Annotated in this window: 66 protein-coding genes, 1 pseudogene and 2 riboswitches (1 of these 69 only partly in view); of the genes and pseudogenes, 60 read left to right on the top strand and 7 right to left on the bottom strand. The window is 41.4% G+C overall.

What is annotated here, in order from left to right; all coding sequences use genetic code 11:
• From deoB to lysA, 14 genes are all read left to right on the top strand, one after another.
• Positions 1-105, top strand: the final stretch of a protein-coding gene (gene deoB, locus NSQ36_RS10660) for a phosphopentomutase (RefSeq protein WP_003215717.1). The gene continues 1080 nt to the left of window position 1, outside the view; only the last 105 of its 1185 coding nucleotides appear in the window; the start codon falls outside the window, past its left edge; the stop codon is at positions 103-105.
• A gap of 12 nt (positions 106-117) precedes the next feature.
• The gene (locus NSQ36_RS10655) at positions 118-930 is read left to right on the top strand and encodes a purine-nucleoside phosphorylase (RefSeq protein ID WP_003216045.1); all 813 of its coding nucleotides are present in this window, start codon (positions 118-120) and stop codon (positions 928-930) included.
• Positions 931-1054: 124 nt separating this feature from the next.
• On the top strand, positions 1055-2242 hold the full coding sequence (locus tag NSQ36_RS10650; RefSeq protein ID WP_050943817.1) for a D-alanyl-D-alanine carboxypeptidase family protein: 1188 nt from the start codon (positions 1055-1057) through the stop codon (positions 2240-2242).
• Positions 2243-2404: 162 nt separating this feature from the next.
• Positions 2405-2758 carry an anti-sigma F factor antagonist gene (gene spoIIAA / locus NSQ36_RS10645; RefSeq protein WP_012010448.1) on the top strand — a complete coding sequence of 118 codons (354 nt, stop codon included), beginning with the start codon at positions 2405-2407 and terminating at the stop codon, positions 2756-2758.
• On the top strand, positions 2755-3195 hold the full coding sequence (gene spoIIAB / locus NSQ36_RS10640) for an anti-sigma F factor (RefSeq protein ID WP_012010447.1): 441 nt from the start codon (positions 2755-2757) through the stop codon (positions 3193-3195). The genes spoIIAA and spoIIAB overlap by 4 nt, the downstream gene beginning before the upstream one ends.
• Before the next feature lie 13 nt (positions 3196-3208).
• Positions 3209-3976, top strand: a complete 768-nt coding sequence (gene sigF, locus NSQ36_RS10635; protein ID WP_003215778.1) for an RNA polymerase sporulation sigma factor SigF — start codon at positions 3209-3211, stop codon at positions 3974-3976.
• A 114-nt stretch (positions 3977-4090) separates the two neighbouring features.
• Positions 4091-4711 carry a stage V sporulation protein AA gene (locus tag NSQ36_RS10630; RefSeq protein ID WP_003215534.1) on the top strand — a complete coding sequence of 207 codons (621 nt, stop codon included), beginning with the start codon at positions 4091-4093 and terminating at the stop codon, positions 4709-4711.
• Positions 4701-5117 carry a stage V sporulation protein AB gene (locus NSQ36_RS10625; protein ID WP_003215481.1) on the top strand — a complete coding sequence of 139 codons (417 nt, stop codon included), beginning with the start codon at positions 4701-4703 and terminating at the stop codon, positions 5115-5117. The genes NSQ36_RS10630 and NSQ36_RS10625 overlap by 11 nt, the downstream gene beginning before the upstream one ends.
• Positions 5118-5136: 19 nt before the next feature.
• Complete coding sequence (gene spoVAC / locus NSQ36_RS10620) at positions 5137-5589, top strand: stage V sporulation protein AC (protein ID WP_003215687.1); 453 nt, start codon at positions 5137-5139, stop codon at positions 5587-5589.
• 12 nt (positions 5590-5601) lie between these two features.
• Positions 5602-6618, top strand: coding sequence for a stage V sporulation protein AD (gene spoVAD, locus NSQ36_RS10615; RefSeq protein WP_003215736.1), 1017 nt, complete (start codon positions 5602-5604; stop codon positions 6616-6618).
• Positions 6618-6968 carry a stage V sporulation protein AE gene (gene spoVAE, locus NSQ36_RS10610; protein WP_003215479.1) on the top strand — a complete coding sequence of 117 codons (351 nt, stop codon included), beginning with the start codon at positions 6618-6620 and terminating at the stop codon, positions 6966-6968. Before spoVAD ends, spoVAE begins: the two co-directional genes overlap by 1 nt.
• A gap of 6 nt (positions 6969-6974) precedes the next feature.
• Positions 6975-7583 (top strand): stage V sporulation protein AE, encoded by a 609-nt coding sequence (locus NSQ36_RS10605; protein WP_003216039.1) that lies wholly within the window; start codon positions 6975-6977, stop codon positions 7581-7583.
• Positions 7528-9009 (top strand): spore germination protein, encoded by a 1482-nt coding sequence (locus NSQ36_RS10600; RefSeq protein ID WP_106918382.1) that lies wholly within the window; start codon positions 7528-7530, stop codon positions 9007-9009. The genes NSQ36_RS10605 and NSQ36_RS10600 overlap by 56 nt, the downstream gene beginning before the upstream one ends.
• Positions 9010-9125: 116 nt before the next feature.
• Positions 9126-10451, top strand: a complete 1326-nt coding sequence (gene lysA, locus NSQ36_RS10595; RefSeq protein ID WP_253622944.1) for a diaminopimelate decarboxylase — start codon at positions 9126-9128, stop codon at positions 10449-10451.
• A 38-nt stretch (positions 10452-10489) separates the two neighbouring features.
• On the opposite strand, the gene NSQ36_RS10590 is transcribed toward lysA, so the two are convergent.
• Positions 10490-11374 (bottom strand): DUF1002 domain-containing protein, encoded by an 885-nt coding sequence (locus tag NSQ36_RS10590; RefSeq protein ID WP_003215933.1) that lies wholly within the window; start codon positions 11372-11374, stop codon positions 10490-10492.
• A gap of 321 nt (positions 11375-11695) precedes the next feature.
• Between NSQ36_RS10590 and NSQ36_RS10585 the strand changes: the two genes are divergently transcribed.
• On the top strand, positions 11696-12133 hold the full coding sequence (locus tag NSQ36_RS10585; protein WP_003215505.1) for a peptidylprolyl isomerase: 438 nt from the start codon (positions 11696-11698) through the stop codon (positions 12131-12133).
• A gap of 30 nt (positions 12134-12163) precedes the next feature.
• On the opposite strand, the gene NSQ36_RS10580 is transcribed toward NSQ36_RS10585, so the two are convergent.
• Entirely contained in the window at positions 12164-13426 is a 1263-nt protein-coding gene (locus tag NSQ36_RS10580; protein WP_339205661.1) for an MFS transporter, read from the bottom strand.
• A gap of 250 nt (positions 13427-13676) precedes the next feature.
• Between NSQ36_RS10580 and NSQ36_RS10575 the strand changes: the two genes are divergently transcribed.
• From NSQ36_RS10575 to NSQ36_RS10545, 7 genes and pseudogenes are all read left to right on the top strand, one after another.
• On the top strand, positions 13677-14258 hold the full coding sequence (locus NSQ36_RS10575) for a TetR/AcrR family transcriptional regulator (protein ID WP_106032594.1): 582 nt from the start codon (positions 13677-13679) through the stop codon (positions 14256-14258).
• A 209-nt stretch (positions 14259-14467) separates the two neighbouring features.
• Positions 14468-14701 carry a DUF2164 domain-containing protein gene (locus NSQ36_RS10570; protein ID WP_050943822.1) on the top strand — a complete coding sequence of 78 codons (234 nt, stop codon included), beginning with the start codon at positions 14468-14470 and terminating at the stop codon, positions 14699-14701.
• 224 nt (positions 14702-14925) lie between these two features.
• Positions 14926-15270: a hypothetical protein gene (locus NSQ36_RS10565; RefSeq protein WP_003215701.1), complete on the top strand. Its 345-nt coding sequence runs from the start codon at positions 14926-14928 to the stop codon at positions 15268-15270.
• Positions 15271-15375: 105 nt separating this feature from the next.
• Positions 15376-15517: riboswitch (FMN riboswitch) on the top strand.
• 254 nt (positions 15518-15771) lie between these two features.
• Positions 15772-16422 carry a riboflavin synthase gene (gene ribE / locus NSQ36_RS10560; protein ID WP_321999314.1) on the top strand — a complete coding sequence of 217 codons (651 nt, stop codon included), beginning with the start codon at positions 15772-15774 and terminating at the stop codon, positions 16420-16422.
• 11 nt (positions 16423-16433) lie between these two features.
• Positions 16434-17012: pseudogene (ribB, locus tag NSQ36_RS10555) on the top strand (3,4-dihydroxy-2-butanone-4-phosphate synthase); the annotation flags it as partial.
• Between the two features lie 75 nt (positions 17013-17087).
• Entirely contained in the window at positions 17088-17552 is a 465-nt protein-coding gene (ribE, locus tag NSQ36_RS10550) for a 6,7-dimethyl-8-ribityllumazine synthase (protein WP_339205657.1), read from the top strand.
• 113 nt (positions 17553-17665) lie between these two features.
• A complete protein-coding gene (locus NSQ36_RS10545) occupies positions 17666-18019 on the top strand; it encodes a GNAT family N-acetyltransferase (RefSeq protein ID WP_003215830.1) in 354 nt (117 codons plus the stop codon).
• A gap of 24 nt (positions 18020-18043) precedes the next feature.
• On the opposite strand, the gene NSQ36_RS10540 is transcribed toward NSQ36_RS10545, so the two are convergent.
• Both NSQ36_RS10540 and NSQ36_RS10535 read right to left on the bottom strand, forming a co-directional pair.
• Positions 18044-18568, bottom strand: a complete 525-nt coding sequence (locus tag NSQ36_RS10540) for a DUF309 domain-containing protein (protein WP_251190360.1) — start codon at positions 18566-18568, stop codon at positions 18044-18046.
• A gap of 87 nt (positions 18569-18655) precedes the next feature.
• On the bottom strand, positions 18656-18748 hold the full coding sequence (locus NSQ36_RS10535) for a YjcZ family sporulation protein (RefSeq protein ID WP_012010430.1): 93 nt from the start codon (positions 18746-18748) through the stop codon (positions 18656-18658).
• 208 nt (positions 18749-18956) lie between these two features.
• Between NSQ36_RS10535 and NSQ36_RS10530 the strand changes: the two genes are divergently transcribed.
• The 15 genes from NSQ36_RS10530 to NSQ36_RS10460 all read left to right on the top strand — a co-directional run bounded on the left by NSQ36_RS10530 (position 18957) and on the right by NSQ36_RS10460 (position 33175).
• A complete protein-coding gene (locus NSQ36_RS10530; protein ID WP_050943826.1) occupies positions 18957-19715 on the top strand; it encodes a segregation/condensation protein A in 759 nt (252 codons plus the stop codon).
• Complete coding sequence (scpB, locus tag NSQ36_RS10525) at positions 19705-20298, top strand: SMC-Scp complex subunit ScpB (RefSeq protein WP_034661126.1); 594 nt, start codon at positions 19705-19707, stop codon at positions 20296-20298. The genes NSQ36_RS10530 and scpB overlap by 11 nt, the downstream gene beginning before the upstream one ends.
• A gap of 113 nt (positions 20299-20411) precedes the next feature.
• Positions 20412-20891: a YpuI family protein gene (locus NSQ36_RS10520; protein WP_003215803.1), complete on the top strand. Its 480-nt coding sequence runs from the start codon at positions 20412-20414 to the stop codon at positions 20889-20891.
• A 312-nt stretch (positions 20892-21203) separates the two neighbouring features.
• On the top strand, positions 21204-22355 hold the full coding sequence (locus NSQ36_RS10515) for a D-alanyl-D-alanine carboxypeptidase family protein (protein WP_106028747.1): 1152 nt from the start codon (positions 21204-21206) through the stop codon (positions 22353-22355).
• Positions 22343-22930: a nucleoside recognition domain-containing protein gene (locus tag NSQ36_RS10510; RefSeq protein ID WP_003215919.1), complete on the top strand. Its 588-nt coding sequence runs from the start codon at positions 22343-22345 to the stop codon at positions 22928-22930. Before NSQ36_RS10515 ends, NSQ36_RS10510 begins: the two co-directional genes overlap by 13 nt.
• Positions 22931-22934: 4 nt before the next feature.
• Positions 22935-23471: a spore maturation protein gene (locus NSQ36_RS10505; RefSeq protein ID WP_003216139.1), complete on the top strand. Its 537-nt coding sequence runs from the start codon at positions 22935-22937 to the stop codon at positions 23469-23471.
• A gap of 137 nt (positions 23472-23608) precedes the next feature.
• On the top strand, positions 23609-24343 hold the full coding sequence (gene rluB, locus NSQ36_RS10500) for a 23S rRNA pseudouridine(2605) synthase RluB (protein WP_034620508.1): 735 nt from the start codon (positions 23609-23611) through the stop codon (positions 24341-24343).
• A 90-nt stretch (positions 24344-24433) separates the two neighbouring features.
• Complete coding sequence (locus NSQ36_RS10495; protein WP_106065519.1) at positions 24434-24964, top strand: thiol-disulfide oxidoreductase ResA; 531 nt, start codon at positions 24434-24436, stop codon at positions 24962-24964.
• Between the two features lies 1 nt (position 24965).
• A complete protein-coding gene (locus NSQ36_RS10490; protein ID WP_003215850.1) occupies positions 24966-26645 on the top strand; it encodes a cytochrome c biogenesis protein ResB in 1680 nt (559 codons plus the stop codon).
• A complete protein-coding gene (ccsB, locus tag NSQ36_RS10485) occupies positions 26629-27807 on the top strand; it encodes a c-type cytochrome biogenesis protein CcsB (protein WP_339205653.1) in 1179 nt (392 codons plus the stop codon). The genes NSQ36_RS10490 and ccsB overlap by 17 nt, the downstream gene beginning before the upstream one ends.
• 87 nt (positions 27808-27894) lie before the next feature.
• Positions 27895-28617, top strand: coding sequence for a response regulator transcription factor (locus NSQ36_RS10480; protein WP_003215596.1), 723 nt, complete (start codon positions 27895-27897; stop codon positions 28615-28617).
• Positions 28614-30395 carry an ATP-binding protein gene (locus tag NSQ36_RS10475; protein ID WP_003216141.1) on the top strand — a complete coding sequence of 594 codons (1782 nt, stop codon included), beginning with the start codon at positions 28614-28616 and terminating at the stop codon, positions 30393-30395. Before NSQ36_RS10480 ends, NSQ36_RS10475 begins: the two co-directional genes overlap by 4 nt.
• Positions 30396-30800: 405 nt before the next feature.
• Positions 30801-31409: an RNA polymerase sigma factor SigX gene (gene sigX / locus NSQ36_RS10470; RefSeq protein ID WP_003215976.1), complete on the top strand. Its 609-nt coding sequence runs from the start codon at positions 30801-30803 to the stop codon at positions 31407-31409.
• A complete protein-coding gene (locus NSQ36_RS10465) occupies positions 31321-32430 on the top strand; it encodes a sigma X negative regulator (RefSeq protein WP_339205650.1) in 1110 nt (369 codons plus the stop codon). The genes sigX and NSQ36_RS10465 overlap by 89 nt, the downstream gene beginning before the upstream one ends.
• Before the next feature lie 100 nt (positions 32431-32530).
• Entirely contained in the window at positions 32531-33175 is a 645-nt protein-coding gene (locus tag NSQ36_RS10460) for a M23 family metallopeptidase (protein ID WP_226803640.1), read from the top strand.
• A gap of 35 nt (positions 33176-33210) precedes the next feature.
• Here the strand turns inward: NSQ36_RS10460 and serA are convergent, their stop codons facing one another.
• Positions 33211-34785 (bottom strand): phosphoglycerate dehydrogenase, encoded by a 1575-nt coding sequence (gene serA, locus NSQ36_RS10455; protein WP_339205648.1) that lies wholly within the window; start codon positions 34783-34785, stop codon positions 33211-33213.
• 287 nt (positions 34786-35072) lie between these two features.
• Positions 35073-35204, top strand: a riboswitch (FMN riboswitch).
• 144 nt (positions 35205-35348) lie between these two features.
• On the opposite strand from serA, the gene NSQ36_RS10450 reads away from it, so the two are divergent.
• Entirely contained in the window at positions 35349-35930 is a 582-nt protein-coding gene (locus NSQ36_RS10450) for an ECF transporter S component (protein ID WP_012010414.1), read from the top strand.
• A gap of 34 nt (positions 35931-35964) precedes the next feature.
• Here NSQ36_RS10450 and NSQ36_RS10445 read toward each other — a convergent pair whose 3' ends face one another.
• The gene (locus NSQ36_RS10445) at positions 35965-36213 is read right to left on the bottom strand and encodes a ferredoxin (RefSeq protein WP_003215700.1); all 249 of its coding nucleotides are present in this window, start codon (positions 36211-36213) and stop codon (positions 35965-35967) included.
• 267 nt (positions 36214-36480) lie between these two features.
• On the opposite strand from NSQ36_RS10445, the gene NSQ36_RS10440 reads away from it, so the two are divergent.
• The 17 genes from NSQ36_RS10440 to fni all read left to right on the top strand — a co-directional run bounded on the left by NSQ36_RS10440 (position 36481) and on the right by fni (position 52508).
• Positions 36481-37533 (top strand): helix-turn-helix domain-containing protein, encoded by a 1053-nt coding sequence (locus NSQ36_RS10440; RefSeq protein ID WP_212045947.1) that lies wholly within the window; start codon positions 36481-36483, stop codon positions 37531-37533.
• Positions 37526-39034 carry an ATP-dependent DNA helicase RecQ gene (locus NSQ36_RS10435; RefSeq protein WP_339160042.1) on the top strand — a complete coding sequence of 503 codons (1509 nt, stop codon included), beginning with the start codon at positions 37526-37528 and terminating at the stop codon, positions 39032-39034. Before NSQ36_RS10440 ends, NSQ36_RS10435 begins: the two co-directional genes overlap by 8 nt.
• Entirely contained in the window at positions 39031-39672 is a 642-nt protein-coding gene (locus NSQ36_RS10430; RefSeq protein WP_137055032.1) for a CPBP family intramembrane glutamic endopeptidase, read from the top strand. The genes NSQ36_RS10435 and NSQ36_RS10430 overlap by 4 nt, the downstream gene beginning before the upstream one ends.
• Positions 39617-40378, top strand: coding sequence for a LysM peptidoglycan-binding domain-containing protein (locus tag NSQ36_RS10425; protein WP_034620417.1), 762 nt, complete (start codon positions 39617-39619; stop codon positions 40376-40378). The genes NSQ36_RS10430 and NSQ36_RS10425 overlap by 56 nt, the downstream gene beginning before the upstream one ends.
• 64 nt (positions 40379-40442) lie before the next feature.
• Positions 40443-40895 carry a DUF2663 family protein gene (locus NSQ36_RS10420; protein WP_339205645.1) on the top strand — a complete coding sequence of 151 codons (453 nt, stop codon included), beginning with the start codon at positions 40443-40445 and terminating at the stop codon, positions 40893-40895.
• A gap of 87 nt (positions 40896-40982) precedes the next feature.
• Positions 40983-41771 (top strand): metallophosphoesterase, encoded by a 789-nt coding sequence (locus tag NSQ36_RS10415; protein WP_050943977.1) that lies wholly within the window; start codon positions 40983-40985, stop codon positions 41769-41771.
• A 165-nt stretch (positions 41772-41936) separates the two neighbouring features.
• Positions 41937-42518 carry a genetic competence negative regulator gene (locus tag NSQ36_RS10410; protein WP_003215601.1) on the top strand — a complete coding sequence of 194 codons (582 nt, stop codon included), beginning with the start codon at positions 41937-41939 and terminating at the stop codon, positions 42516-42518.
• Positions 42519-42713: 195 nt separating this feature from the next.
• On the top strand, positions 42714-43988 hold the full coding sequence (locus NSQ36_RS10405; RefSeq protein WP_012010406.1) for a Glu/Leu/Phe/Val dehydrogenase: 1275 nt from the start codon (positions 42714-42716) through the stop codon (positions 43986-43988).
• A 123-nt stretch (positions 43989-44111) separates the two neighbouring features.
• Complete coding sequence (locus NSQ36_RS10400; RefSeq protein ID WP_321999306.1) at positions 44112-45083, top strand: YpdA family putative bacillithiol disulfide reductase; 972 nt, start codon at positions 44112-44114, stop codon at positions 45081-45083.
• Between the two features lie 155 nt (positions 45084-45238).
• A complete protein-coding gene (prsW, locus tag NSQ36_RS10395; protein WP_003215795.1) occupies positions 45239-45901 on the top strand; it encodes a glutamic-type intramembrane protease PrsW in 663 nt (220 codons plus the stop codon).
• A 127-nt stretch (positions 45902-46028) separates the two neighbouring features.
• Entirely contained in the window at positions 46029-46940 is a 912-nt protein-coding gene (sleB, locus tag NSQ36_RS10390) for a spore cortex-lytic enzyme (RefSeq protein ID WP_106028756.1), read from the top strand.
• Between the two features lie 16 nt (positions 46941-46956).
• Positions 46957-48306 (top strand): germination protein YpeB, encoded by a 1350-nt coding sequence (gene ypeB / locus NSQ36_RS10385; protein WP_003215550.1) that lies wholly within the window; start codon positions 46957-46959, stop codon positions 48304-48306.
• A 102-nt stretch (positions 48307-48408) separates the two neighbouring features.
• The gene (locus NSQ36_RS10380) at positions 48409-49056 is read left to right on the top strand and encodes a flagellar brake domain-containing protein (RefSeq protein WP_050943839.1); all 648 of its coding nucleotides are present in this window, start codon (positions 48409-48411) and stop codon (positions 49054-49056) included.
• A gap of 63 nt (positions 49057-49119) precedes the next feature.
• Positions 49120-49302, top strand: a complete 183-nt coding sequence (locus NSQ36_RS10375; protein ID WP_003215744.1) for a DUF5359 family protein — start codon at positions 49120-49122, stop codon at positions 49300-49302.
• Between the two features lie 71 nt (positions 49303-49373).
• Positions 49374-50051, top strand: coding sequence for a (d)CMP kinase (gene cmk / locus NSQ36_RS10370; RefSeq protein ID WP_003216003.1), 678 nt, complete (start codon positions 49374-49376; stop codon positions 50049-50051).
• Between the two features lie 223 nt (positions 50052-50274).
• On the top strand, positions 50275-51426 hold the full coding sequence (gene rpsA, locus NSQ36_RS10365; protein WP_003215529.1) for a 30S ribosomal protein S1: 1152 nt from the start codon (positions 50275-50277) through the stop codon (positions 51424-51426).
• 14 nt (positions 51427-51440) lie between these two features.
• Positions 51441-52508, top strand: coding sequence for a type 2 isopentenyl-diphosphate Delta-isomerase (gene fni / locus NSQ36_RS10360; RefSeq protein WP_321999304.1), 1068 nt, complete (start codon positions 51441-51443; stop codon positions 52506-52508).
• A 53-nt stretch (positions 52509-52561) separates the two neighbouring features.
• On the opposite strand, the gene NSQ36_RS10355 is transcribed toward fni, so the two are convergent.
• Positions 52562-52693, bottom strand: a complete 132-nt coding sequence (locus NSQ36_RS10355) for a YpzI family protein (RefSeq protein ID WP_003215762.1) — start codon at positions 52691-52693, stop codon at positions 52562-52564.
• Positions 52694-52813: 120 nt separating this feature from the next.
• Between NSQ36_RS10355 and NSQ36_RS10350 the strand changes: the two genes are divergently transcribed.
• The 5 genes from NSQ36_RS10350 (at position 52814) to NSQ36_RS10330 (ending at position 57020) form a co-directional block, all read left to right on the top strand.
• The gene (locus tag NSQ36_RS10350) at positions 52814-53416 is read left to right on the top strand and encodes a hypothetical protein (protein ID WP_321999303.1); all 603 of its coding nucleotides are present in this window, start codon (positions 52814-52816) and stop codon (positions 53414-53416) included.
• The gene (locus NSQ36_RS10345; RefSeq protein ID WP_003215905.1) at positions 53413-54297 is read left to right on the top strand and encodes a YIEGIA family protein; all 885 of its coding nucleotides are present in this window, start codon (positions 53413-53415) and stop codon (positions 54295-54297) included. The genes NSQ36_RS10350 and NSQ36_RS10345 overlap by 4 nt, the downstream gene beginning before the upstream one ends.
• Positions 54298-54303: 6 nt before the next feature.
• Positions 54304-54498, top strand: a complete 195-nt coding sequence (locus NSQ36_RS10340; RefSeq protein WP_003215794.1) for a hypothetical protein — start codon at positions 54304-54306, stop codon at positions 54496-54498.
• A gap of 159 nt (positions 54499-54657) precedes the next feature.
• Positions 54658-55968 (top strand): ribosome biogenesis GTPase Der, encoded by a 1311-nt coding sequence (gene der / locus NSQ36_RS10335; protein WP_003215663.1) that lies wholly within the window; start codon positions 54658-54660, stop codon positions 55966-55968.
• Positions 55969-55982: 14 nt separating this feature from the next.
• On the top strand, positions 55983-57020 hold the full coding sequence (locus NSQ36_RS10330; RefSeq protein ID WP_044141099.1) for an NAD(P)H-dependent glycerol-3-phosphate dehydrogenase: 1038 nt from the start codon (positions 55983-55985) through the stop codon (positions 57018-57020).
• Positions 57021-57042 lie beyond the last annotated feature (22 nt).

The raw sequence follows: 57042 nt of genomic DNA, 5'->3' as shown, positions 1-57042 counted from the left end.
CTGCCAACTCCAAAAACCTTTGCTGATCTTGGAGCAACGGTCGCAGACAATTTCAAGACAACGATGCCAAAATACGGCACAAGCTTTTTATCTAAACTCAAATAGGGGGGAAATCTCGTGGGAGCACAGTTTTCAGAAGCGGCGGCATACATTAAACAAGCATCGACATACGTACCAACAGTTGGATTGATCTTAGGTTCAGGGCTTGGCATTTTAGCAGATGAGATTGAAAATCCAATCAAATTGAAATATGAAGATATTCCTGGATTCCCTATTTCAACAGTAGAGGGTCATGCAGGACAGCTCGTCATCGGGACGCTGAAAGGCACTGTCGTATGTGCGATGCAAGGACGTTTTCACTTCTATGAAGGATATGATATGAAGCAAGTGACGTTTCCAGTCCGTGTGATGAAAGAAATTGGCATTGAGACATGCATCGTGACAAATGCAGCCGGCGGTGTGAATACTTCATTCCATCCAGGCGATCTCATGCTGATTACAGATCATATCAATATGATGGGGACCAATCCATTAATTGGTCCAAATGACAGTCAAGGCGTTCGTTTCCCTGATATGTCTGCCCCATACGATAAAGATTTGCTGGCACTTGCAGAAGAAACAGCTCAGCGGTTAGGCATATCTGTACAGCAGGGTGTTTATGCAGGGATGACAGGTCCTTCATATGAAACACCGGCTGAAGTTCGTTTCCTTAGAACACTTGGCGCAGATGCTGTAGGCATGTCGACGGTTCCAGAGGTGATTGTTGCGCGTCATGCAGGAATCAAAGTGCTAGGTATTTCATGCATTTCTAATGCGGCATCAGGTATTTTAGATCAGCCGCTGTCTCATGATGAAGTCATTGAAGTAACCGAAAAAGTGAAAGCGAGTTTCCTTGATTTAGTAAAAGACATTGTCAAACAACTCTCATAGCATGTTTTAAGAAGCCTTCTGTTTATCGACAGAAGGCTTTTTTTATGGCAATCATACGATCTCTGAATAAAACAGCCTCGATGAGGAAAAAATAGAAAGGATTACGATAATGGAGGTCTGCCACTTGAAACGTCATATATGTGCATTGTTTATTTTAATGATCCTTATCTCAATGGTTTCACCATCAGCGATAGCAAAAGAAAAGATTGAAAAACCAGAAGAAAAACAAACATCAGAATTGGTGCACGAAGCCAAATCAGCCATCTTAATAGAACGTGACACGGGAAAAGTGCTTTACAACAAAAACAGCGATGAAAAGCTGGCACCCGCAAGTATGACCAAAATCATGACGATGCTTCTCATCATGGAAGCCATTGATCAAGGAAAGCTGAAAATGACTGACAAGGTAAGAACAAGCGACTATGCAGCTTCAATGGGAGGGTCACAAATCTTCCTTGAACCTGGAGAAGAAATGACCGTGAAAGAAATGCTGAAAGGCATTGCGATTGCGTCTGGAAATGATGCTTCAGTTGCCATGGCAGAGCATATTGCAGGATCTGAAGAACAGTTTGTGGAGCAAATGAACAAAAAGGCAAAAGAACTCGGCCTCACCTCTACGGTCTTTCAAAACCCAACAGGACTTCCTGAAAAAGACCATTACAGTTCAGCTCATGATATGGCAAAAATGGCAAAAGAGCTGTTGAAATATGAACAAATCACCAAATTCACAGGGGTCTACGAAGACTATCTCCGTCAAAACACCGATAAAAAATTCTGGCTGGTGAATACGAACCGATTGATTAAATTTTATCCAGGTGTCGATGGGTTGAAAACAGGTTTTACAGGCGAAGCCAAATACTGTTTGACCGCAACCGCTAAAAAAGGAAACATGCGCGTCATTGCAGTTGTCTTCGGCGCAAGTACACCGAAAGACAGAAACGCTCAAGTGGTCAAAATGTTAGACTATGCATTTAGTCAATACACCACACACCCACTTTACAAACGAGGACAAGATGTAGCTGAAATCAAGGTAAGCAAAGGGACAAAGAAAAAAATTCAGCTTGTCACCTCTGAACCAATCTCCCTTTTAACGAAAAAAGGCGAAAATGTGGATCAGATTAAAAAAGAAATCAAATTGTCTCAGGATGTTACGGCTCCATTCTCAAAAGGAACGGAACTTGGAACCATTGTCTTGAAAAAAGACGGAAAAGTGCTGCATGAAAGCCCTGTACAAGCCAAAGAAGGAATGGAAAAAGCGGGCGTTTGGACGTTCTTCAAACGAGCGATGGCTGAATTTGTGAAATGGAAATAAAATGTGAAAGACTGCTGAAACAGGCAGTCTTTTTGCTATGAGGAAGAAGAAAAGAACATCTAAATGTGACGAATGGTCACTAGTTTTGTCATGGTGAAGGATTTACTTGATAAAAAAGAGAAACAATCTTTATCCGAAATTAGAGCAAGGAGGAATAAAAAGATGAGCCTTGATATTGATTTTCAAGTAAAAGAGAGCGTACTTTGCATTCGATTAACAGGAGAGCTCGATCATCACTCCGCAGAAACATTGAGACAAAAGGTGACGAATTATTTGGAAACAGAGGACATTCGCCACATTGTGCTGAATTTGGCTGATTTAACGTTTATGGACAGCTCAGGTCTCGGAGTGATTTTAGGAAGATATAAAGAAATTAAACAGCTTGGCGGAGAAATGGTCGTCTGTGCTATTTCGCCAGCAGTGAACCGGTTATTTGATATGTCTGGCTTATTTAAAATCATCCGTATGGAGCCTTCAGAGCAAACGGCATTGCAAACATTGGGGGTGGCATCATGAGGAATGAAATGAACCTGACCTTCTCTGCTTTAAGTCAAAATGAATCCTTTGCGAGGGTGACAGTCGCGGCGTTTATCGCCCAGCTTGATCCGACATTAGATGAATTAACAGAAATCAAAACCGTTGTGTCAGAGGCGGTGACAAACTCCATTATCCATGGCTATGATGGGAATCCAGATGGCAAGGTGCATATCGAAGTCACACTTGATGACCATGTTGTGTACCTCACCATCCGTGACGAAGGGATGGGCATTACAGATCTTGAGGAAGCAAGACAGCCGCTTTTCACGACAAAACCAGACTTAGAACGCTCTGGAATGGGTTTTACCATTATGGAGAATTTTATGGATGATGTCATGATAGACTCATCTCCAGAAATGGGCACAACCATCCGTTTAACAAAGCATCTATCAAAAAGCAAAGCGCTTTGTAATTAAAGGAGCTGCTCATATGGATGTGGAGGTAAAAAAGCAAGCAAAAAAAGCCCAGCTGTCAAATGATGAAGTCAAAGAGCTCATCAAAAAAAGCCAAGACGGTGATCAGCAAGCAAGAGACCTCCTCGTAGAAAAAAACATGCGTCTTGTTTGGTCCGTTGTTCAGCGCTTTTTAAATAGAGGATATGAACCAGATGATTTGTTTCAAATTGGCTGTATTGGACTGCTAAAATCTGTTGATAAATTTGATTTGTCATATGATGTGAAGTTTTCGACCTATGCTGTCCCAATGATCATTGGTGAAATCCAGCGATTCATTCGAGATGATGGAACAGTCAAAGTCAGCCGGTCACTAAAGGAACTTGGTAATAAAATCCGGCGGGCGAGAGATGAATTGTCTAAGTCTCACGGAAGAATGCCGACCGTCCAGGAAATAGCCGAATATCTTGATATCACACCAGAGGATGTCGTCCTCGCCCAAGAAGCGGTCCGAACGCCGTCGTCGATTCATGAAACGGTGTATGAAAATGATGGGGACCCGATTACATTACTTGATCAAATTGCCGATCATTCAGAAGAAAGATGGTTTGATAAAATCGCGCTGAAAGAAGCGATCAAGGAATTAGAAGAACGAGAAAAACTCATTGTGTACTTAAGATATTATAAAGACCAAACACAATCTGAGGTAGCGGAGAGACTCGGCATTTCACAAGTACAAGTCTCGCGGCTCGAAAAGAAAATTTTAAAACAAATCCAAATGCAAATGGATCAAAAAGAGAGCTAGCCAATTCGGCTGGCTTTTTTCGTGTGGTAATTACCGGTAAATCAAGTTCTCTCGGTATGAGAACCATTTTTCACCACATACTATTTTTAACCCATCGTATAGGAAGTGACTTGGATGGACGGACAAATCTTTCTTCGGCTGCGCCATCGCATTAAGACCGGTAATGATCAGCTCATTTATTTAGAAGATATCGCCCAAATCACTGGTGATGAGTTTGCTGTACAAAAGCTTAGCAAGATGCCGATATATCATGTCAGTAAAAAGGATCGTCACATCGCCGTTCTTGATATCATGCATGTGGTCAAAACGATCAAAAAAACATGGCCAGACATCGACATTCAAACCGTCGGAGGCGCTGAAGCCATTGTTGAAATTGATACAGGCAAACGCCAGCTTTCTCCGATTTTATTTGTGTTCGTGTGGCTCCTATTATTTGTCGGAGCGGCGCTTGCCATTATGAATTTCCACGAGGATGTCAGTATGCGGCTCGTTCATATCCGCCTATATGAAATGATCACAGGAAAAACGGTTGAGCATCCTTATTTATTGCAAATTCCATATAGCTTCGGACTAGGCTTTGGCATGATTTTATTTTTCAATCATGTATTTAAAAAGCGTTTAAATGAAGAACCAAGCCCGCTCGAAGTGGAGATGTTTAAATATCAGCTCGATCTCGATCATTATGTCGCCCTTAAAGAAAATAAAGAGACAATGAAAGATATCCATGATCGGTAAGTGGCTTTTTGTCGCGTTAGTTGGACTTGGCGGCGGTTTAACGGTAGGAGCAGGGTTTGTGGCATTTCTCACAGTGCTTGGCATCATCCCTCGTTTAATGCAATTAACGAAAACGCAGCGCTTCATACAAGGATACGAGGCAGCTGTCATCACCGGGGCGGTCGTTGGCGGCTGGGCAACCTTGAGCGAGGTGCATTTGCATTTATCCAAATGGCTGGTGCTCCCGATCGGTCTTTTAGCAGGCATTTTCGTCGGCATGCTTGCAGCTGCGCTGACTGAAGTATTAAATGTACTTCCTATATTAACGAAAAGAATTGGAATGGACGGGAAAATTGTTTTGCTTCTCATGGCCATTGTCTTAGGCAAAGTATTTGGTTCACTATTCCATTGGCTGATTTATATTTAAAAATTTGGAGGGAACAACCGTGTCGAGTTTAAAAGAGAACTATCCATCTAAGGTGAAAACGTATCAGCCTAAACCTCCTTATGTCCTCAACTGCATCAAGGCTTTTCTTGTTGGTGGATTGATCTGTGCCATAGGCGAGGGGCTGCAACATTTCTATATTCACTTTTTTGATTTTAATGAAAAAACAGCAGGGAACCCAACAGTGGCGACCCTCATTTTAATTTCTTCTATATTAACTGGTATCGGTATTTACGATAGAATCGGCCAGTTTGCCGGAGCGGGATCGGCTGTTCCGGTGACAGGATTTGCAAACAGTATGACAAGTGCTGCCCTTGAGCATAGAAGTGAAGGGCTTGTTTTAGGGGTTGCCACAAATATGTTTAAGCTCGCTGGGAACGTCATTGTATTTGGTGTCGTCTCGGCATATGTCGTAGGGATCATTCGATACGTCTTGGAAAAGATGTTTTCGTAGGAGGAATGAAACGTGAAACTAACAGGTAAACAATCTTGGGTTTTTGAGCACAAGCTTTACGTCAATGCAGAGGGAACAGCTGCAGGGCCGAAAGAAAAAGAAGGACCGATTGGTCATTTAATTGATAAAACGTATGACGAAATGCATTGTGATCAAAAGAACTGGGAAATGGCTGAAAGAAAACTGATGGAAGATGCGATATCCAGTGCTTTATCAAAAGCAAATTTGCAAAAAAGCGATATTGATCTATTGCTGGCAGGAGATTTACTTAATCAAAACGTCACAGCAAACTATGTGGCGAGAGAACTAAAAATCCCGTTTCTATGTTTGTTTGGGGCATGCTCAACCTCAATGGAATCGGTCGCCATTGCGTCTGCACTCATTGATGGCGGTTTTGCCAATAGAGCCATTGCAGCGACAAGCAGTCATAATGCAACGGCAGAACGCCAATTTCGTAATCCAACAGAATACGGCGGACAAAAGCCAGATACAGCCACAAGTACCGTCACTGGGAGCGGGGCCGTTATTATTAGCCAGGAGACCTCTCCAATTCAAATTACAAGCGCTACAGTAGGCAGGGTGATGGATCTTGGAATTACAGATCCATTTGACATGGGATCGGCCATGGCTCCGGCAGCGGCAGATACCATCAAGCAGCATTTAGAAGACCTCGGAAGAACGGTGGACGATTACGATCTGATTTTAACAGGGGATTTATCTGGTATTGGTTCACCAATCTTAAAGGATCTTCTGAAGGAAGAAGGCATTCAGCTTGGGAGGAAGCATGATGATTGCGGTTTAATCATCTATACACCCGATCAAAATGTATTCGCTGGTGGGAGCGGCTGTGCTTGTTCAGCTGTTGTGACATTTAGTCACATTTTTCAAGAAATGAAAGCAGGAAATCTGCAAAGAGTACTCGTTGTGGCAACCGGAGCGCTTCTAAGTCCAATGATGGTCCAGCAAAAAGAGACCATTCCAACCATTGCGCACGGTGTCGTATTTGAGCGTGCAGGAGGAGAGAGCTAATGGATTATCTTATCGCTTTTGTTGCAGGCGGACTTATTTGCGTCATTGGTCAGCTTTTACTAGACATACTCAAACTTACGCCTGCACATGTTATGACCACTTTTGTTGTGGCGGGCACCATCTTAGACGGATTCGGTATTTATGATAAATTTATTGAATTTGCGGGTGCGGGCGCAACCGTACCAATCGTCAGCTTTGGTCATAGCTTGCTTCATGGAGCGATGCATCAGGCAGATGTACACGGGTTCATCGGAATCGGGATCGGTATTTTTGAATTAACTTCTGCTGGAATTTCAGCTGCGATTTTATTCTCATTTATTATCGCTCTTATCTTTAAACCGAAAGGATAACCTAATATGGGGCAAAGACGAAAAGTCATTTTAGTGACAGACGGAGATATATATGCTGCCAAAACCATTGAGCTTGCTGCTAAAAATGTCGGTGGACGATGTATTTCCAGCTCAAAAGGAAATCCAAGCAAACGAACAGGACCTGAACTTGTGCAGATGATTTTAAAAACGCCGAATGATCCAGTGTTTGTCATGTTTGATGATTCTGGCCTGACAGGTGAAGGAACAGGGGAGATAGCGATGAAGCATGTGGCGCGTCATCCTGAAATTGAAGTCATTGGGGCGATCGCCGTTGCATCCAAAACGCATCAAGCTGAATGGACAAAGGTTCATGTTTCCATTGACCGGGAGGGTGAACTGACAGAATACGGTGTCGACAAGCATGGCCTTCCCGAAATGGAGCCTCATAAAATGAGCGGAGATACCGTGTATTGTCTTGACTCGCTCGATCTGCCGTTTGTTGTTGGAATTGGAGATATTGGCAAAATGGGACGGAAAGATGATCTGAGCAAAGGATCTCCGATCACAATGAAAGCAGTTGAATTAATTTTAGAAAGGAGTGGTTTCCATGAAGAAAGACAAGGTAAACGTGTACCGAGATCCGAAGAAAAATGAAGATTACTTTAAAGAAAATGTCGGAATGGGTCTCAGCTTTGACCTTGGTGTGCGGAAAATTTATATACACGATCAGGAAATCCAACTTTACTATGTAAATGGACTGTGTGATACACAGTATGTCATCTACTTATTAAAAGAGCTAGTTGAAATCAATGACAACGAACCTGAATCAGATGACATGGCCCGTGTGATTGAGAATCGTCTTGTCAATCAGCAGGTCTCAAAGGTTGAAACACTTGATGAAGCGGTAGACCAAGTGCTGTCGGGCCTTGTGGCAGTTGTAGTTGAAGGTGAAAACTACGCATTTATCATTGATGTCAGAAGCTATCCTGGCAGAATGCCAGAGGAGCCGGATACAGAAAAGGTTGTCCGGGGCGCAAGAGACGGTTTTGTTGAAAACATTATTGTCAATACAGCACTTATACGAAGACGGGTGCGAGATGAAAAACTGAGATACAAAATGCTCAAAGTAGGCGAACGTTCGAAAGCGGATGTATGTGTTTGCTACATTGAAGATATTGCGGACCCAGATCTTGTCGATATCATAGAGAAAGAAGTGTCAGGAATCAAAGTCGACGGGCTGACGATGTCTGATAAAACAATTGAAGAATTCATTATTAAACAAGGATACAATCCCTTTCCCCTTGTACGTTACACCGAGCGTCCAGATGTCGCTGCTAACCATATACTAGAAGGGCATGTCATCATTATTACGGATACATCTCCTAGTGTCATCATTACGCCAACCACCATTTTTCACCACGTTCAACATGCAGAAGAATACCGCCAAGCACCTGCAGTTGGTACGTTCCTAAGATGGGTACGCTTTTTAGGCATTTTATGTTCAACGTTTCTTTTACCAATTTGGTTTCTGTTTATCCTTGAACCAAGTCTTCTGCCAGATAATTTAAGCTATATTGGCTTTAACAAACCATCCCATATCCCAGTGATTTTACAAGTATTTCTAGCTGATTTTGGGGTAGAATTTTTAAGGATGGCTGCAATTCATACGCCAACTGCATTGTCGACCGCCATGGGGCTGATTGCGGCTGTTTTAATTGGGCAAATTGCCATTGATGTCGGTTTATTTACACCAGAGGTCATTTTATACGTCTCACTAGCGGCAATCGGTACATTTACAACCCCAAGCTATGAGCTGAGTGTCGCCAATAAGATTGTACGACTCATCATATTAGCGCTCGTGGCGATCTTTAAGCTGAATGGACTCATCATTGGTTTTACGTTGTTACTCATCTACTTAACATCCATTCGTTCATTGCAGACGCCTTATATGTGGCCATTTCTTCCTTTTAACGGGAAGGCTTTGTGGCAAGTGCTGATTCGGACGTCTGTTCCTGGCTCAAAAGTAAGGCCAAGCATTGTTCACCCTCAAAACAGATCAAAAATTCCGCCAAATTCTTAACGCTCATTGAAAGTGGCTGAAGATTGTGATATTGTATTTTTAACTTTGAGAAACGGCAAAAAGGCAGCTCACGCAGCTGTCTTTTTTCAGCCGAGGCGGAGAAAGAGGGAATGACATTGTATTTACACGGCACTTGCAGACAAAATGAACTCGGTCATTTAGAAATTGGTGGTGTTGATGCCGTTTCTTTAGCTGAAACGTATGGGACACCACTTTATGTATATGATGTGGCTTTAATACGGGAGCGTGCAAAAAGCTTTCAAAAAGCATTTATAGAAGAAGAGTTAAAAGCGCAGGTAGCATATGCGAGTAAAGCATTTTCCTCCATCGCGATGTTTCAACTTGCCAAGGAAGAAGGATTATCTCTTGATGTCGTATCAGGCGGGGAGCTTCACACAGCCATTTGCGCTGGGTTTCCGGTAGAAAAAATTCATTTCCATGGCAACAATAAAAGTAGAGATGAATTAAAAATGGCGTTAGAGTACGAGATCGGCTGTATCGTTGTAGATAATTTCTACGAAATGAAGCTCATTGAAGAGCTTGGTCAAGAGCTGTCAAAACAGGTGAAAGTGCTGCTCCGTATCACACCAGGTGTCGAAGCGCATACGCATGATTACATTACAACAGGCCAAGAGGATTCCAAATTTGGCTTTGACCTTCACAATGGACAAGCGGATGAAGCGGTGAAACAAGTGCTTGGATCAGAAGTGATCGAACTTTTAGGCGTACATTGCCATATCGGATCACAAATATTTGATACAGCTGGTTTTGTCCTTGCAGCAGACAAGATCTTTTTGAAGCTGGAAGAATGGAGAGAATCATTTGGTTTTATTTCGACCGTGTTAAACTTAGGCGGCGGCTTTGGCATCCGTTATACAGAAGAAGATGAACCACTTCCTGCGACAGAATACGTCGAGAAAATTATCCAAGCTGTAAAAGAGAACGTGACACGCTATGAGTTTGATATACCGGAGATTTGGATTGAGCCAGGCCGCTCTCTTGTTGGTGACGCAGGAACAACGCTTTATACGATCGGCTCATCAAAACACGTACCTGGCATTCGCGATTATGTTGCGGTAGATGGGGGAATGAGTGACAACATTCGTCCAGCATTATATCAAGCGAAATATGAAGCGGCAAGTGCCAACAAAATGAGCCAATCGCACAATCAAACAGTTTCTATTGCAGGGAAATGCTGTGAAAGCGGAGATATGCTTATTTGGGATATCGATCTGCCAGAGTTATCACAAGGAGATTTATTAGCTGTCTTTTGTACCGGAGCTTACGGCTACAGTATGTCAAATAACTATAACCGCATCCCGCGCCCGGCTGTTGTATTTGTAGAAGACGGGGAAGCGCAGCTTGTGGTTGAACGTGAAACATATGCGGACATTGTCAAACTTGATTTACCTTATCAATCAAAAGTGAAATCATCTACGTAAAAAAGCTGCCTGTACATCAGGCAGCTTTTTATAATGACTTATTTACCTCCAGTAAATACAGAGACGATCGCGTTCCAAATGGAGACAAAGAAATCCCAAATCTTTTGAAGTAGGTTTTTCCCTTCATCTGATTCTATGAATTTCGTAATCTTGTCTTTTGCTTTATCGATTTGAGATCCTACCTGGTTCCAATCGATATTGATGTTCTTCATTTTATCGAATAGAGAAATAAGCTGATCCTTTTGATCTTGCGTTAGATTTAAGTTTAAATCAGAAGCAGCCTGATCCACTTTTTCTTCTACTTCTTTTGTTGTTTTAGGGACACCATTTTTCGCAATGTCATCCTTGATCTTTGCAATAAGGGCAGAAGCATTGTCTTTCCCGATGGAGTCACCCAATTTAGACGTTGTCACAAGCTCTTCGTTTGCTACCTGCTTCACATCTTCTGGAATGGCTTTGTCGCTAGACACTTCATAGGCTTTTAATAAACCTGTCAGTGCGGCTGTCCCAGAAACTTCAAACGGTGCAGTCACAACAACCTTAGCATCCTTGACACCGGCTGTCATTAAAGCATTTAAATACATCTCATCTGTAATGGTCTTGATGTTATGTGTATCCACAGTCAGACCAGTACCTGATTTTTCAATGGTGATAGATGAAGATGATAATGCTCTCGTCCCGATAGAAGAACGGGGGATATACTTTCCTAAATATTCATGCTCTTCTTTATTGGTTACTTCAATTTTTGTCGCATTTTCAGGTGGATTCAACTCGTCAAGCACCTTTTGGCGATCAGCCGGAGTTAAGTCTTGCCCAAGTGTGACGATGACATCGCCGACAGCTGCATCCGCTAAGCTGACTTTTGGCGCACCAATGAGGAAAAGGAGCGCTGCCATCATACTAAGCATTGATTTTTTAAACATGTTGACCTCCTTCAAGTCGAAAGGGTTCCTCTTTCAAGAGAAACTCATCTTTTGAGTACACGTAAAGAAATGTACTCCATCATATAGACGTAACAAATCGATTCGACGTTTCAATTTTCTTTTTAAGATGTTTTCCTTTTCCAATAAATAAAGACCTGTTGCTCATTCTGTCATCAATTTAATAGGAAAAAAGGATCAAGCTCTTCTATTGTATCAATCCTAAGAAAAGAGGTAAATCACAATCAAAGAGCAGGGGATGTTTAACATGACCGAAAATGTGCTATAATGAGCGTTGTTTAACCTGAAAGGAGAATGTGAAAAATGGCAAAAAAAGGATACATACAACTAACGAATGGTAAGAAACTTGAGTTTGAACTATACCCAGAGGCTGCTCCAGGTACAGTAGCAAACTTTGAAAAATTAGCGAATGAAGGCTTCTACGATGGATTGAAATTCCACCGCGTCATCCCAGGCTTCGTAAGCCAAGGCGGCGATCCAAACGGTAATGGAACAGGCGGTCCTGGTTACACAATTAAATGTGAAACAGAAGGGAATCCACATCAACACGAAAGAGGTTCATTATCAATGGCGCATGCTGGTAAAGACACGGGCGGCAGCCAATTCTTTATCGTCCATGACCCGCAGCCGCACTTAAACGGTGTTCACACTGTTTTTGGCAAAGTAACATCTGGTATCGAGGCTGTTCTAGATATGGAACAAGGCCAAGGAATGGAAAAAGTCGAAGTTTTCGATGCTTAATCCAAAACACCGCTTAAACGCGGTGTTTTTTTATTTTAAATCTGATTTTACGGTTATTTGTTCCGTGAGGCGGTAGGTGATGAACCAATATAAAAGGGCAATAGCGCTAACAGAGGCGCCAAATAAACATACTCCGCTCCAGCCATTGTTTGCGTATATGCTAGTGGAAGCAATGGAACCAGTCGCACTGCCGATGGAGTAAAAAATCATATAAGCAGCAGTGAGCCGGCTTCTCGCCTCAGGCAGCACTGTGAAAATCATACTTTGGTTGGTCACATGTACGGCCTGCACAGATAGGTCAAGAATAATAATACCGATGATTAATAAAATGAGTGAATATTCAGTGAAAAAGATAAAAAACCATGAAACGAATAATAGGACAAGGGCTATACAAGTTGTTAATTGTCCTAAGCCTCGATCAGCAAGGCTTCCTGCCCGAGTAGCGCCTAATGCTCCGGCAACTCCAGCAAGACCAAATGCACCGATCGCCGTATGTGAAAGATTGTGTGGCGAGCTGCTGAGAGGCAGCACGAGCGAAGTCCACAACGTACCAAACACGATAAAGATCAGAAAACCCAGTATGCCTCGGATGCGCAGAATTTGTTCTTGTCTGAACAATGTAAACATTGAAGCAAGCAGCTTCATATAGGATATTGACGCTTTCTCGCTATCAGCCCGCGGGAGATACCGGTATAACACGGAGGTTATGATGAGCATCATAACGGCAGACACGAGATAGACTGACCTCCAGCCGGCGAGATCGGTTAGTACACCAGCAAACGTTCGTGCGAGAAGAATACCAATCACAATGCCACTTTGAACCAAGCCCACGATACGGCCTCGTTCTTCAGGAGCAGCCCATGTCGCTACGAACGCTACGAGTACCTGAGTGACCACAGCAAGCATGCCGACGGAAGCCAGCCCTATAAACAGGACGGTGGCAGTAGGGGCGATGCCGACTAGAATCAGAGATAACACGGATACTAGCATCTGAGCCATGATGAGCCGCCTTTGATTGAACAGGTCACCAAGTGGTACGATCAGTAGCAGTCCTAGTGCATAACAAAGCTGAGTAATCGTAATGACAATGCCAATGGATGAATAGGTGATGCCAAACTCGGATGCGAGGGAGTCTAATAACGGTTGTGCAAAGTATATGTTTGCAACTGCCATCCCGCAGGCTGACGCAAAAAGCAGAGCCATATAGCGAGTCATCGCTTGCTTCGGTTTGTTTTGTAAATGAGCCGTTTCCAAATCAAGATGTTCTATGGAAATGATTTTTTCTTTCACCATGCATGTCGTCGTCTCCTTTTGTACTAAAAAGTATAATATACTGATCAGTATATTATAATTCCTGTTAAGGATAACCAACAAAACATTTTAAAGTCAATACTTTCATCTTGAAAGAGGAAGGAAATTTGACAATCATACGTCGATAAAATAAAATTATAATGTACCGATTGGTAATCAAATAGACAATAATATCAAAAAATAGATACCTGACTTTGTGAAGAAATTTTAATGTTGAAATGAGGAATTGCTGATGGTTCGACAACGGGAATTTGACAAGGAAAAAGCGTTGGATGAGGCAATGGTGCTTTTTTGGGAAAAGGGGTATAGGGCCACTACATTAAGCGATTTGACTGAAAAAATGGGAATACAGCGGCCAAGTTTATACTCAGCGTTTGGAGATAAAGAGGAATTATTTGAGGCCGCATTACGCAAATACACAAAGCAGCATGCTGCCCATATTCGAACAAAACTTCAAAACAAACTTTCTGTCAAGGAAGCATTTCATACATTATTTGCAGATTTAGTAGAAGAGGAATATAGAGATGGTCCGAGTAAAGGGTGTTTTTGCATCAATACAATAGTGGAGCTTGCGCCACACGAAGAGAAATTTGAAATTCTGACAAGAGAGCATCAGATGTATCTTTCCGTCATTTTCGAAGAAAGAATTGTTCAAGGTATTCGCTCGGGTGAGCTCAAAAGCAGCCTGAATGCTAAAGCTTTAGCACAAACACTGGTCGTTTCTTTCATAGGACTGACCGTCCTCATGAAATCTCGTCCAGAACGTTCATTTGTAGATCATTCTGTAGCGACGATACTTTCCATATTAAAATAATGACAACATGCTATGGCATCCTCCTTCAATAAGAGTGATAGCGTATTTTGAACTAAATATCAAAATACGCTTTTTCTTTTAGGACAGTGGTGGACAAAATTCGATTTTGTGATATGATAAGAGAACAAACATTCGTATTTGTGGGTGTCGCCACATTGTCAGTACAAATCTAAAAAGCGTGGTCATGCTGAAAGAAAGCAGGAGATAATTTGAAACCATTAACAAAAGAAGAAAAAGATCAAATGATGATTGCCATTCAGCGTTACTTTGCCGAAGAACGAGAAGAAGAAATTGGTGAATTAGCAGCCATCAATATACTAGAATTTATCACAAAAAACCTTGGAAGCTACTATTATAATCAAGGGGTTCGTGACAGCCGGAACATCGCTGTTCAGAGATCGCAATTGTTAGAGGAAGATTTATTTGCACTCGAAAAAAGATGATCATCAATAATGTGCGCCTTGCTAACTGATAAAGAGGAAAGAGACCCCCTTAATAAAGAACGCATATTCGTATCATATGTAATGATGAAAAGGTGGAACCAAAGGTCCATCTCAATCGTTATATAAGTAACCATTAATGGAAATCAGCTTTTTTGGTTTTATTTCATCAAAAGAAGGAATAAAACATACAAATAGGCGAAGTGCAGATGATGGAGGTTCTAAATATGGGGAAAATTAAATTGAAAATGGCCATCTTATTTGTTTTACTGCTTTGTTTAGGCGCAGGTTATTTATACATGAATGGCATGAAAATTGAAGATGTGCCAACAGCCATTGGTGAAAGCTTAACAAATAATGATAAAGATTATACCATCTATGAATATACCATTACGAAAATTGACGGAGATGAATATTACGGTCAAGCAAAAAACGGCACAAAAATCATTTTTAGTGGAAAGAAATTCGAAGATGATGTGGCCGACTTGAAGAAAGGTGATCGTATTAAAGCCTACTTTAGTAATGAAAAGAGAATAGATGGTCTTATAAAAGTAGTAAAAGTCGTTAATTAACAAGTCTCCTTTCCTATAAGGAGGCTTTTTTTGTGAGAAATCTTGATTGTTGCATTTGACAACAAGGATCGCTATAATAGCCCCTAAGGACAGCTAAATATCGATTGTATCCTTCGGGGCAGGGTGAAAATCCCGACCGACGGTAATAAAGCAAATGCTTTACAGCCCGTGACCCGTTAATTTATTAACGGTTGATTCAGTGAAAAGCTGAAGCCGACAGTGAAAGTCTGGATGGGAGAAGGATAAAGAAAGCTATGAACGAAAAATATTTGTCGATCATAGTTTTATTTCTGATGCAAAAAAGCCAAAGCCCCGGAATTTTTTCCGGGGCTTTCTGTATGTTCATGTAGTGAATAGACCGGCATGCAGTGTTTATTAGGTGATCCCTCATCTACCTTGTATGGACCATAAAAAGCGACGAAGGTGCTCAATCGATCACATGTCCCTAACATCGCTTTTTTAAAAAGTGAGAAATACAAATGAAAAGAAAGGGAGGATCACATGTTTACGGGGATAATTGAAGAAGTAGGTGCAGTTCAGTCATTAAGCAAAAAGTCAGCAGATGCCATAGAAATTGTCATTCAGTGCAGCCGTGTGCTAGAAGATGTTCACCTCGGAGACAGTATTGCGATCAATGGTGTATGTCTTACAGTCACAAGCTTTACAAAAGCACAGTTCGCAGCAGATGTGATGCCAGAAACGGTCAAAGCGACATCACTGGATCAGCTGACATCAGGCAGTCCAGTGAATTTAGAGCGGGCCATGTCCTCGAATGGACGATTCGGAGGTCATTTTGTCTCAGGCCATGTTGACGGGACGGCAGTCATTACCCGAATAGAAAAGAAAAGTAATGCCATTTACTATGATTTAGAGATGGACAAGACCCTCACAGATATGCTCACGCAAAAGGGTTCGATCGCAATAGATGGTGTCAGCTTAACCATTTTCGATTTGCAAGATTCACACGTCACAGTCTCTATTATTCCTCATACGCTTGAAGGAACTATTTTCCCGACTAAATCTATGGGAGAGATCGTGAATATAGAGTGTGACATGATCGGTAAATACATCTATCGCTTTTTAACAAAAGAACAAGGCGGAAAGCAGCCATCCCGATTGACCCCATCATTTTTAAAAGAGCACGGATTCTAGGAGGCGATTGTATGTATCATTTAGTAGAAGAAGCAGTAAACGCTCTGAAAGAAGGAGAAATCATTATCGTAGTGGATGATGAAGACAGAGAAAACGAAGGAGATTTTGTGGCACTTGCTGAGCATGCCACGCCTGAAGTGATTAACTTTATGGCTTTACATGGAAGAGGTCTCATTTGTACACCGGTCCATGCGTCGATTGCCAAACACCTGAACCTGCATCCAATGGTAGAACAAAATACAGATGCACACCATACAGCTTTTACAGTGAGCATCGATCATGTGACAACGACGACTGGTATTAGTGCTTTTGAGCGCTCTACGACCATGCTTGCCATGTTAAATAAAGACGCAACTCCAGAAGAATTTGCCCGCCCAGGTCATGTATTTCCGCTCATTGCAAAAGAAGGCGGCGTACTAGAAAGACCAGGTCATACAGAGGCGGCGGTAGATCTTGCGAAACTGGCAGGTTCAGAGCCAGCGGGTGTCATTTGTGAAATCATGAATGTAGATGGCTCAATGGCGCGTGTTCCAGAACTAAAAGAAATCCAAAAACAGCACGGTTTAAAGATGCTGACAATAGAAGCATTGCAAACCTATTTAAATAATAAAGAAACAGCAGCTATCGAAACAAAATAAAAAATCACAAAAAAGGATGATCAACATATGAATACAATACAAGGGCATGTAGTAGCAGAAGGATTAAAATTTGCAATTGTCGTCGCGAGATTTAATGATTTTATTACAAGTAAACTGCTTGACGGAGCAGAAGATACATTGCTCAGACACGGAGCAAACGGTGACAATATTGATGTCGTGTGGGTACCGGGTGCTTTTGAAATTCCGTACATGGCAAAAAAACTAGCTGAAACAGAGAAATATGATGCTGTCATTACACTTGGAACTGTAATCAGGGGCGCAACAACTCACTACGATTATGTTTGTAATGAAGCCGCTAAAGGAATTGCTCAAAGTGCCATGTCAACAGGGGTACCGATTATCTTTGGTGTACTAACAACAGAATCCATTGAACAAGCTATCGAAAGAGCCGGTACAAAAGCTGGAAATAAAGGCAGCGAATCGGCTGCAGCTGCCATTGAAATGGCGAATCTCAACCGTACCTTTCGTTAATTTAGTGAAAAAGAGTTTAAAAACGGTATAAAAATGTTTATAATGTGTGATGAGCAAATGATTCGTGAGACATTTGCTGGACATAAGGATAATTTGAATATTGAGGGGTATATATGTTAATTCGTTATAAGAGGTCTTTTGAAAAAATTGCCATGGGGCTACTCTCCTTCATGCCGGGTGAGAAAGACGTCAAACAGCTTCAGCAGACGATGAAGTCATATGAAATGGATGAAAATCGGCAGCTGTTCCTTTGGAAAGATGGCGAGGATATCGTAGGTGCTATTGGTGTGTTGAAAACAGACGACCAAGTACAAATCGAGCATATTAGTGTGAATCCATCCCATCGAGATCAAGGAATCGGCAAGGAAATGGTTTTAGCCGTGGAAGAGGTATTCAAAACCAAAACACTCATTCCAAATGAATTAACGCAAGGCTTCTTTCATAAGTGTCACAGCGAAACAAATTAAATATCACACATGTAAAAGCAGAGGCTACAGTCCTCTGCTTTTTTTACGTTCGATTTGCTTTTTTCGTTCAAGCAATACATCTGTCCGGTCACGCAGTCTATGTTTTTCGATCAAAAATGTGTGGGATAAGTTGCTCTCCTGGCCAAAGACCAGTCCTTCTTTTTGAGCCATTTCTTGGCATAGAGACAGGAGCGCTTCATCTTTAATCGGGAGCATCACACTTTCGTATGACATGTCTTCAGCCATTTTCTTCTTCAGCGTTCTCAGAAGTATGAGAAACGCCTCATCATCCAGACCGAGGTTCGATAATACGGGCCGGTTTGCTTCCAGCAAGTGGAGGCTATTTGAAATGAGCCGTTTTGCACCTTTTCCATTTCCCCGTCTTTGATGATACAAAGCAACGGCAAGCTGAATGAAGCCAACCCAATATTCTTTGCGCTGCTCAGGCGGGTCTTCCTTCCAATATTCCTCAAGAATTTCATGACACTCAAAATAATCTCTTGTCGTATGAAATTCATGTAAAAAAGCCACGTACGCTTCAGGATACACAGTGGTCATCTCCTTTTCCACTCTCAGTCTAACATATTGAAAAGAAAAGAAGAAAGAGCGCCCTTCGTGAAAGGACGCTCTGTTTCTTTAATAAACCCAAGCCGCGCCAACGATGATCAGCAAGATGAAAAGCACGACAATAAGCGCGAAACCTCCGCCAAAGTTATAGCCATCTCCCATAATGATACGGCCTCCTTTTTCATCAGTTCTGTTTACAATGGTATTCTATGTATAAATGCCCTGAGTGGTATGGGCGAAACCACTGTTTTTCTTATTTTGCCTAGGACATTATGGTCGAAATTATATTGGACGAGAGCTTTATCCTGTCTTATACTAAAGGTTAGCCGGTGAAACGGTACTTAGAAGACAGTAGAAATGGTGAGAAAAAATGCTGGAATATCAGGTGAAAATAGATTCGTTTGAAGGTCCATTGGACTTACTTTTACATTTAATCAACCGGTTGGAAATTGATATTTATGATATTCCCGTTGCTAAAATTACGGAGCAGTATTTATTATATGTCCATACCATGAGGGAGCTTGAACTTGATGTGGCAAGTGAATATTTGGTGATGGCTGCAACCCTCCTGAGTATTAAAAGCAGAATGCTCCTTCCGAAACAAGAGGAAGAGCTATTTGATGAAGACCTGCTTGAAGAGGAAGAGGACCCTCGAGAAGAGCTGATTGGCAAACTGATTGAATACCGAAAGTATAAAGATGCAGCACAAGAACTAAAGGAACGCGAGGAAGAAAGGCAAAATGCCTTTACAAAACCTCCAAGTGATTTAAGCGAATTTGCAAAAGAATCGGAAGCGAAGGACACAAACCTGCATGTCACGGTGTATGATATGTTAGGTGCGTTCCAAAAGGTATTGAACCGAAAGAAAATAACGAAACCAGCACCATCTAGGATTACAAGACAAGAAATCCCGATTGAAGACAAAATGAATGAGATTATGAACCATTTAAGAAAAACGAAAAAGCGGACCAATTTCATGACTCTATTTCAACATGATCAAAAGGAGCACCTTGTCGTGACGTTTCTTGCTGTTCTTGAATTGATGAAAGGTCATCAAATCATGTTAGAGCAGGAAGGAAACTTTGAAGACATTTATATTATAGGGAGTGAAACGATTCATGACGCTTGATATCGTGAATTGGAAAGCCATCATAGAAGCGCTGCTTTATGCAGCAGGTGACGAAGGCTTAACAAAAAAACAGCTCATGTCTGTTCTTGAAGTAGAAGAGGCAGCGTTACTCGATATGATGTCTGCCGTAAAGGAAGAGTATCAAAAACAAGAACGAGGAATTGAGCTCATTGAATATGCAGATTCATATATGCTGCTGACGAAAAAGGAATACAGCATTTATTTGAAAAAATTAGTCGAGACCCCATCCAAAGGTTTGTCTCAGGCAGCGCTTGAAGTACTCGCAATCGTTTCTTATAAACAGCCGATCACACGCAGTGAGGTAGAAGAAATCAGAGGAGTCAAATCAGAGCGGGTGCTCCATAGTTTAGTAGCCAAAGCGCTGCTCTGTGAAGTTGGACGTGCCGATGGCCCTGGGCGAGCAATTCTTTATGGGACAACACCTACCTTTTTAGAGCAGTTTGGCTTAAAGGCATTGGATGAATTACCGCCACTTCCAGAGAATGTGGAAGCAGATGGTGTACAAGAAGAAGCTGATCTATTTTTTGAAAACTTCAATCAAACATTTGAAGAGATAAAATAGTTCAAAAGAATGAAAAATGTATGATAAAATATAAAAAAGATTTTAGGTCTAACATCTATTGATGTCAGATAAAATGGTCATAAAGCCATGAGGGGAAGGTAAACACAAAACAAATGGCACATATGAATGTAAAGGCTCAAGTTGATCAAGCAGGCGTCTTTTTATCAAAGGTTGCAACTGAAATGAATGGTTTTCTGAACGAAGCTACCTTATCAAGTATGAAACGATTAAACCCTGAAGCGGAAGCCTATTATTGTGACATATTGAATACATTACGGAAGCTTGCAGTGTACAGCGAGGATGCAGCGGCAGTTTGCAGGAAAATCAGCCAGCAGCAGACATTCCCGCAGCAAGCCGCGCAGCAGACGCTTCACCGTATTTATCATCAATGTATTGAAGAGTTTTTCACGCCGAAAAAGGATACATGGTATGAAGACAGCCGTTCCGCATATACAGGAAAGAGCAGCATTGTTTTCCACCATGAAGTATCCGCTGAGATCAAACGATTATTTTCTTCATTAGAAAAAGATTTTTTAGCGATGAGAGAAGAGCTAGAATATACGACATCTCATCAGCAAATGAAAATGGTATAAGCAAGAGGAAGGAGCGTCTCTACATATAGAGACGCTCAGCGTGTAGACAAACCCTCGCATTCGTTGTCAGTCCTGCGTGCTGGTGCTCACGAATGTCAAATTCGCTCCGCGCCAGTACTCGTCCTTCCTAGACTGCAAAGGTTTTCTATCACGCTGAAAAGAAGACAAAGGGCTAAAATAAGGTTCATTTTAGCCCTTTGTCGACAATCTGAGCGTCTCTACATATAGAGACGCTTTTTTTTATGGACGAGGCATCATAACTTTTTCAGCCGCGCATACACTTGTACAAAACGGACAAGGACGTGAATGAACATGCCCTATTTAAAAATTGGAACAGCAGTCCTTCTTCTATTTACACTCTTACTGCCTTTTTCCTCACATGCCAAAGCAGATATGTCATTATCAGTGAGTGCAAGAAGCGCCATTTTAATAGATGGACAGTCAGGCAGAGTCCTATTTGGAAAGGACGAGCATGAAAAAAGAAGAATCGCCAGTATTACGAAAATTATGACGGCAGTATTAGCCATTGAATCAGGAAAAATGAAAGACACCGTCAAAGTATCAAAGCGCGCGATACAAGCAGAGGGCTCATCGATTTATTTAAAAGAAGGGCAGAAGGTGAGCCTAGAAGACTTGACATACGGGCTTATGCTGCGTTCTGGAAATGATGCAGCTGTTGCCATTGCAGAGCATGTGGGCGGCAGTTTAGAAGGATTTATTTTTATGATGAATCAAAAAGCGTCTGAACTAGGAATGGAGAATACGAATTTTCAAAATCCGCATGGACTCGATGATCATAAACATCATTATTCATCAGCCTATGACATGGCCATCTTAACAAAATACGCCATGGAGCATAAACAATATCAAAAAATTGCAGGCACGACTTTCTATAAAGCAAAAACGATGGAAGGCTATTGGAAAAATAAAAACAAGCTGGTCACCGGATTATACAAATATTCAACTGGTGGGAAAACGGGATATACGAAGCTTGCAAAACGCACACTTGTCTCTACAGCTGCCAAAGGGGATGCGGCACTGATCGCTGTGACCATTAATGCGCCAGATGATTGGAAGGATCATATCTCTATGTTTGAATATGCATTTGATCATTATAAAACGTACGTACTTGCTGAAAAAGGAAGACTCGCTTCATTAAAAGGAACCTTTTACGAAAAAAAAGCATTTATCAAACGTGATGTGGACTATTTTTTAAATGAAGATGAGAAAAAGCTAGTAGAAATTGAAACGGAAATGCTTACTCCTCAAAAGAAGTGGAAAAAAAACGCCGAGGCCATCCCTGATGTTGTAGGGAAAATGACGTTTTTATTAGATGGACAGGTGATCGAGCAAGTACCGATTTTTTATGAAAATAAACGAAATCGAATGCCTCAAAAAAGCTTCCAAGAAATGTTTAAGTCTGTCTTTCAGACATCTATAGGCGGATCTTCATGGTCAATCTAATTTGGGTATTCCTCACTGTCATCGGTCTTGTGTACGCGATGTTCAACGGAACGATGGAGGAAGTAAACGAAGCTGTATTTAAGGGATCAAAGGAAGCTGTGACCATTTCAATTGGTCTGATTAGTGTCCTCGTTTTTTGGCTCGGGCTGATGAAGATTGCAGAAGAGGCAGGCTTGTTACATTTCTTTAGTAAATTGTGCCGTCCCTTTATTTCAAAGCTATTTCCGGATATTCCGCCTAACCATCCTGCGATGGGATATATTTTGTCCAATCTGATGGCGAATTTCTTTGGTCTCGGGAATGCCGCTACACCGCTTGGGATTAAGGCAATGGAGCAGATGAAAGCATTAAACGGCGGGAAAAATGAAGCAAGCCGGTCCATGATTACATTTTTAGCGGTCAACACATCCTCTATCACACTCGTGCCAACAACCGTCATTGCAATTAGAATGACCTATGGTGCAGATCAGCCAACAGACATTGTAGGGCCAACCATTTTGGCGACACTCATTTCAGGCATTGGTGCCATTCTCATTGATCGCTATTTCCACTATCGCAGAAGCAGGCGGGGGTGATCTCGTGTCATTTATTAACTGGCTGTCACTTGCTTTGATCCCACTGATCATCGCAGGAATTTTAATTGCGGGAACCATTAAAAAGGTACCGACCTATGAAACATTTGTCGAGGGCGGGAAAGAAGGTATTCAAATTGCCTTTTCAATCATTCCTTATTTAGTCGGCATGCTCGTGGCCATTACGATATTCCGCGCGTCTGGTGCGCTTGATTTTGTCATGGGACTGTTAAAACCCGTGTTTACAGCGATCGGCTTCCCGGCAGAAGTGGTGCCGCTTGCGTTTATTCGTCCGATATCTGGCACAGCTGCACTCGGGATGACATCAGACCTCATTGCGACATATGGACCAGATTCATTTATCGGACAGCTCGCAGCTGTCATGCAAGGGTCAACTGATACCACTCTCTACATTTTAACGGTCTATTTTGGGGCAGTCGGTATAAAAAAAATGGGAGATGCGCTGAAAGTAGGTCTGTTAGCGGACCTCATTGGCATCATTGCATCTGTCATCATCGTCAGTTTGTTATTTAGCGGCGCCTAATGAGGCGCTTTTTTGTCTTTCAATGGATGGAAAATTGCTTTTTAGCTGAAATTAAACAGACGAATCGCTTATTTTTCCACGAATGCTTGTTTGTTTTAAGTCAAGCAAGTAAGATAGTACATGAGGTGAAAGACAAAATGGAACGTTTACAGAAAGTAATTGCACATGCCGGCGTCGCTTCTAGACGAAAGGCAGAAGAATTAATTAAAGAAGGACGAGTTACCGTTAATGGTCAAACAGTGACAGAGCTCGGAGTAAAAGTGGGCTCTTCAGATAAAATTGAAGTCAACGGATTAAAGCTTGAAAGAGAAGAACCGGTTTACTTTATGCTTTATAAACCGCGCGGCGTCATTTCAGCTGCCGAGGATGATAAAGGACGTAAGGTTGTCACAGATTTCTTTGATGACGTCCCGCAGCGCCTTTATCCAATCGGCCGCTTAGATTATGATACGAGCGGTTTGATTTTAATTACAAATGACGGGGAATTTGCCCATAAGCTCATGCATCCGAAATACGAAATTGATAAAACATATGCAGCGAAGCTAAAAGGCATCCCATCAAAGGAATTGCTTAGAAAGCTAGAAAAAGGGATTATGTTAGATCATAAAAAGACTGCACGTGCTCGTGCCAAGATGCTTTCTATCGATAAACGAAAGCAGACATCTATCGTTCAATTAACCATTCATGAAGGCAGAAACAGACAAGTGCGCCGCATGTTTGAAGCGATCGGTCATGATGTGTTAAAGCTAAAAAGAGAGCAATATGCGTTCCTTCATATTGAAGGCATGAGACCAGGAGACCGCAGAGAATTAACACCGCATGAAGTAAAGCGCCTGAGAGCAATTGCAGATCACGGGAAAAGCGCTTTTTAATTTTCACATAAACTTCAAAAAATGAAGAAGCATCAAAAGAAGGAGAATGCTATAATTTACCTGAATGTCTATGGGGAAGGGGTACTTCAGATGAAAAAAAGACGGTTTTTCATACGGACGGGCATTCTCCTCGTGATGCTTGCTGCACTATGTTATACCATGTATAACTCAGTATTTGCCAAACAGGATCGGGTCAAAGAAGGATCTATTGCGCCAAACTTTGTCCTTCAATCTGTGGATGGGGAACGGATTGAATTAAAGGACTTAAAAGGCAAAGGTGTCTTTCTTAATTTTTGGGGGACCTGGTGTGGTCCATGTAAACAAGAATTCCCTTACATGGCAAATCAATATGAAGTGTTCAAGGATCGCGGTGTGGAAATTGTTGCAGTCAATGTTGCAGAATCCAATATTGCCGTGAAAAATTTTATGGGATCTTATGGCGTGAATTTTCCTGTTGCCATGGACAAGGATCGTCAAGTAACAGAGGCATATGATATAGGACAACTACCAACCACGCTTCTAGTTAATCCTGAAGGCAAGGTAATCAAAGTCATAAAGGGAACCATGACAGAACGTCAAATCTATGATTATATGAATTTGATTAAACCAAAGGGGTCATAGAATGAAAGAGGTAAAATGCGAGTGTGGACATATTAATCCAATCGGTACTGTTTTATGTGAATCCTGCGGAAATCCTATTGCGGCTAAAGAGAAAAACTCTTCAAAGCTGCTTGATATGAGATATGACGGCAGTGCGAGACGCTCGCAAACATACAACAAAACGATTGTTGATAAAGTATGGAACTTTTTTTCTTCCGTTAAGGTGGGTGTGTGGCTGATTGTCATCACACTGCTTGCTTCCTCATTAGGAACGATTTTTCCGCAGGAGCGATTTATTCCGCCAGGTGCATCTGCTTCCACCTATTATGAAGAGCAATATGGGTCGTTTGGCAAGCTGTATTACACACTTGGATTCCATGATCTTTATAATTCTTGGTGGTTTTTAGCTTTAGTTGCATCCATCGGAATCTCCCTTGTCATTTGCAGTCTCGACCGGGTTATTCCTCTTTATCGAGCACTTAAAAACCAAGGGGTTATTAAAAAAGAAGGCTTTATGAGAAGACAGCGTCTGTTCAGTGAGACAGACAAAACGTTAGATCAGCATACATATGAAGGCATCAAGAAAGCAATGAAACAAAAGCGTTACCGCGTGAGAGAAGAAAACGGACATATTTTAGCGGAAAAAGGCCGCTTTTCACGCTGGGGCCCTTACGTCAATCACATTGGATTAATCATCTTTCTCATTGGATCAATGCTCCGGTTTGTCCCAGGCATGTATGTGGATGAAACGCTGTGGGTTAGAGAGGGTGAAACTGCCCCAATTCCAGGCACAGATGGTCAATATTTTTTGAAAAATAATGCGTTTTCAATTGACCGCTATGAAACTGGAAATGAAAAAGAAGTGTTTGAGAATGCGATTGAAAGAGCTGGCGACGGTCAAGTAGTGAAAAGTTATAAAACCGATGCCACTTTATACAAACGTGAAGGGGAAGTTGTGTTTGGTGAAAAGCCCAAGCTGAAGCAGGTATCAGAACATGATATTAAAGTGAACGAACCGCTCAAGTTTGATCATTTCTCATTATATCAAGTGGATTTTAAACAAAATGAACTCGATCAAATGGTCTTTCAGCTGATTCGTAAAGATACTGAAAAATCTTTCGGAACAGTGAAGATTAATCTGCTGGAGCCTAAGTCAGAATATGATCTTGGTAGCGGTTACAAAGTCAAAGTGATGAGCTATCTCCCTGATTTTTATTTTGACGATGATGGAACGCCGAGTACGAAAACAAGGAATCCGAATAATCCTGCTTTCGTGTTTGAAATGGTTTCTCCTGAAAAGCCTAAAGGTGAAAAAAGCTTTGTGGCGATTCAAGAGACAGTAGAGGGCTCTGATAATAACCTATATAAAATGAAGTTTGATCGAGTGGAAACGAAAAACGTCACGGGATTGACGGTGAGAAAAGATTTAACTCTTGGGGTGCTCATCGTAGGCGGGATCATCTTCATGATTGGTGTCGTGCAGGGGATGTATTGGCAGCATAGAAGAATTTGGCTGTCTGCAAAGGATGGAAAAGTATTTGTGGCAGGACACACAAACAAAAACTGGTTTGGGTTAAAGTCTGATCTTGGCGTGATCCTAAGTGACAGTGGCATCAAACAGCCAGTTGATCAAAAAGAACTGCCTGATACAACAAGTATCAGCAAAAGCAAGGGGGAAGGATTAGATGGCAGCAGTCAGTGAAAACCTGTTATTTGCAGCTTTTCTATTGTATTTAGCGGCAGTTCCTTTTTTTGGTGGTGCCATTAAAGGAAAAAAGAAAGTTGATGGACCGCGCAGAAATAAGGCGGCACTTATCGGTATTACGCTCACCATCATCGGTTTTTTAAGTCAATTTGGCTACTTTATTTCAAGGTGGATGGCGTCTGGTCATGCACCAGTCAGTAATTTGTTTGAATTCACAACGGCTTTCGGCATGATGCTTGTGCTCGCATTCATCATTTTATATTTTGTGTATCAAGTGTCGGTACTTGGTTTATTTACACTTCCAATCGCTTTATTGATTATTGCCTATGCAAGTATGTTCCCATCTGATATATCACCGCTAATTCCTTCATTACAAAGTAATTGGCTTTATATTCACGTGACAACAGCAGCACTAGGGCAAGCTATTTTAGCGATCAGCTTTGTGGCAGGTGTCATCTTCTTATTAAAACATGTCGATCAAACAAAACCAGGTAAGAAGACATTTGGTTTAGAGCTTGTCATGTTTATGATTGTTGTGACACTTGCATTTATCGCAGTCACGTCCATCTTTAGAATGACAGGATACGAAGCGAAATTTAATTGGGTCGATAAAAATAAAGAGGAAAGTGTGATGGTCTATGAGCTGCCAGCTCTAGTTGGACCTCATAAAGGAGAGCTTGTGACGCAAGATCGTTTGGAACCGTTTGTTGATTTGCCGCCTGTTTTTTCAGGAAGAAAGGTCAATACGGTGTTATGGTCATTCGGCACGGGGCTGATTTTGTATGGACTGATTCGCTTGGTCATTCGCAAACGACTGAGTGCTCTGCTTCAACCGCTCGTGAAACAGGTGAACCTAGATTTAGTCGATGAAATTGGATACAGAGCTGTTTCCATTGGTTTCCCTGTATTTGCGTTAGGCGGGCTCATTTTTGCAATGATCTGGGCGCAAATTGCATGGACTCGGTTCTGGGGCTGGGACCCGAAGGAAGTATGGGCATTAATTACGTTTCTCTTTTATGCAGCCTACCTTCATCTTCGCTTATCCAGGGGCTGGCATGGCGAAAAGTCCGCTTGGTTAGCTGTCATCGGATTCGCCATCATTATGTTTAATCTCATCTTTGTCAATCTTGTGATTGCAGGGCTTCATTCTTACGCGTAATCACATGAAAAAGGCCAACTTTTTATGAATCGATTCGGCTTTTTGTTAAAATGAATGTAACAACGGAGAAAGCAGGAGGATTGTCTAATGGAACACACAACTCAAACGAAAATATTAGTCGTAGATGATGAGGCAAGAATTCGCCGCCTTTTAAAAATGTATTTAGAGCGTGAAAATTATGAAATCGATGAAGCTGAAAATGGAGATGAGGCCATTCAAAAAGGACTCCAAACAGATTATGACCTCATTTTGCTCGATTTAATGATGCCTGGTACAGATGGGATCGAAGTGTGTAATCAAATTCGAGACAAAAAAGCGACCCCAATCATTATGCTGACGGCAAAAGGAGAAGAAGCCAACCGCGTGCAAGGGTTTGAAGCAGGTACGGATGACTACATCGTCAAACCTTTTAGCCCGCGTGAAGTTGTTTTACGTGTGAAAGCATTGCTCAGAAGATCTTCTCAAACGTCTTATCTCAATACTGGGACAACAACAAAAGACGTCCTTGTGTTTTCTCATCTTTCAATTGATCACGACGCGCATAGAGTGACAGCTGATGGCAAAGAAGTCAGTCTCACGCCGAAGGAATATGAGCTTTTATATTTCCTTGCGAAAACACCGGATAAGGTTTATGACAGAGAGAAGCTGTTAAAAGAAGTATGGCAGTATGAATTCTTTGGAGACTTGAGAACAGTCGATACCCACGTCAAACGACTTCGCGAAAAGCTGAATAAAGTGTCACCAGAAGCTGCGAAAAAAATCGTGACGGTATGGGGTGTCGGGTACAAATTTGAGGTCGGCGCTGAATGAAACTGTGGAAAAGTGTCGTTGGAAAGCTATGGTTAACCATTCTCTTCCTCGTCCTCATCGTTTTATCTATTTTAACCGTGCTTCTTTTAGAGTTCATTGAAAATTACCATGTAGAAGAAGCAAAGTCAGATTTAACGCAAATGGCAAATAAAGTGGCGGTCATTTTAGAAAGCCATGACGATCAATCACTCGCAAGGTCGATTACATCAGAGCTTGCTGACAAATTGACGAGTATTGCGATTATCCAAGAGGACGGGCTAGAGTGGTATTCGTCTGAAAAAGACGGGAAGCTTCCTGCGATTACAAAGAAACAAATTGAAGCAGACGGTGATTTGAATCAAGCACTAAAAGATCGTAAAAAAATCAGTAAACGTGCAGAACCAAATGCAGGCAATCATAAAGATGAACGAATAGTCGTCGGTGTTCCATTTGAGGCAAACGGAAAAAAAGGCATGGTCTTTCTTTCTCAATCATTACTCGCTGTAGAGCAAACAACAAAACATACGACGCGTTATATCTTCCTAGCAGCCGGAATTGCCATTGTTCTGACCACTATTTTCGCGTTCTTCTTATCAACACGTGTCACCTATCCTCTTAGAAAGATGAAAGAGGGAGCGCAGGATCTGGCGAAAGGGAAATTTGATACAAAGATTCCTATATTAACGCAAGACGAAATTGGAGAACTGGCCATCGCCTTTAACCAAATGGGCAAGCAGCTTAAATTTCATATCACAGCTTTAAATCAAGAAAAAGAGCATTTGTCCAATATTTTAAGCAGTATGGCTGATGGTGTCATCACCATCAATATTGATGGAACGATCCTCATGACGAATCCTCCTGCAGAACGATTCTTGCAGGCATGGTATTACGAGCAAAATATGAAGATCAAAGATGGAGATGAACTGCCTCCAGAAGCGCGAGAATTGTTTCATACAGCCGTCAGCACGGAAAAAGAGCAAATGATTGAAGTCACACTGCAAGGACGTACTTGGGTTCTTCTCATGTCTCCGCTTTATAATCAGCAGGACGTTAGGGGAGCAGTTGCGGTCCTTCGTGATATGACAGAGGAACGAAGACTTGATAAGCTGAGAAAAGACTTCATTGCCAATGTCAGTCATGAACTTCGTACTCCAATTGCTATGCTGCAAGGATATAGTGAGGCAATTGTAGATGATATTGCTGGCTCAGAAGAGGAAAAGAAAGAGATTGCGCAAATTATTTACGACGAATCACTTCGAATGGGGCGTCTTGTGAATGACCTTCTAGACCTAGCGAGAATGGAAGCTGGCCATATTACACTGAATCTTGAATCAACAGATACAGAAGAGCTGACCGAGAAGATTTACCGCAAGTTTCTTGGTATAGCAAAAGAAAAGCAAGTTGATCTCACATATGACATTCAAGTGGATGAACCTTACTTTGTACTCGATCCGGATAAAATTGAGCAGGTGTTTACGAATCTCATTGATAACGCCATTCGTCATACACCAGAGGGCGGAGAGGTTCACTTCTCGGTTCAATCGGTGGAAAGCGGTCTGAAAATGGATGTGAAAGATTCAGGAAGCGGAATCCCGGAAGAGGATTTGCCATTTATTTTCGAACGTTTCTATAAAGCGGATAAGGCAAGAACAAGAGGGCGTTCTGGTACTGGACTTGGTCTTGCGATTGTGAAGAATATCGTAGAAGCACATCAAGGCTCCATTCATGCACATAGCAAAGCGGGTACTGGTACACACTTTACCTTTTATATTCCGAGAAAAAAGCAGGAACTCGTCTAATCCTGACGAAGAATCTTGTTACATGAGAAACACTTCTTTTCGAAAGAAAAAGAAGTGTCAGCGTGTAGACAAACCCTCGCATTCGTTGTCAGGTCTGCGCGCTGGTGCTCACGAATGTTCAATTCGCTCCGCGCCAGTGCTCGCCCTTCCTAGACTTCAAAGGTTTTCTATCACGCTGAAAAGAAGACAAAGTGCTAAAATAAACATCATTTTAGCACTTTGTCAACAATCTAACACTTCTTTTCGAAAGAAAAAGAAGTGTTTTTTTATTTTCATATTTTTAAGGAGAAGTTAAACAAAAAGCCCTTCCCAAATTGTCGAACTTGTAATATATTTGTCATAAAGTTGTAATGTAACGTTTTTTAAGAGTCACTCGACAAAAATAAGTGAACGGAGGGGTTTCCTATGCATGAAACCTTTCAAAAAATATATGATTCGTACCATCAAGATTTGTACCAGTTTTTATTTTATATGGTTAAAGATAAAAATCAGGCAGAGGATCTCGTTCAGGAGGTTTACATCCGGGTACTTCACTCATATAAAACTTTTGAAGGAAGAAGCAGCGAGAAAACATGGCTGTTTTCAATTGCAAGGCATGTGGCAATTGATTGGTTTCGCAAACAGCAAACCATTAGACAACGGGTACTCGGCACGTTTGATTGGGATAAGCAGGATGTAAAGGACCCAGACTTGCTCCCAGACGAACTGGCTGTACAGGATGAAAATGTGAAAGAAATCTATGCCGCACTTGATCAGTGCACGATTGATCAACGAGCTGTCATCATTTTAAGATTTATCCAGGGCTACTCAATCATGGAGACGGCAAAGGCGCTAAAGTTCTCGGAAAGCAAAGTCAAAACAACGCAGCACCGAGGCCTGAAAGTGCTCCGAAAACATATGGAGCTTTTGAAGGAGGAGCTAGTGAATGAAAACGAACAGGTCCGATTGGAGCGAAGAACGAATCAAGGTGTTACTAAGTCAGCTTCCAAAGGTGGAGGACAACCGTTCATCTAAGCAGATATACCAGCAGATGCTCATGGCAAGCGGGCAGAAAAAGAAAAGTGCCAAATGGATCGGTCCAGCGGTCGCAACCGTTGTGGTTTTATTTATGGCGTTTTTAATTTCTCCTCATTTATTTCAGCCAGCTGCTCAAGATCATCATCAGCAAATGAAAATGGACTCAAGTGCTGACAAAAGTCAGGTAAACGCCACATTAGAGGCGGTCAAACAGACTAATGGCCCCTCACACGTTGTGTCTCGTAAGCAGCAGCAAAAGTTTATGACCATAGCATACATAGATGAATCGACCTCTCAAGTGGTTCCGATTAGCATTGAAAAAGAGGATGAGTATGATCATTTGCAGGATATGGTGAACACTTATGAACAGGTGCAGCTGCCTGAAATGACAAAGCCTCTTCAATCTTATATGGATATGGTGGACCTTCGTGAAAAAGGAGATACACTTGTTTTTCAATTAAAAAGTGATTTGTCCCTTGATACGTTAAAAGAAGCCAGCAGGTTTAAAGATATGGTAAAAGAAACGCTAAAATGGAGCAAATATGAGCAGGTGCAAGTCAAGACAGCCAAAGGTTCTCACCTTCAAATAGGAGCAAATGGAAGCGTTGGAACAATATCGATTGAAAAACAAACAAAGCACGCTTATTATGTTTTAGAGAATAAGAGCGGGACTTTTTTGGTGCCTTCAAAAACGCATTATTCATCGTATGAAGATGCGGTAGAAGCTATGAAGCGTACAAGCGATGCAGGACTTGATCCATTAATTAAAGACGAACCGATTAAAGAAGTGACGTCTAAAGGAAAACATGTGACCATTACGTTTGGAGCATCAGCGCAATTATCGGACTCAAATGATCATATTTTACTCATTGAAGGTCTGCTGCTCTCAGCGAAAGATTTTGGTTTTACAGAGGTCACCATTCAACAGGCGGGAACAGATCAAGTTGGTCCGTATGAATTAGAAGAACCGATAGAGGTGCCGGCTCTGCCGAATCCAGTTGTCATAAAAGACCGTTAAAGGACGCGAGAAATTGCGTTCTTTTTTGATGTATAGAAAATAGCTTCCTTGCTGTATACTAAGCTGTCATAAAAAGAACCTCAAAGAAGGGGAGTCACTAATGAAAAGGTATTGCTTCATATGTGCCAGCTGTTTTTTGATGATCTTTTCACCTGTTGCTCATGCACAGGAAACAAGCGAATGGGTGGAGCCGATAAAAGGAGAAGTCACAGATTTGTTTGGGACAAGAGGCGGCTCGCACATGGGATTAGATATAGCTGCGCCAGAAGGAGAATCCATCTTTGCTGCAAGTGAAGGTGAGGTCTCGCGTTCGTATGTATCTGCTACATATGGCGAGGTTGTGTTTATCCAGCATCCAAATGGATATGAAACCGTCTATGCACATTTACACGAGCGTTTTGTTAAAAAGGGTGACCATATAGAAGCAGGACAGCCGATCGGCATTATCGGCAACACAGGGGCGTCTAGAGGCACTCATTTGCATTTTGAGGTGCACAGGGGGCATTGGTCAGTCAGCAAAGAAGATGCGGTGGATCCACTCACAATCATTGCAATGGATCGCTTCCAAGAGCCGGCCCTACATGTAAACGGACAAGAGAACAATACATATCTCATTAAACAAGGAGATACCCTTTGGTCGATTGCAAAAGCGCATGAGATGACTGTGGAACAATTGAAACAGATCAATGAGCTGACCACTCATCTCATCCGAACGGGAGATCGTTTAATGGTTTCAAAAAAATAAACCTCATGCATGTGCATGAGGTTTATCATGATTTTTTATAGGTCGATCAGACGGACAGAAAGTATATCGTGCACTTCGGTTAATTCTTTGACAATTTCGTCCTCAAGATGCTTGTCGAAAGAAAGCATCATGATGGCTTCGCCGCCTTTTTCTTTACGTCCTACCTGCATTGTCGCAATGTTGACATCGTGGTTGCCTAAAATTTGTCCAACCTTTCCAATTACACCAGGTGCATCAGTATGCTGGATGTAGACAAGGTGTCCATCTGGATAAAAATCAATATTAAATCCATTAATGGAAACAACGCGTTCTCCTAAATGCGGGATATAGGTTGCTTTTAGAGTAAAGGTTGAAAGGTCGCCTTTGACTTCAATAGAAATGCTGTTTTCGTAACCAGATTCACTGGAAGAAATCTTTTCACTAAAGCTAATGCCGCGTTCTTTTGCCACCATTCCAGCATTGACTTCATTTACAGTCGAATCAACACGCTCTTTTAAAAAGCCTGACAGAAGACTTTTTGTAATAAAGGATGTTTCGAGTTTTGAAATAGAGCCTTCGTAAGAGATGCCTACTTCTTTTACAGGTTCTCTCATTGATTGAGAGACAAGACGTCCGAGCTTTCCTGCAAACTGATGATAAGGCTGAATTTTTTTGAACTCGTCTTTTGTCATCGCTGGTAGGTTAATAGATGACATAACAGGGAGTCCTTTTGCAAATTGAAGTACTTCTTCAGATACTTGCGCCGCTACATTTAATTGTGCTTCCTTCGTCGATGCGCCAAGATGCGGAGTCGCAATGACGAGCGGATGGTCTACAAGCGGATTATCAGTAGGAGGTTCTACCTCAAATACATCGAGTGCAGCTCCTGCAACATGGCCGCTTTCAAGCGCTTCAAGAAGGTCACGCTCGTCAATAATACCACCGCGTGCACAGTTCACTAGGCGAACGCCTTTTTTCGTTTTTGCAATTGTTTCTTTATTGAGAAGTCCTCTTGTTTCTTTTGTTAACGGGGTATGTACAGTGATGATATCTGATACTTCGAGTACTTCATCAAGTGACTTGGCATTGACACCGATTTTTTCTGCGCGTTCCTTTGTCAGAAACGGGTCAAATACGTTGACTGTCATGCCAAATGCTCTTGCACGCTGGGCAATTTCGCTTCCGATTCTGCCAAGTCCAACAATCCCAAGAGATTTTCCATAAAGCTCTGCACCAACATAGGCACCTCTGTTCCATTCTTTTGATTTCACAGAAATGTTGGCTTGTGGAATATGACGCATGAGTGAAGAGATCATCGCAAATGTATGCTCAGCTGTGGAGATCGTATTACCGTTTGGTGCATTGATCACAATGACGCCATGCTTGGTTGCTTCATCAATATCAATATTGTCTACTCCCACACCGGCACGGCCGACAATTTTTAATGAAGTCATTTTTTCATAAAGCTCTTTGGTCACTTTCGTCGCACTTCTGACAAGTAAGGCATCAAATGTGTGTAATTCATCTTCTGCTTCTGTTACATTTTTTTGGACAATTTCAACAAAATCTGATTCTAAAAGTGGTAAAAGACCATCATTGCTCATCTTATCTGAGACTAATACTCGAAACATCGTAAGATTTCCTCCTAAAATAAACGTCATAAATATCTGATAATTTACCATATTCCTTTTCGCTGTGTCAATCAAATTAAAGCAGTAAAGCGAAAAAGAAAACACGAACATTTCTTAGTGTCTTTATAAAGAATGGACACCTTTAAACAAAAGATAACCAATTTTTTCGTATTTGTCATTATAATTTTTAAGTTTTTTGCGATTTCTTAAAACTGATGAAATTGCTCAGGATTTTTATCTGTACAAATGCTCATATATCATATATAATGATGTCGAATTGAATAATGATCAATCTTCGGGGCAGGGTGCAATTCCCTACCGGCGGTGATGAGCATAGTCTCTAAGCCCGCGAGCCTTTTTTGGCAGGATTCGGTGTGATTCCGAAGCCGACAGTATAGTCTGGATGGGAGAAGATGGAGGTTCGTAAACGTTGAAAACTTGGTTTTTCACACGTTTATTTGTCTAGCCTAAATTCCCCGCTCCTGTTTTCATGAGCGGTTTTTTTGTGGCTGAAATTGAACAATCCTCTTTTCGAAAGATTTGATCGAAAAGGAGAGAGAATATTGAATCAAAGTAAAGTAAAACGTTTAGTCGTCACCAGTATGCTTAGCAGTATTTCGTTCGTGTTAATTTTATTGGATTTCCCTTTCCCAGGGCTTCCAGCGTATTTGAAAATTGATTTCAGCGATATCCCAGCGATTATTGCGATTTTAATTTATGGGCCAGGTGCAGGAATTGCCGTTGAGGCATTAAAAAATGTTCTGCATTATCTCATTCAAGGCAGTATGTCCGGCGTTCCAGTTGGGCAAGTCGCGAACTTCATTGCAGGCACACTATTCATCTTACCAGTCGCCTTTATGTTCAAAAAAATTAAATCAGCAAAAGGAATGGCTTGGTCAATGATCATGGGTACATTACTTATGACTGTGATGATGAGCATTTTAAATTACTTCTTATTCCTACCAGCTTACACATGGTTTTTAAACGCACCTGAACTATCAGATCATGCGCTCAAGACGACCATTACAGCAGGGATTTTACCTTTTAACTTTATTAAAGGAATCATCATTACCATCGTATTTAGCTTCATTTTTGTGAAAATGCGTCCATGGTTTGAAAATAAACGCCGACTTCAAAATAGTTAAGATAAAAAAAGCCCCTGCATAAGGGGCTTTTATACTATTCATGCTTAAGTGGGTCACCCTCGAAAGATTCGTCCGCAACTTTGATTGAGTCAGTTGGACATCCTTCAAATGCATCAAGCATATCTTCTTCAAGTACTTCTGGAACTTCTACAGTCCCTTGGTTGTCGTCAAGCGTAACAAATGCAATGCCTTCATCATCATAATCATAAATGTCTGGAGCAGCTGCACCGCATGCGCCGCAAGCAATACATGTGTCTTTGTCTACAATTGTATATTTTGCCATGTTAAAAAAATACCTCCCAAATAGTTCGATGGAACACATGGTTTAACCTTTTTAGTTTCACCGATAAAAAACAATTTCCTCAAACCTTATTGTAATGATTTTAAATTCACATTTCAACTGTAAAGTGATTGAGAATGCTTATCACATAAGGGTTTGTTCATAACTTTCCCCCATAAATTGAGTTTAAACATTTCTTCTTGTATGAAATCTGTTAAAATAAAGGGAGAAAATATTCGAATTTTGTCAGGAAGACAGGTGCTTTGATGAATGACTCTTCATTATTTGGATGTCATGTTAATGGACAGCGTATATAAATTGAACGGCGAACGCTCCATTAGTGCTGTCTACCATCTTTTTAAAGGAAAAAAATCATCTCAAACCATACAGGATGCCAGCTTGTTTGAGCTTTCCAGGTACTTCGGCTGTTACCCGGGGTTTACGAGGGATCAGCTGAATCGTTCTGCTTTAAAGCTTGAAGAGAAGCACTATATTAGAAAAAACGATGAGACACTGAGTATCACTGAAGCAGGGCAGCAAATGCTACACCAGCATTTCTCTGAAAAACCGATGCCTGCTTATTTTCATGGTGCCAAATACCACGATAAAGCAAAGATGCTATGGATGAGGCTCTCTTTACTTGTACAAGTGCTTTCTCACCATATGGCTGGATCACATCAATATGTTCCAATACAAAGAGATGTCTCAGTTCAAAGCTGGACGAAATCTTTTTTGAAACAGCATCAGCAGAAAAGCAAGCTTTCAGAAGAGCTGCATCATGAACTAGAAAAACTCCTAATGAACCTAAGTGATCAAGAGGCACTGATTTTTGTTTACTCATTGACCTCACATGAACGAATCGGGCGTACGTATCAGCAAATGGCGGAGTGGATGAAAGAAGATGTGTGGTATGTGTACTTGCTTTTTTGGAATGTACTCCATTATTTTATTCAATCTGCCCAAAAAGGTGAGGCGCCGACTTTGCAGAAGCTCGTAGGTGACCTTGAATTTAAACGCGTGTTAACAACTTCTACTCACAAAACACTTGAGCTTGTCCAAAAAGGATTTGATATTGAACAAATTGCTCACATTCGTTCATTAAAAAAGGCAACGATTGAAGATCATATCGTGGAGCTGTCGATACATGAGCCAAGCTTTTCAATAGATCCCTATGTGAGTATAAAAGAGCAGCGGGAGATCCTTGCTGTAGCCAGAGAACTGCAAACAAATAAAATGAAGCTGATTAAAGAAAAACTCGAGCATCCATTTACTTATTTTCAAATACGATTGGCACTGACAAGGATGGTGAAAGCAAATGGATAAGCTTCATCAGACGCTCATGCGATACTTTGGCCACGACACATTTAAAGCAGGTCAAGAGGACATTATTCGAAGTGTACTGCATCAAAAAGATACGGTTGCCATGCTGCCTACGGGTGGAGGAAAGTCACTTTGCTATCAAATTCCCGGTTATATGACAGACGGGCTGGTTCTGATTATTTCGCCGCTTTTATCGCTTATGGAGGACCAAGTCGAACGAATGAAAATGCGCGGAGAAAAACGAGTGGCGGCGCTTAATAGCACATTGTCTTTTCAGGAGAGGCGACATATCATTCGGCATTTGCCATCATATAAATTTCTATTCGTCGCACCTGAGGCATTAATGTCAGAAGTGCTGCTTGAACAACTCAAATCGATGCGTATTGGTCTGTTTGTCGTCGATGAAGCGCATTGTATATCAGAATGGGGGCATGATTTCCGTCCTGAATATTCGAAGCTCGGAGAATGGAGAGAAGCGTTAGGTCATCCTGTGGCTTTAGCTCTTACAGCCACAGCAACGAAACAAACGCTAAAAGATACTGTGCAAACGCTAAGATTGCAGCATCCAGACTTTCATATTCATTCTGTCAACCGTCCGAACATTGCCTTAGTCAAAGAAGTGCACGAATCGAAAGAAGCAAAAGAGAAACGGGCCATTGAGCTTGCGGATTTTTTGCAAGGACCAGGCATTATATATTGCCCGACTCGGCAAATGACAGAAGAGCTTGCTCTCTGTATGAAACAAAAAACCAATCAGCGTGTTGAGTTTTATCATGGCGGAATGGACGCAGGAGATCGTATGCTCATTCAGCAGCAATTTATCAGCGGTCAGCTTGATCTCATTTGCTGTACGAGTGCTTTTGGCATGGGAATTGATAAAGCAAATATCCGGTTTGTCATTCATATGAGCCCTCCGCAATCGATTGAAGCATTTATGCAAGAGATTGGAAGAGCGGGAAGGGACGGGAAAAACAGTGTGAGCATTCTTTTATATACAGAAGAGGATGCAGATATTCAGCTACACTTGATCCAAGCAGAAGGATTTGACGAACCAGAAATTGATTTCTACTTATCACAACTGACTCAAATGCAGACAAATGATGAAAAAAAATTACGTGAACGATTGATGGAAACAGGGCTTCAGGAGACGCGTGCAAGAATGCTGACGCACTATTACATGATGCATGAGTCCGAACAGCGCCCGGCAATTCTGATGAATCTAAAAGAAATATTGCAGGACAGACAAACAGAAAAGCTAAAAAAAGTGTGGCAATTTAAAGAGCGGATCATGGATCATGACTGCTTTAGACAATCTCTGTTATCATATTTTCACGAACAGCTTGATCAAACAGAGCGCGCGTCCTCTAAGCATTGCTGCTCTTCTTGCGGACTGAACCTGTCTGATTATGAAAAAAAAGAACAATCATTGGAGCTGAATGAAATGAAACACTGGAAGACTGTGCTGGATCGTATGTTTCATCTGACAAAAGAGGCGCAGCATTGATTGAACAACATCGCCGAATCATTGAAAAATTAACCGATCGACAAGTCGTAGAACAGCTGTATTTCACGCAGCTGCTCATGCTTATCGTTTCTTTTTTACTAGGCATATTTATGTTCGATCAATGGACGGATTTTACAGCCCTTTGGCAGATTCATGATATGCGCATTCTAACATATGGAATTGGCGGTGCATTGCTCGTCATTATTATAGATGCAATTGTCATGAAGGTGTTTCCTGCTCATATGTATGATGATGGCGGTTTAAATGAAAAGATGTTCAAAAACCGAAGTATCCCGCATATTGTTTGGTTAGCACTTCTCATTGCCTTTTCAGAGGAAATACTATTTCGCGGAATTGTTCAACAGCAATTTGGGCTTGAGATTGCCAGCATCGTGTTTGCGCTTCTTCATTTTCGCTATTTATCAAAAATACTCTTGTTTATCCTCGTGGTTTCCATTAGTATTTTTTTAGGACTTTTATACGAGTGGACGGGGAATTTATTTGTTCCTGTCATGACACATTTTGTCATTGACTTAGTCTTTGCTTGTCAAATTCGTTTGAAATATAAGGGGAGGGATGAACATGGAAGAAATGTCGAGAATGCAGAGAAAGAAGGAGCAGCTCACAAACAACCATGACGACAATGTAGAGGAAATTCTTGAAGAAAAAGTACATCCTTCTGATGACTCTCACTTTCCTACACGAGAAGACTTTCATGAATATAAGAAGCAGCGTACGAAAAAAGTGCGCAATCCTTTGTTTACGACATTGGCTATTATCTTTCCTATCATCGTCATCACTGTTTTCTTTCTATTGATCTACTACACTTCAAAGGAAATCAACGATAATAACAATCAGGGTGTATACATTGATAAAACCTCAAGTGCTGACACAGACCCAGTTCCGTCAGCACTAGCCGAAACAAAAAATGACGCAAAAGCTGATAAAGCGGATGCGTCTGATGAAGAGAAGAAAAAGAAAGATGAAGAAAAAGAAAAGCAGCGATCAAAAGAAAAAGCAGAGCAAAAGAAAAAAGAAAAAGCTGCTAAAGAGAAAGAAGAGCGTGAAAAAGCCGCAGCTGCGAAAAAGCGTGAACAGCAGCAGCTCGCCCTCCAAAAACAGCAAGAAGAGAAAAAACGAAAAGAAGTCGAAGAGAAAAAGAAGCAGGAAGAAAAGCCAGTTCGTGTCGTCCAGCACACTGTTGGCCCAGAGGAAAACCTGTATCGAATCTCGATGAAATATTACAAAAGCCGATCAGGTGAAGAGAAAATAAAAGCCTACAATCATTTAAATGGGAACAGTGTATACAGTGGTCAAGTACTCAATATTCCATTGGAAAACTAATTACCTGACATGAACGAATGAAAAAGCACATACATATGTAGAAAAAAGGGACAGGGTGTATGTGATGACTTTGCACGCAATCAGCCGCTATATGGATCAGCCGACACAGAAAATGATGGAAACGTTGATCAAAAGAAAGCACAAATATGAGGGCTTTGCCAAGCAGTGCAAAAGATGGCAATGGACAGCCCTTTTGTCGCTGGCGATTCTTTTGTTTTATTTTGTGATAACGGCAAATAAGGGAGGCTCGCTTCAGCCGGAATCGATGATTGCAACGCTGCTCGGTCATGAGGTCTTTCTATTTTGGATAATGGCTGAGGTGTTTGCTTTTTATGCATCTTATTATTATAAGAAAAAAGAAGAAAAGGCTGAGGATGAATATCATCGCCTTAGATGTGAGATTATACAAAAAAGCACAGACTTATGGCCGCAATCAGACCAGTGGAAAGAGCGTGAAGCGGTTTTTCGCTATATGCAGCAGCAATATGACATTAATCTCTATTATGAAAGTAAATAAATGTGTAAAAAGACGTTTTAATAGTTGAAACGTCTTTTTACATTCAAGCGTCTTATGAACGACACATATGCAAGGGAGCCATTTATGATGAAATATGCCATCGGATTTACTGCCGCCATTGCGGCTGTTACAACAGGTGTGTGTGTAACGGCAAAAATGGTGAAAACGGCAAAACAAAACAACATCAAAAAGCATTACTTTACAATAGAAGCACTTCAATCAGATCGACCAGCAGTGATTTTCTTTATTTCTGATACACACCGGCGGCTGATTAGTGACTCATTATTAGCGGAAGTCACACAAGAAAAACCGGATGTCATTATGATAGGCGGGGACTTAGCAGAAAAAGGTGTACCCTACGCCAGAATTGAAGAAAATGTGAAACGTTTATCAAGAATTGCGCCCGTTTATTTTGTTTGGGGAAATAATGATCACGAGCTGCACCAGCAAAAGCTTAAAGAGATTCTTCATGCTTACGATGTGACGACCCTGCAAAATGAAACAGCTGTGTGGGATTTCGAAGGCCAGTCAATTAAAATTGGAGGCATCGATGATATTCGGCTTGAAAAGGCGGATTATGAAGCGATACGACCTGAGTTTGTGAAAGATGACGTAAATATTCTCTTATCACACAACCCAGATGTACATCATTTAATGAGTGAAGATGAGGGGATCGACCTTGTTTTGAGCGGTCATACACATGGAGGTCAGATTCGAATTGGGAAATTTGGTCCGTATGAAAAAGGAAGAACAGGTCAGGTCAAAGGCGCATTTTTTCTCATTAGTAATGGCTATGGAACAACAAAGATTCCAATGCGTCTCGGGGCAGAACCGGAAACGCATCTGATCTATTTAATGCCTGTAAAAACGCGATGACTGGCTGCGCCCTCAATATTTTCCATAAAAGTCACCGTAAGCATAGCTTCATGCTTGTCTTCCGTCTTGACACAGTGTAAACTGAATACAAAATTAAGAACCTATGACTCATCATCTCATATACTACAGTATGATGTGTGTTTAGAAGAGGCAGGAGGGAACGTTATGCGACTGGAGCGTCTGAATTATAATAAAATCAAAATTTTTCTCACACTAGATGACCTGACAGACCGGGGTCTTACGAAAGAAGACCTTTGGAAAGATTCGTTCAAAGTCCATCAGCTGTTTAAAGACATGATGAACGAAGCGAATCAGGAGCTCGGTTTTGAAGCGAGTGGACCGATTGCTGTTGAAGTATTTTCACTTCAGGCGCAGGGGATGGTCGTCATTGTCACAAAGAGTCAGCAGGATGATGCTGATGATGATGAGTTTGATGAAGATTACATTGAGATGCAAGTCAAGCTCGACGAGAGTCATCATGTGCTCTATCAATTTGCCTCGTTTGAAGATGTGATTCAACTGTCCCATAGTTTAAGTCGTATTGGACTTTTAGGGGGTACAGTTTACCATTATGAAGGTCAATATTTTCTCAGCCTAGATGATTTTGAAGAACTATCAGCTGATACCGTCATTTCCATTTTAGCGGAGTTCGGTTCACCAACGACATTAACGATCCATCGGCTAAAAGAATACGGAAAAGTGATCATGCAAGATGATGCAGTGAAAACGATTCAAATGTATTTTTAATCACTTTTTTCTATTATATTTAATACTGTTGTGATGAAACAACAGTATTTTTTTATATCCTTTTTATATTTATAAACGCTGATATTTTATTTTAATAAAAAACGTTTTTTACCTTTGCTTTACCAGTACGAAGGTGTATACTATTGCTTGAAAGGGAGCAGTAGATCATGAAAGATTTCTAGGGGGTTTATTTTAATGGCAGCCGATCAAAACGCCGCTCATAACGCAGAAGATAAGCTAGATGTTTTAAAGTCAACTCAAACCGTCATACATAAAGCGCTAGACAAATTAGGGTATCCGCAAGAAGTGTATGAATTGCTGAAGGAGCCAATTCGTCTATTAACTGTGAAAATTCCAGTACGAATGGATGATGGATCAGTGAAAATTTTCACTGGTTACCGCGCGCAGCACAATGATGCTGTTGGACCGACAAAAGGCGGTATTCGTTTCCACCCGAACGTTACTGAAAAAGAAGTAAAAGCGCTTTCAATTTGGATGAGTTTAAAATGTGGTATTGTGGATCTTCCTTATGGCGGAGGAAAAGGCGGTATTATCTGTGATCCAAGAGAAATGTCATTTAGAGAGCTTGAAAAACTGAGCCGCGGCTATGTTCGCGCAATCAGTCAAATCGTTGGTCCAACGAAAGATGTACCAGCACCAGATGTGTTTACAAACTCTCAAATTATGGCATGGATGATGGACGAATATTCTAGAATGGATGAATTTAACTCGCCAGGATTTATTACCGGAAAACCAATTGTTCTTGGAGGATCACACGGACGTGATACTGCAACAGCAAAAGGTGTGACGATCTGCATCAAAGAAGCGGCGAAGAAAAAAGGAATTGACATTAGCGGGGCACGTGTTGTCGTACAGGGATTCGGAAATGCAGGAAGCTACTTGGCTAAATTCATGTATGATGCCGGAGCGAAAATCGTAGGGATTTCAGATGCTTACGGCGGGTTATACGATGAAGATGGTCTTGATATTGACTACTTGCTTGACAGACGTGACAGCTTTGGAACCGTTACTAAATTATTTAACGATACCATCACAAACCAAGAGCTGCTTGAGCTCGATTGTGATATCTTAGTACCTGCAGCCATTGAGAACCAAATCACTGAAGATAATGCGGCAAACATTAAAGCTAAAATTGTCGTAGAAGCAGCGAATGGTCCAACGACACTTGAAGGAACAAAAATTCTTTCAGATCGTGGAGTACTGCTTGTCCCAGACGTACTTGCGAGTGCGGGTGGTGTAACGGTTTCTTACTTTGAATGGGTGCAGAATAACCAAGGGTTCTACTGGACTGAAGAGGAAGTCGAAACTCGTTTAGAAGATATGATGGTGAAATCATTTAATAATATTTATGAAATGGCGCAAAACCGCCGCATCGATATGCGTCTTGCTGCATATATGGTCGGCGTACGCAAAATGGCTGAAGCTTCTCGATTCAGAGGCTGGATTTAAGCGGCTTATTTGCATCGCGCCCAAAAATCTCCTATCCTTAAATAGGAGATTTTTTTATGGAATGGGAACAAATCATCAACAGCTAGCAATTGTTATTGCATTGAAACGACAGGAGTGGAACAAATGAAACAAGAAAAAGCGATCATAATAGGAGGCGGCCCTTGCGGATTATCAGCTGCCATCGCATTCCAGCAAATCGGAATTGATGCACTAGTCATTGAAAAGGGGAATGTCGTTAACAGTATTTATCATTACCCAACACATCAAACCTTTTTCAGTACAAGTGAAAAGCTTGAGATTGGTGATGTCGCTTTTATTACTGAAAATCGCAAGCCCGTTCGTATCCAGGCGCTTTCTTATTACCGAGAAGTAGTCAGCCGAAAAAACCTGCGTGTGCATGCCTTTGAAAAAGTAACCGCTGTGACGAAAAAAGATGGCCATTTTACCGTGAGCACATCAAAAGACGACTATTCATGTGATTATGTCGTGATTGCTACTGGCTACTATGACCATCCAAACTATATGAATGTCAAAGGGGAAGACCTTCCACATGTGTATCATTATTTTAAAGAAGGACACCCATACTTTGATAAAGATGTAACGGTGATCGGCGGGAAAAACTCAAGTGTCGATGCTGCGCTAGAACTTGTGAAATGCGGAAGCAGAGTCACTGTACTTTATCGAGGAACTGAATATTCTTCCAGCATCAAACCTTGGATTTTGCCAGAGTTTGAAGCACTTGTGCGGAATGGAACGATTCGAATGGAGTTTGGAGCACAGGTGAAGGAAATTACAGAAGAAGAAGTGATTTTTACAAACCAGCAAGAGCAAACGGAGCGAGTGAAAAGTGATTATGTTTTTGCCATGACAGGCTATCATCCAGATCATTCTTTCTTAGAAAAAATGGGTGTGACAATTGATCAAGAATCAGGCCGCCCAGCATTTGATGAACAGACGATGGAGACAAACGTAGAAGGGATTTTCATCGCAGGAGTGATTGCAGCTGGAAATAATGCCAATGAAATTTTCATTGAAAACGGGAGATTTCATGGGGGGCTAATTGCAGAAGAAATTAACAAAAGAATGAATGCATAAAAAAAGAACTGGATCCTTCCAAGGGATTCGGTTCTTTTTGATATAAAATGGGATTATATAGAAGAATATTTTCATAAAAATGGGCTCGAGTCATATAAAAAAAGGGTAAATCATGGTACGATAATGAAGGATAATGTAGGGAAAGAGGTCTGGTTATGATCGCAATCATCTCAGCAGGTTTAGCTCCCGGCATCGCACTTTTAAGTTATTTTTATTTGAAAGATCAGTACGACAATGAGCCGGTACACATGGTCATCAGATCTTTTATGCTAGGTGTTATACTTGTGTTTCCAACCATGTTTATTCAATATGTCCTTCAAGAGGAGCATATCGCAACGAACCCTATCTTGATTTCATTTGTGACGTCGGGCTTCTTAGAGGAATCTTTAAAATGGTTTATTTTAATGGTCAGCGTCTATGCGCATGCCCAATTTGACGAACACTATGATGGAATTGTATATGGAACGAGTGTCTCGCTTGGTTTCGCAACACTTGAAAATATTCTTTATTTGGTCGGTCACGGGGTTGAATATGCATTCACCCGTGCTTTATTACCCGTCTCAAGTCATGCTTTATTCGGTGTTGTGATGGGATTTTATATCGGCAAAGCCCGCTTCTCTGATAAAAAGGAGCAGCGCAAATGGCTGATCCTTTCTCTAACGCTTCCTGTGCTTTTTCACGGCCTATATGATTTCATATTGTTAGGAATGAAAAATTGGGGATATATCATGCTGCCATTCATGATTTTTTTATGGTGGTTTGGCCTGCGAAAAGCAAAAAAAGCTCGTTCAGTGAAAATGGTGCAAAATTTAATGTAGAAAACGTCTTATCAGTTGATAGGGCGTTTTTTTGTCTTTTCATCCATTTCTCTCCTGTGATGAATGTATAAAAATAGGGATTGGAAGAAATATATATTCAAACATCAAAAGTACAGGAGGATCAAATATGGACAAAGCTCGTTTCATGAAACAAATCGTCCTTATCTTCTCAATCGTTCTACTCGCAACATCACTGATGACAACTGAAAAAAGTGAAGCCTTCACCAGTCAAGTCATCCAGCGAGGTGCGACAGGAGAAGATGTAGTCGAGCTGCAAGCACGGCTCCAATACAATGGCTTTTACAATGGCAAAATTGATGGTGTATATGGCTGGGGGACGTACTGGGCCGTTCGCAACTTTCAAAGCCAATATGGTGTAAAGAAGGTCGACGGACTTGTAGGTAAACAAACAAAAAGCCTATTAGTTCAAAAGACAAAATACTATAAAGACTTTGTTCAGCAGCAGCTGCAAAAGGGGAATGAGTTTACCCATTATGGCGGGAAACCTCTTGATCAGCAAACAAAAGCTCCTGCGAAAAGAAGCTCACAAAAAAAGACTGCTCAAGGTGCGAAAGAGAATCAAAAAAGTCAAAGCGGAGCACCTGGAAAGTCTGCGAAACAGTCAGGCAATCAGCAAGCAAATCAAACACCGAAACAAACGGCAGCCAACATGCCAGGTGGTTTTTCTAGTAATGATATTCAGCTCTTATCACAAGCGGTTTATAGTGAAGCAAGGGGCGAGCCGTATGAAGGACAGGTGGCGATCGCTGCCGTCATCTTAAACCGTTTGAACAACCCGACTTTTCCAAATACAATCGCAGGAGTTATTTTTGAACCGCTTGCGTTTACAGCTGTGGCGGATGGTCAATTTTATATGTCACCAAATGACACTGCAAAAAAGGCTGTGTTTGATGCCATTAACGGCTGGGACCCGTCTGAGAGCGCCGTCTATTACTTTAATCCTGATACAGCAACAAGTCCATGGATTTGGGGAAGACCACAAATTAAACGAATTGGGAAACATATTTTCTGCGAATAGAAAGAGGTGTAAATAAATGATCAGAGGAATATTGATTGCCATTTTAGGAATTGCTGTCATCTCAACAGGTTATTGGGGCTATAAAGAGCATCAAGAAAAAGACGCAGTGCTGCTGCACGCAGAGAACAACTATCAGAGGGCCTTCCACGATTTAACGTACCAAGTGGATCAGCTGCACGACAAACTTGGGGCAACGCTTGCGATGAACAGCCAATCGTCCATTTCACCGGCACTTGCAGATGTATGGAGAATGTCATCAGAAGCACATAACAATGTGAGTCAGCTTCCGCTCACATTAATGCCTTTTAACAAAACGGAAGAATTTTTGGCGAATGTCGGAGACTTTAGCTACAAATCATCAGTTAAATCCTTATCAGATGAACCATTAAACAAAAATACGCACAAAACCATTACGTCCTTATATCAGCAAGCATCTGATATCCAAAACGAACTGAGACAAGTGCAGCACCTCGTCCTCAATAAAAATTTAAAATGGATGGATGTTGAAATGGCACTTGCTGATGGTGACCGAAAGAATGATAACACCATCATTGACGGATTGAAAACAGTCGAGAGAAATGCAGATGCATTTGCAGATGTCGATCTCGGACCGACAAATGTGTCCACAGAAGCAGAAACACGCGGCTACAATCATTTAAAGGGTAAAAAGATTTCAAAGAAAGAAGCGATACGCATTGCCCAGCAATTCGCACCTGATCATAATCAACATTTTAAGGTGAGAAAGAGCGGAAGCAAAACCAATCGAGATGTGTACAGCTTATCGATGTCAGATCCTGATAGTAAAGCGAATTTCTATTTAGACTTGACTGAAAAAGGAGGACATCCAGTCTACCTTCTTCAAAATCGAGACGTGAAAAAACAGAAAATCAGTTTAAACCAAGCATCAGAAAAAGCACTCAGCTTCTTAAAGAAGCAAGGATTTGATGCAGAGTCATTCCATTTAGATGAAAGTGCGCAATTTGATAATATCGGTGTATTTACCTATGTACCTCTTCAAAAAAATGTACTGCTGTATCCAGATAGTATACGCATGAAGGTCGCACTAGACGATGGTGAAGTGGTTGGATTTTCAGCGAAAGACTATTTAACGAATCATAAAACAAGAGACATCAAAGCACCTAAAATCTCGCAAAAAGAAGCGAAGAAAACGCTCAATCAGCATGTGAAAATCGAAGATACTCATGTAGCGATTGTTCAAAACGATATGTCAGAGGAAGTTTTATGCTATGAGTTCCTAGGAACGATAAAAAATGATACGTACCGAATGTTCATTAATGCGGATACTGGAAAAGAAGAACGAGTAGATAAACTAAAAAACGCAGAACCTATATATAAAGACCTATAAAAAAGGAAACGAGGAAAAGGCGAATAAGCCTTTTCCTTTTGTTTTATACATGGTTTAATATAGGAGAGGATATGATTTCACAGATGAAAAGAGTGATGAGGAATGTTACAAATAGGGGATGCAATCACAATTGAATATGTCAATGAGAACAAAGAAGTGAAAACTGCAAAATCGAAAGTTTTGGAAAATAATAACGATGATATTTGCATTAATTATCCAGCTGATAAAGAAACGGGACGCACGATCTATTTAAACCAGCAAACAGAAATCACCGTTTTCTTTTTCGATGAAAATCAAATTCCATACAAATGCACAAGCGAAGTCATCGGCAAGAGGAAAGAAGATATTCCGATGATCGTCATTTCCATTCCGCCAAAAGAAGAAATGATTCGGCTTCAGCGTAGAGAATACCTGAGAGTCGATACAATGGTCAAAACCGCGATCACGCAAACGGGTGAAGAATCCTTTGACACGTTTATTGTCAATATGAGTGCTGGCGGCTTAGCAATTGCTGTTCCTGAAGGTGTCTTATTGAAAGAATACGGAGAAGTGATCACAGAGTTTGAACTTCCGCTGAAAGAGCCTGTTAAAATTAAAGCGGTTGCAGAGATGAGCCGAGTTTATCAAGATGAGCAGACTGGCAAAACAAGAGCGATCATGGAGTTTTCTGAGATCACAAATGATCAGCAGCAGCACATTATGAAGTACTGCTTCCAGCAGCAGCTTTTAACACGTGTGAAAAAAGCATAAGAATAAAGGATGTTAAAAGCTTCCATACTAGAGGTAATAGAATCTAGCGTGGAGGCTTTTTGTATGAAAACAATGGAAAGATGGCTATTTAAAGCGGTGCTCATTCAGCTTGTCTTATTATTAGCCGTTCAGATCACACTTCATTTGACAAAAGGAGAACTATTTTTGTCAAAAGTCGTGCAATACGAGGGTGTAAATAACATGAGCATTGAAGATTGGATCGAGACGTTTAAGCAGAAGGATTGATAGAAAATTCCCCCGTTTGACCGGTGATCGTGTTACAATTCATAAGGGAGATTCAATCAAGGAGAGGTATTATGAAAAAGAAATTATCTATCGCAATTGACGGTCCTGCAGCAGCAGGAAAAAGCACTGTGGCAAAAATTGTCGCAGCAAAAAAATCATATATTTATATCGATACAGGTGCCATGTACCGCGCGATTACGCTTGCGGCACTTCACCATGGTGTAGATCTCGAAGACGAGCAGGCGCTTGATGCACTACTAAAGAAAACGGTGATTGAACTTGTCTCAACAGGCGAGGGTCAAAAAGTGCATCTAGACAATACCGATGTGACAGAAGAGATTCGCACAGACCGCGTGAGCAACCAAGTATCGGTTGTCGCAAAGCACAGAGCTGTTCGGGAAGAAATGGTCCGCAGGCAGCAAGAGCTTGGTAAAAAAGGCGGTGTCGTGATGGACGGAAGAGACATAGGTACTCACGTTCTTCCAGATGCCGAAGTGAAAATTTTCTTGCTTGCATCTGTAGAAGAAAGAGCAAAACGCCGCTTTGAAGAGAATCAGAAAAAAGGCTACGATGTCAATTACGATCAGCTGATCGAAGAGATTGCAAGACGTGACAAGCTTGACTCTGAGCGCGAAGTTTCACCGCTTAAGAAAGCGGATGACGCCATTGAGATTGACACAACTTCTCTTACCATTCAAGAGGTAGCAGGTAAAATTTTAGATGCAGCAGACCGTGTGGAGAAACTGTAAGAAATTTTAGAAAACTTTTATAAGTTAGAGGTTTATCTCTTGACAAACAAGGTCTTTTATTAGAAGTTTATACTAATACTATTTTTATTGATCATTCAAGCAATTCTGTTGATTTGAATGTTTCTATAATACATACTCGGCTGGCAATCATCATGCTTAAGACACATATTCACCCAGTCGTTTTAACTAAGCTGTGTAGGTTTGGACCAAGGAGGTTATCGAAATGACAGAGGAAATGAATCAAATCGATGTTCAGGTACCAGAGGTTGGAGATGTAGTGAAAGGGATTGTTTCTAAAGTTGAGGACAAGCATGTCAATGTAGATATCGTCAATGTGAAACAACCTGGGATCATCCCAATCAGTGAATTATCAAGTCTTCACGTTGAAAAAGCATCAGATGTCGTGAAAGATGGCGACGAATTAGAGCTTAAAGTAACAAAAGTCGAAGACGATGCTTTGATTTTATCGAAACGTGCTGTTGATGCAGACCGCGCTTGGGAAGACCTAGAGAAAAAGTTTGAAACAAAAGAAGTATTTGAAGCTGAAGTAAAAGACGTTGTAAAAGGTGGTCTTGTCGTAGACATTGGTGTGCGTGGATTTATTCCTGCATCTCTTGTAGAAGCGCACTATGTTGAGGACTTTTCAGACTACAAAGGTAAAACACTCTCACTTGTCGTGGTCGAACTTGACCGCGAAAAAAATCGTGTGATTCTCTCGCACCGTGCAGTAGTGGAGCAAGAGCAATTAGACAAAAAGCAAGACTTCTTGCAAAAACTTGAAGTAGGCAGTGTGATTGATGGTAAAGTGCAACGCCTTACTGATTTTGGTGCATTTGTAGACATTGGCGGCATTGATGGATTGGTTCACATTTCTCAACTATCCCATGCGCATGTTGAAAAGCCATCTGACGTAGTGGAAGAAGGCCAGGAAGTCCAGGTCAAAGTACTTGCTGTTGATCGTGATAACGAACGTATCTCACTATCTATTAAAGAAACATTACCAGGACCTTGGAGCCAGATTGGTGAAAAGGTAAAACAAGGTGATGTGCTTGAAGGAACTGTCCAACGTCTAGTAAGCTTTGGTGCATTTGTTGAAATTCTGCCAGGCGTCGAAGGACTTGTGCATATTTCTCAAATCTCTCATAAACATATCGGTACGCCGCATGAAGTCCTTGAAGAAGGGCAGACTGTGAAAGTAAAAGTGCTTGATGTGAATGAAGATGAAGAACGCATTTCACTAAGCATCCGTGATTTAGAAGAAAATCCTGAAAAACAAATCGAAGAGAATTATCGTCAATATCAGGCGAAAGAAGAAAACACAAGTGGATTCCAGCTTGGTGACCTGATCGGAGATAAGCTCAATAAATTAAAATAATTTGGTGATCAAAATTGACGCGAGCAGAAAGAAAGAAGCAGCATATTGAACATGCCTTGTCCACTGGACAGCATGCAGAAGCAGGTTTAAAAGATGTTTCCTTCGTTCACGCCAGTTTACCAGATCTTGCAACATCACAAATTGATACACATTCAACAATTGGCGGACTGACTTTCGGTTCGCCAATTTTTATCAATGCAATGACTGGCGGAGGCGGAAAATCGACCTATGAGATTAATCGCTCTTTATCGATCGCAGCGAAGGAAACCAATATTCCGGTGGCGGTTGGATCGCAAATGGCTGCACTGAAAGATAAAGAAGAAAGACGTACGTATGAAGTTGTTCGTAAAGTGAATCCAGATGGAATTGTCTTTGCGAACCTAGGCAGTGAGGCAACGATGAAGCAAGCGAAGGAAGCCGTTGAGATGCTGGAGGCCAATATGCTCCAGATTCATTTAAATGTGATTCAAGAGATTGTCATGCCTGAAGGAGACCGTGATTTCAGGGGGGCACTTGAGCGCATCGCAGCCATCAATGAATCAGTTGGTGTGCCTGTTGTCGTAAAAGAAGTTGGATTTGGCATGAGCAAGGAAACGGCCAAAAAGTTATTTCATGCTGGGGTTGCGGCCGTTGATGTAGGCGGATTTGGTGGTACGAACTTTTCTAAGATCGAAAATCTTCGCCGCCAAAAAGCACTTCATTATTTTGATCAATGGGGGATTCCAACTGCAGCGAGTCTTGCTGAAGTACATACAAGTTTTCCAGATCAAACGATTTTAGCCTCGGGAGGTATACAAGACGCCCTTGATGTAACAAAATCAATCGCACTTGGCGCATCGGCTGCTGGTCTAGCTGGCTTTTTCTTAAAATCACTGACTGACGGAGGGGAGAGCGGTCTCATCGCGAATATCATAGATCTTCAAGAAGATGTGAAGATGATGATGACAGTTCTTGGCGTGAAGACCATTGAAGAGCTGAGACAAACCCAACTTGTCATTTCAGGTGAAACAAGTCATTGGCTCAAAGAAAGAGGCATCGACACAACGTACTATAGTTTAAGATCAAATAAGAAAAAGGACTAAAAGCAAGTTTAGCCCTTAAACATCTAAGGCATGTGGTCATCACATGCCTTTTTTTATTGATTTCTTTTTCGCGCACTATCTGGACCTTCTAATGCTGTTGCCCCTTTATAATGAATGGATTGATCACGGTCAGATTCCACTCTTTTTGATGCCTTTAAGCGTTTTTCCTGTCTATCTTTTCCCATCATACATCCCTCCTCAACCATTAGGGTGTCACCTCTTGTTTATTTCATACAATGCCCAAAGCGATCCCTTACGTTTAAAAATTGGGGATTTTCCCATAATGTAATTGAGGTGATGAGACGTTGGAGGCTTTGTACTATTATTGGTCCATATGGTTCGTTTGGATTATCGTGACATTTATTATGGAAAAAAGCTCATGGCGCAATGTGCTAGGCGTCTTTGTCCTTGTCCATATTATATGTAGTCATTTCATGATGTCCATATTTGATATGAGCCTGAATGCGGGGTACTTGATGACCTTTTTATATGCATGTGCGGGTTTCGTTATATTCCGGTCTGGGCATCAAATAATGAGAATCATACAATTAGGTTCTATGGTGAGCGCATATGCCTTTTTTATGATTTTTGCATTATATGATCCGGTTTGGTTCACGCTAATAAAAGTGGATTGGGTCGTATTTGCCTTGCTGATCTTGATGTCTTTGACATATGGACATCATTTTACAGAACGAGTCACCCTATGGATGATGGCTGTATGTCTTGGCGAAGCCCTTTATGCGCTCACAATTCACCGCCTGACATCATCGATTGTCATTGGAGATCTCTCTTTTCTGTCCCTTGTTGTTCAAGGGTCCATCTTCCTATTAGGTGTCGATCAGCTTGAAAAGCTCTTGAACGCCCGTTCATCAAGAAAACCAGTAAAAGGGGCTGCAAAATCAACATGACGGATTATACGTTTCCTGTGATTATTGGTGTCATCTTTGGGATGGCGGCCAGGCTTTATATGTTAAGAACAGATTACCGGCAATACCCTACGTATATTCATGGACAAGTGATTCACATTGCGCTTGGTTTTATCGCTTCAGGACTTGGTGCGATCATTATGCCTGCACTCATTCAGGAGGAATTTACGGCGATTACCTTTCTCACGCTGGCGGCCACGCAATTCCGAGATGTCCGCAATATGGAAAGAAATACGTTAACTCAAATGGATTCATATGAGCTAGTCTCAAGAGGCAGTACATATATAGAAGGCATTGCCATTGCCTTTGAAAGCCGAAATTATATTGCGATTCTCACTGCACTGATTACGACCACAGCCTGTATTTTCTTCTCGCTCGTTATTGGGACAGTGGTCGGTATTCTTTGTTTTTTCTTGGCAAAGCTATTAATGTCTGGCAGCCAATTAAAGGATATTGTCAACATACAAAAAGGAGAGCTTCGCTTTGATGGGGCAGGGCTTTATGTGAACGATATTTACATCATGAATATCGGACTGCCTGAAAAGCAAAAGCTCATATTAGAGCATGGGATGGGCTTTATTTTGACACCGAAAAATTTCAACGCAGCCACAACGATTGCCAACCTTGGGCAGCGGCAAGCCATTTTATTTGATTTATCTAATGTACTTGGTGTGTATCGCGACTCTGGTGAACCATCACTCTGTCCGCTCGCAAAGCGTGATTTGAATAACGGCACACTTGGCGTGTTCATTTTACCGCAATGGTATCGTGAAGATCTCGCTGTCCGTGTATTAGAAGAAGTACCCATTTTAGAAAATGCCATCAGAATGCCGACAGAGTTCATAAAAAAGAAAGTGAGGTAATAGGGCATGGCGAACACCATTGAACAATTTATACTCGCTGTGGCTACAACAAATAAAGAGCGGGTCATGGGGGGAACAGCCGTTTTTTTCTGTGAAAATAAAGAAGAACTCGACATGTACGCCATGAATTTAGAGGCCATTTTAGATGGAATTGCACACGGAATTGGAGAAGATCTTTACTTGATTGTCAAACATTTTTAAGTTATTCATTGTGGTCTGATTAAAAATTGATATAATATATAAGTTGAACCCTTCATGTTTGAAGGGTTTATTTCATAAAACTGAATGAAAATTTTAAATCCCGGTTGAAACATGATGATGAACATATTGAATCGCGGCTGGATTGAAAGGAAGGGTACTATGGGTAAACCTGTCGTAGCCATTGTTGGAAGGCCCAACGTTGGAAAATCTACAATTTTTAATCGAATCGCAGGCGAAAGAATATCGATTGTAGAAGACACACCTGGTGTAACAAGAGATCGTATTTATAGCTCTGCTGAATGGTTAAATTATGACTTTAACTTAATAGATACTGGTGGAATTGATATTGGAGATGAGCCATTTTTAGCGCAAATTCGCCATCAAGCAGAAATTGCAATGGATGAAGCGGATGTCATTATCTTTATGGTGAATGGCCGAGATGGTGTGACATCAGCGGATGAAGAAGTCGCAAAAATTTTATATCGCACGAAAAAGCCAGTTGTACTTGCTGTCAATAAACTGGACAACCCTGAAATGAGAAGTGACGTGTATGACTTTTATGCACTAGGGTTTGGCGAGCCATATCCGATTTCTGGAACGCACGGATTAGGTCTTGGTGATCTACTTGATGCTGTTGCAGAACACTTTAAGAACTTACCAGATACGCAGTATGACGAACAAGTTGTCCAGTTCTGCTTAATCGGTCGCCCGAATGTAGGGAAATCTTCTTTAGTGAATGCGATGCTCGGAGAAGACCGCGTCATTGTCAGCAACATCGCTGGTACAACAAGAGATGCTGTCGATACGATGTTTACGTACAATCAGCGTGATTTTGTCATTGTTGATACAGCAGGTATGAGAAAAAAAGGAAAAGTATACGAAACAACAGAGAAATACAGTGTGCTTCGTGCATTAAAAGCCATTGATCGTTCTGATGTTGTCGCTGTTGTTCTAGACGGTGAAGAAGGCATTATTGAGCAGGATAAACGTATTGCGGGCTATGCACACGAAGCTGGTAAAGCCGTTGTAATCGTTGTGAACAAATGGGACGCTGTTGAAAAAGATGAGCGTACGATGAAGGAATTTGAGCAAAACATTCGTGAGCATTTTCAATTCCTAGATTATGCTCCTGTCTTGTTTATGTCTGCTCTCACGAAAAAGAGAATTCATACGTTAATGCCGTCCATTATTACAGCTAGTGAAAATCATGCGATGCGCGTTCAAACGAATATTTTGAACGATATCATCATGGATGCAGTAGCAATGAATCCAACGCCGACTCATAATGGACAGCGCCTGAAAATTTACTATGCGACACAGGTGGCGATTAAGCCTCCGTCCTTTGTTGTGTTTGTAAACGATCCAGAGCTTATGCACTTTTCTTATGAACGTTTCCTAGAAAATCGCATTCGAGATGCGTTTGGTTTTGAAGGAACACCGATTAAAATATTTGCGAGAGCGAGAAAATAAAAAGGGTGAGCAGAATGAAGAAAATTTCAGTACTTGGAGCAGGAAGCTGGGGAACAGCCCTTGCTCTTGTATTAGCTGATAATCATCATGATGTACACATGTGGGGACATAGACAAGAGCTCATTGACCAAATCAATGAGAAACATGAAAATCATGATTACTTGCCAAATGTCGCACTGCCGGTGTCTATTCAGGCGACGACAGACATGAAGCAGGCGTTAGAGGGGACAGACGCTATTATTGTCGCTGTGCCAACAAAGGCCATTCGTGAAGTGTTGAAGCAGGCAAATGAGCTGATTACGTCGAAAGTGCCGTTTGTCCATGTAAGTAAAGGAATTGAACCAGATACACTTCTGAGAATATCTCAAATGATTGAACAAGAAGTCCCGGATGAGAAAAGAGAAGCTGTCGTCGTCTTATCAGGACCGAGCCACGCCGAGGAAGTAGGCTTGCGTCACCCGACAACTGTCACTGTCTCATCAGAAAATATTGAAGCGGCTCAATTTGTTCAAGATTTGTTCATGAACAACAACTTTAGAGTTTATACAAACCCTGATGTGATTGGTGTAGAAATTGGCGGCGCACTGAAAAATATCATTGCTCTTGCGGCAGGGATCACAGATGGGCTTGGATATGGTGACAATGCAAAAGCGGCGCTCATCACTAGAGGACTCGCTGAAATCGCACGTCTCGGTACAAAAATGGGAGGGAATCCTCTGACATTTGCCGGTTTAACGGGCGTTGGAGATTTGATCGTGACATGTACAAGTGTTCATTCACGTAACTGGCGCTGCGGAAATCTGCTTGGTAAAGGGTATAAGCTTGAAGAAGTGCTTGAAAAAATGGGGATGGTCGTCGAAGGCGTCCGTACAACAAAAGGCGCTTATCAGCTCTCCAAAGAATACAAGGTCAGCATGCCGATCACAGAGGCGCTTTACCACGTCCTGTTTGAAGGGAAAAAGGTCGACGATGCGGTCGAATCATTGATGGCACGTGTGAAAACACATGAAATGGAAGACCTTGTGAACATGTTTGAAAACCAAACAAAATAAATGGAAGACTGAACTTAGGCAT

The sequence above is a fragment of the Bacillus sp. FSL W8-1143 genome (assembly GCF_037965155.1).
In the GTDB taxonomy this organism is placed as follows: domain Bacteria; phylum Bacillota; class Bacilli; order Bacillales; family Bacillaceae; genus Bacillus; species Bacillus pumilus.
The sequence above is the reverse complement of the archived record's forward strand: the minus strand, read 5'-3'. Positions and strand labels throughout refer to the sequence as shown.

What these genes read in the sequence shown, in the direction of transcription:
- spoIIAA (WP_012010448.1), top strand. Translation starts at nt 2,405, where the DNA reads ATGAGCCTTGATATTGATTTTCAAGTAAAAGAGAGCGTACTTTGCATT.
- spoIIAB (WP_012010447.1), top strand. Translation starts at nt 2,755, where the DNA reads ATGAGGAATGAAATGAACCTGACCTTCTCTGCTTTAAGTCAAAATGAA.
- sigF (WP_003215778.1), top strand. Translation starts at nt 3,209, where the DNA reads ATGGATGTGGAGGTAAAAAAGCAAGCAAAAAAAGCCCAGCTGTCAAAT.
- NSQ36_RS10630 (WP_003215534.1), top strand. Translation starts at nt 4,091, where the DNA reads ATGGACGGACAAATCTTTCTTCGGCTGCGCCATCGCATTAAGACCGGT.
- NSQ36_RS10625 (WP_003215481.1), top strand. Translation starts at nt 4,701, where the DNA reads ATGATCGGTAAGTGGCTTTTTGTCGCGTTAGTTGGACTTGGCGGCGGT.
- spoVAE (WP_003215479.1), top strand. Translation starts at nt 6,618, where the DNA reads ATGGATTATCTTATCGCTTTTGTTGCAGGCGGACTTATTTGCGTCATT.
- NSQ36_RS10605 (WP_003216039.1), top strand. Translation starts at nt 6,975, where the DNA reads ATGGGGCAAAGACGAAAAGTCATTTTAGTGACAGACGGAGATATATAT.
- NSQ36_RS10590 (WP_003215933.1), bottom strand. Translation starts at nt 11,374, where the DNA reads ATGTTTAAAAAATCAATGCTTAGTATGATGGCAGCGCTCCTTTTCCTC.
- NSQ36_RS10585 (WP_003215505.1), top strand. Translation starts at nt 11,696, where the DNA reads ATGGCAAAAAAAGGATACATACAACTAACGAATGGTAAGAAACTTGAG.
- NSQ36_RS10580 (WP_339205661.1), bottom strand. Translation starts at nt 13,426, where the DNA reads ATGGTGAAAGAAAAAATCATTTCCATAGAACATCTTGATTTGGAAACG.
- NSQ36_RS10575 (WP_106032594.1), top strand. Translation starts at nt 13,677, where the DNA reads ATGGTTCGACAACGGGAATTTGACAAGGAAAAAGCGTTGGATGAGGCA.
- NSQ36_RS10565 (WP_003215701.1), top strand. Translation starts at nt 14,926, where the DNA reads ATGGGGAAAATTAAATTGAAAATGGCCATCTTATTTGTTTTACTGCTT.
- ribE (WP_321999314.1), top strand. Translation starts at nt 15,772, where the DNA reads ATGTTTACGGGGATAATTGAAGAAGTAGGTGCAGTTCAGTCATTAAGC.
- ribE (WP_339205657.1), top strand. Translation starts at nt 17,088, where the DNA reads ATGAATACAATACAAGGGCATGTAGTAGCAGAAGGATTAAAATTTGCA.
- NSQ36_RS10545 (WP_003215830.1), top strand. Translation starts at nt 17,666, where the DNA reads ATGTTAATTCGTTATAAGAGGTCTTTTGAAAAAATTGCCATGGGGCTA.
- NSQ36_RS10535 (WP_012010430.1), bottom strand. Translation starts at nt 18,748, where the DNA reads ATGGGAGATGGCTATAACTTTGGCGGAGGTTTCGCGCTTATTGTCGTG.
- NSQ36_RS10530 (WP_050943826.1), top strand. Translation starts at nt 18,957, where the DNA reads ATGCTGGAATATCAGGTGAAAATAGATTCGTTTGAAGGTCCATTGGAC.
- scpB (WP_034661126.1), top strand. Translation starts at nt 19,705, where the DNA reads ATGACGCTTGATATCGTGAATTGGAAAGCCATCATAGAAGCGCTGCTT.
- NSQ36_RS10520 (WP_003215803.1), top strand. Translation starts at nt 20,412, where the DNA reads ATGGCACATATGAATGTAAAGGCTCAAGTTGATCAAGCAGGCGTCTTT.
- NSQ36_RS10515 (WP_106028747.1), top strand. Translation starts at nt 21,204, where the DNA reads ATGCCCTATTTAAAAATTGGAACAGCAGTCCTTCTTCTATTTACACTC.
- NSQ36_RS10510 (WP_003215919.1), top strand. Translation starts at nt 22,343, where the DNA reads ATGGTCAATCTAATTTGGGTATTCCTCACTGTCATCGGTCTTGTGTAC.
- rluB (WP_034620508.1), top strand. Translation starts at nt 23,609, where the DNA reads ATGGAACGTTTACAGAAAGTAATTGCACATGCCGGCGTCGCTTCTAGA.
- NSQ36_RS10495 (WP_106065519.1), top strand. Translation starts at nt 24,434, where the DNA reads ATGAAAAAAAGACGGTTTTTCATACGGACGGGCATTCTCCTCGTGATG.
- NSQ36_RS10490 (WP_003215850.1), top strand. Translation starts at nt 24,966, where the DNA reads ATGAAAGAGGTAAAATGCGAGTGTGGACATATTAATCCAATCGGTACT.
- ccsB (WP_339205653.1), top strand. Translation starts at nt 26,629, where the DNA reads ATGGCAGCAGTCAGTGAAAACCTGTTATTTGCAGCTTTTCTATTGTAT.
- NSQ36_RS10480 (WP_003215596.1), top strand. Translation starts at nt 27,895, where the DNA reads ATGGAACACACAACTCAAACGAAAATATTAGTCGTAGATGATGAGGCA.
- NSQ36_RS10475 (WP_003216141.1), top strand. Translation starts at nt 28,614, where the DNA reads ATGAAACTGTGGAAAAGTGTCGTTGGAAAGCTATGGTTAACCATTCTC.
- sigX (WP_003215976.1), top strand. Translation starts at nt 30,801, where the DNA reads ATGCATGAAACCTTTCAAAAAATATATGATTCGTACCATCAAGATTTG.
- NSQ36_RS10465 (WP_339205650.1), top strand. Translation starts at nt 31,321, where the DNA reads ATGAAAACGAACAGGTCCGATTGGAGCGAAGAACGAATCAAGGTGTTA.
- NSQ36_RS10460 (WP_226803640.1), top strand. Translation starts at nt 32,531, where the DNA reads ATGAAAAGGTATTGCTTCATATGTGCCAGCTGTTTTTTGATGATCTTT.
- serA (WP_339205648.1), bottom strand. Translation starts at nt 34,785, where the DNA reads ATGTTTCGAGTATTAGTCTCAGATAAGATGAGCAATGATGGTCTTTTA.
- NSQ36_RS10445 (WP_003215700.1), bottom strand. Translation starts at nt 36,213, where the DNA reads ATGGCAAAATATACAATTGTAGACAAAGACACATGTATTGCTTGCGGC.
- NSQ36_RS10440 (WP_212045947.1), top strand. Translation starts at nt 36,481, where the DNA reads ATGACTCTTCATTATTTGGATGTCATGTTAATGGACAGCGTATATAAA.
- NSQ36_RS10435 (WP_339160042.1), top strand. Translation starts at nt 37,526, where the DNA reads ATGGATAAGCTTCATCAGACGCTCATGCGATACTTTGGCCACGACACA.
- NSQ36_RS10425 (WP_034620417.1), top strand. Translation starts at nt 39,617, where the DNA reads ATGGAAGAAATGTCGAGAATGCAGAGAAAGAAGGAGCAGCTCACAAAC.
- NSQ36_RS10420 (WP_339205645.1), top strand. Translation starts at nt 40,443, where the DNA reads ATGACTTTGCACGCAATCAGCCGCTATATGGATCAGCCGACACAGAAA.
- NSQ36_RS10415 (WP_050943977.1), top strand. Translation starts at nt 40,983, where the DNA reads ATGAAATATGCCATCGGATTTACTGCCGCCATTGCGGCTGTTACAACA.
- NSQ36_RS10410 (WP_003215601.1), top strand. Translation starts at nt 41,937, where the DNA reads ATGCGACTGGAGCGTCTGAATTATAATAAAATCAAAATTTTTCTCACA.
- NSQ36_RS10405 (WP_012010406.1), top strand. Translation starts at nt 42,714, where the DNA reads ATGGCAGCCGATCAAAACGCCGCTCATAACGCAGAAGATAAGCTAGAT.
- NSQ36_RS10400 (WP_321999306.1), top strand. Translation starts at nt 44,112, where the DNA reads ATGAAACAAGAAAAAGCGATCATAATAGGAGGCGGCCCTTGCGGATTA.
- prsW (WP_003215795.1), top strand. Translation starts at nt 45,239, where the DNA reads ATGATCGCAATCATCTCAGCAGGTTTAGCTCCCGGCATCGCACTTTTA.
- sleB (WP_106028756.1), top strand. Translation starts at nt 46,029, where the DNA reads ATGGACAAAGCTCGTTTCATGAAACAAATCGTCCTTATCTTCTCAATC.
- ypeB (WP_003215550.1), top strand. Translation starts at nt 46,957, where the DNA reads ATGATCAGAGGAATATTGATTGCCATTTTAGGAATTGCTGTCATCTCA.
- NSQ36_RS10380 (WP_050943839.1), top strand. Translation starts at nt 48,409, where the DNA reads ATGTTACAAATAGGGGATGCAATCACAATTGAATATGTCAATGAGAAC.
- NSQ36_RS10375 (WP_003215744.1), top strand. Translation starts at nt 49,120, where the DNA reads ATGAAAACAATGGAAAGATGGCTATTTAAAGCGGTGCTCATTCAGCTT.
- cmk (WP_003216003.1), top strand. Translation starts at nt 49,374, where the DNA reads ATGAAAAAGAAATTATCTATCGCAATTGACGGTCCTGCAGCAGCAGGA.
- rpsA (WP_003215529.1), top strand. Translation starts at nt 50,275, where the DNA reads ATGACAGAGGAAATGAATCAAATCGATGTTCAGGTACCAGAGGTTGGA.
- NSQ36_RS10355 (WP_003215762.1), bottom strand. Translation starts at nt 52,693, where the DNA reads ATGGGAAAAGATAGACAGGAAAAACGCTTAAAGGCATCAAAAAGAGTG.
- NSQ36_RS10345 (WP_003215905.1), top strand. Translation starts at nt 53,413, where the DNA reads ATGACGGATTATACGTTTCCTGTGATTATTGGTGTCATCTTTGGGATG.
- NSQ36_RS10340 (WP_003215794.1), top strand. Translation starts at nt 54,304, where the DNA reads ATGGCGAACACCATTGAACAATTTATACTCGCTGTGGCTACAACAAAT.
- der (WP_003215663.1), top strand. Translation starts at nt 54,658, where the DNA reads ATGGGTAAACCTGTCGTAGCCATTGTTGGAAGGCCCAACGTTGGAAAA.
- NSQ36_RS10330 (WP_044141099.1), top strand. Translation starts at nt 55,983, where the DNA reads ATGAAGAAAATTTCAGTACTTGGAGCAGGAAGCTGGGGAACAGCCCTT.